The organism is Enterobacter asburiae, from assembly GCA_011754535.1.
In the GTDB taxonomy this organism is placed as follows: domain Bacteria; phylum Pseudomonadota; class Gammaproteobacteria; order Enterobacterales; family Enterobacteriaceae; genus Enterobacter; species Enterobacter cloacae_N.
The window spans coordinates 2,644,919-2,702,589 of sequence record JAAQVN010000001.1; the positions used below are offsets into that span (position 1 = coordinate 2,644,919).

55 protein-coding genes and 1 other annotated feature (2 of these 56 running past the window's edge) are annotated in these 57,671 nt (G+C 54.1%); of the genes, 23 read left to right on the forward strand and 32 right to left on the reverse strand.

Annotated elements, in window-relative coordinates:
• Window positions 1-906, reverse strand: partial view of a YcjX family protein gene (locus HBM95_12460; protein NIH43741.1) — the 5' portion only. It extends 492 nt beyond the left edge of the window; the window shows 906 of its 1,398 coding nt (coding positions 1-906); it begins with the start codon at window positions 904-906; its stop codon lies off the left edge, out of view.
• Between the two features lie 155 nt (window positions 907-1,061).
• Here HBM95_12460 and HBM95_12465 point away from each other — a divergent pair, with 155 nt between their 5' ends.
• The gene (locus HBM95_12465) at window positions 1,062-2,072 is read left to right on the forward strand and encodes a LacI family transcriptional regulator (protein NIH43742.1); all 1,011 of its coding nucleotides are present in this window, start codon (window positions 1,062-1,064) and stop codon (window positions 2,070-2,072) included.
• A 33-nt stretch (window positions 2,073-2,105) separates the two neighbouring features.
• Here HBM95_12465 and HBM95_12470 read toward each other — a convergent pair whose 3' ends face one another.
• From HBM95_12470 to pspA, 15 genes are all read right to left on the reverse strand, one after another.
• Window positions 2,106-3,020 (reverse strand): OmpG family monomeric porin, encoded by a 915-nt coding sequence (locus HBM95_12470; protein ID NIH43743.1) that lies wholly within the window; start codon window positions 3,018-3,020, stop codon window positions 2,106-2,108.
• Between the two features lie 66 nt (window positions 3,021-3,086).
• Entirely contained in the window at window positions 3,087-4,169 is a 1,083-nt protein-coding gene (locus HBM95_12475) for an ABC transporter ATP-binding protein (protein NIH43744.1), read from the reverse strand.
• 13 nt (window positions 4,170-4,182) lie between these two features.
• On the reverse strand, window positions 4,183-4,848 hold the full coding sequence (gene pgmB / locus HBM95_12480; GenBank protein NIH43745.1) for a beta-phosphoglucomutase: 666 nt from the start codon (window positions 4,846-4,848) through the stop codon (window positions 4,183-4,185).
• A complete protein-coding gene (locus HBM95_12485) occupies window positions 4,838-7,117 on the reverse strand; it encodes a glycoside hydrolase family 65 protein (protein NIH43746.1) in 2,280 nt (759 codons plus the stop codon). Before HBM95_12485 ends, pgmB begins: the two co-directional genes overlap by 11 nt.
• Window positions 7,111-8,169: a Gfo/Idh/MocA family oxidoreductase gene (locus HBM95_12490; protein ID NIH43747.1), complete on the reverse strand. Its 1,059-nt coding sequence runs from the start codon at window positions 8,167-8,169 to the stop codon at window positions 7,111-7,113. The genes HBM95_12485 and HBM95_12490 overlap by 7 nt, the downstream gene beginning before the upstream one ends.
• A gap of 11 nt (window positions 8,170-8,180) precedes the next feature.
• Complete coding sequence (locus tag HBM95_12495) at window positions 8,181-8,969, reverse strand: sugar phosphate isomerase/epimerase (GenBank protein ID NIH43748.1); 789 nt, start codon at window positions 8,967-8,969, stop codon at window positions 8,181-8,183.
• A gap of 17 nt (window positions 8,970-8,986) precedes the next feature.
• Window positions 8,987-10,039 carry a zinc-binding alcohol dehydrogenase gene (locus HBM95_12500; protein NIH43749.1) on the reverse strand — a complete coding sequence of 351 codons (1,053 nt, stop codon included), beginning with the start codon at window positions 10,037-10,039 and terminating at the stop codon, window positions 8,987-8,989.
• Window positions 10,040-10,070: 31 nt separating this feature from the next.
• On the reverse strand, window positions 10,071-10,913 hold the full coding sequence (locus tag HBM95_12505; GenBank protein NIH43750.1) for a carbohydrate ABC transporter permease: 843 nt from the start codon (window positions 10,911-10,913) through the stop codon (window positions 10,071-10,073).
• Window positions 10,900-11,781, reverse strand: coding sequence for a sugar ABC transporter permease (locus HBM95_12510; GenBank protein NIH43751.1), 882 nt, complete (start codon window positions 11,779-11,781; stop codon window positions 10,900-10,902). The genes HBM95_12505 and HBM95_12510 overlap by 14 nt, the downstream gene beginning before the upstream one ends.
• 22 nt (window positions 11,782-11,803) lie before the next feature.
• Window positions 11,804-13,096: a carbohydrate ABC transporter substrate-binding protein gene (locus HBM95_12515; GenBank protein ID NIH43752.1), complete on the reverse strand. Its 1,293-nt coding sequence runs from the start codon at window positions 13,094-13,096 to the stop codon at window positions 11,804-11,806.
• Window positions 13,097-13,109: 13 nt separating this feature from the next.
• Window positions 13,110-14,795 (reverse strand): sugar phosphorylase, encoded by a 1,686-nt coding sequence (locus HBM95_12520; protein NIH43753.1) that lies wholly within the window; start codon window positions 14,793-14,795, stop codon window positions 13,110-13,112.
• Between the two features lie 195 nt (window positions 14,796-14,990).
• Window positions 14,991-15,215 carry a phage shock protein PspD gene (gene pspD / locus HBM95_12525; protein ID NIH43754.1) on the reverse strand — a complete coding sequence of 75 codons (225 nt, stop codon included), beginning with the start codon at window positions 15,213-15,215 and terminating at the stop codon, window positions 14,991-14,993.
• A gap of 12 nt (window positions 15,216-15,227) precedes the next feature.
• Window positions 15,228-15,587 (reverse strand): envelope stress response membrane protein PspC, encoded by a 360-nt coding sequence (gene pspC / locus HBM95_12530; protein NIH43755.1) that lies wholly within the window; start codon window positions 15,585-15,587, stop codon window positions 15,228-15,230.
• On the reverse strand, window positions 15,587-15,811 hold the full coding sequence (pspB, locus tag HBM95_12535; GenBank protein ID NIH43756.1) for an envelope stress response membrane protein PspB: 225 nt from the start codon (window positions 15,809-15,811) through the stop codon (window positions 15,587-15,589). The genes pspC and pspB overlap by 1 nt, the downstream gene beginning before the upstream one ends.
• A 53-nt stretch (window positions 15,812-15,864) precedes the next feature.
• The gene (pspA, locus tag HBM95_12540; GenBank protein NIH43757.1) at window positions 15,865-16,533 is read right to left on the reverse strand and encodes a phage shock protein PspA; all 669 of its coding nucleotides are present in this window, start codon (window positions 16,531-16,533) and stop codon (window positions 15,865-15,867) included.
• Between the two features lie 151 nt (window positions 16,534-16,684).
• Between pspA and pspF the strand changes: the two genes are divergently transcribed.
• The 7 genes from pspF (at window position 16,685) to HBM95_12575 (ending at window position 24,121) form a co-directional block, all read left to right on the forward strand.
• Entirely contained in the window at window positions 16,685-17,677 is a 993-nt protein-coding gene (gene pspF, locus HBM95_12545) for a phage shock protein operon transcriptional activator (protein ID NIH43758.1), read from the forward strand.
• Between the two features lie 88 nt (window positions 17,678-17,765).
• Window positions 17,766-19,406: a peptide ABC transporter substrate-binding protein SapA gene (gene sapA / locus HBM95_12550; GenBank protein NIH43759.1), complete on the forward strand. Its 1,641-nt coding sequence runs from the start codon at window positions 17,766-17,768 to the stop codon at window positions 19,404-19,406.
• Window positions 19,403-20,368: a peptide ABC transporter permease SapB gene (sapB, locus tag HBM95_12555; GenBank protein ID NIH43760.1), complete on the forward strand. Its 966-nt coding sequence runs from the start codon at window positions 19,403-19,405 to the stop codon at window positions 20,366-20,368. Before sapA ends, sapB begins: the two co-directional genes overlap by 4 nt.
• The gene (gene sapC / locus HBM95_12560) at window positions 20,355-21,245 is read left to right on the forward strand and encodes a peptide ABC transporter permease SapC (protein NIH43761.1); all 891 of its coding nucleotides are present in this window, start codon (window positions 20,355-20,357) and stop codon (window positions 21,243-21,245) included. The genes sapB and sapC overlap by 14 nt, the downstream gene beginning before the upstream one ends.
• Entirely contained in the window at window positions 21,245-22,237 is a 993-nt protein-coding gene (gene sapD, locus HBM95_12565) for a peptide ABC transporter ATP-binding protein SapD (protein ID NIH43762.1), read from the forward strand. The genes sapC and sapD overlap by 1 nt, the downstream gene beginning before the upstream one ends.
• A 1-nt stretch (window position 22,238) precedes the next feature.
• Window positions 22,239-23,045, forward strand: a complete 807-nt coding sequence (gene sapF / locus HBM95_12570; protein NIH43763.1) for a peptide ABC transporter ATP-binding protein SapF — start codon at window positions 22,239-22,241, stop codon at window positions 23,043-23,045.
• A gap of 161 nt (window positions 23,046-23,206) precedes the next feature.
• Window positions 23,207-24,121, forward strand: coding sequence for a glycosyl transferase (locus HBM95_12575; GenBank protein NIH43764.1), 915 nt, complete (start codon window positions 23,207-23,209; stop codon window positions 24,119-24,121).
• 14 nt (window positions 24,122-24,135) lie between these two features.
• On the opposite strand, the gene HBM95_12580 is transcribed toward HBM95_12575, so the two are convergent.
• Both HBM95_12580 and HBM95_12585 read right to left on the reverse strand, forming a co-directional pair.
• Complete coding sequence (locus tag HBM95_12580; GenBank protein NIH43765.1) at window positions 24,136-25,200, reverse strand: HAMP domain-containing histidine kinase; 1,065 nt, start codon at window positions 25,198-25,200, stop codon at window positions 24,136-24,138.
• Complete coding sequence (locus tag HBM95_12585) at window positions 25,197-25,901, reverse strand: response regulator transcription factor (protein NIH43766.1); 705 nt, start codon at window positions 25,899-25,901, stop codon at window positions 25,197-25,199. The genes HBM95_12580 and HBM95_12585 overlap by 4 nt, the downstream gene beginning before the upstream one ends.
• A gap of 271 nt (window positions 25,902-26,172) precedes the next feature.
• On the opposite strand from HBM95_12585, the gene HBM95_12590 reads away from it, so the two are divergent.
• The 9 genes from HBM95_12590 to osmB all read left to right on the forward strand — a co-directional run bounded on the left by HBM95_12590 (window position 26,173) and on the right by osmB (window position 37,983).
• A complete protein-coding gene (locus tag HBM95_12590) occupies window positions 26,173-26,559 on the forward strand; it encodes a transporter (GenBank protein NIH43767.1) in 387 nt (128 codons plus the stop codon).
• Between the two features lie 228 nt (window positions 26,560-26,787).
• Window positions 26,788-29,883, forward strand: coding sequence for a multidrug efflux RND transporter permease subunit (locus HBM95_12595; GenBank protein NIH43768.1), 3,096 nt, complete (start codon window positions 26,788-26,790; stop codon window positions 29,881-29,883).
• A gap of 253 nt (window positions 29,884-30,136) precedes the next feature.
• Window positions 30,137-30,925, forward strand: coding sequence for an enoyl-ACP reductase FabI (gene fabI / locus HBM95_12600; protein NIH43769.1), 789 nt, complete (start codon window positions 30,137-30,139; stop codon window positions 30,923-30,925).
• 156 nt (window positions 30,926-31,081) lie between these two features.
• Window positions 31,082-32,068 carry a CMD domain-containing protein gene (locus HBM95_12605; protein NIH43770.1) on the forward strand — a complete coding sequence of 329 codons (987 nt, stop codon included), beginning with the start codon at window positions 31,082-31,084 and terminating at the stop codon, window positions 32,066-32,068.
• A gap of 88 nt (window positions 32,069-32,156) precedes the next feature.
• Complete coding sequence (locus HBM95_12610; GenBank protein NIH43771.1) at window positions 32,157-34,091, forward strand: exoribonuclease II; 1,935 nt, start codon at window positions 32,157-32,159, stop codon at window positions 34,089-34,091.
• 324 nt (window positions 34,092-34,415) lie between these two features.
• The gene (gene pdeR, locus HBM95_12615) at window positions 34,416-36,407 is read left to right on the forward strand and encodes a cyclic di-GMP phosphodiesterase (protein ID NIH43772.1); all 1,992 of its coding nucleotides are present in this window, start codon (window positions 34,416-34,418) and stop codon (window positions 36,405-36,407) included.
• 118 nt (window positions 36,408-36,525) lie between these two features.
• Window positions 36,526-36,708 carry a hypothetical protein gene (locus HBM95_12620; protein NIH43773.1) on the forward strand — a complete coding sequence of 61 codons (183 nt, stop codon included), beginning with the start codon at window positions 36,526-36,528 and terminating at the stop codon, window positions 36,706-36,708.
• A 43-nt stretch (window positions 36,709-36,751) separates the two neighbouring features.
• Window positions 36,752-37,504: a DeoR/GlpR transcriptional regulator gene (locus HBM95_12625; GenBank protein NIH43774.1), complete on the forward strand. Its 753-nt coding sequence runs from the start codon at window positions 36,752-36,754 to the stop codon at window positions 37,502-37,504.
• A 260-nt stretch (window positions 37,505-37,764) separates the two neighbouring features.
• Complete coding sequence (osmB, locus tag HBM95_12630; protein NIH43775.1) at window positions 37,765-37,983, forward strand: osmotically-inducible lipoprotein OsmB; 219 nt, start codon at window positions 37,765-37,767, stop codon at window positions 37,981-37,983.
• A 104-nt stretch (window positions 37,984-38,087) separates the two neighbouring features.
• On the opposite strand, the gene yciH is transcribed toward osmB, so the two are convergent.
• The 5 genes from yciH to pgpB all read right to left on the reverse strand — a co-directional run bounded on the left by yciH (window position 38,088) and on the right by pgpB (window position 41,735).
• Entirely contained in the window at window positions 38,088-38,414 is a 327-nt protein-coding gene (yciH, locus tag HBM95_12635) for a stress response translation initiation inhibitor YciH (GenBank protein ID NIH43776.1), read from the reverse strand.
• Window positions 38,411-39,151 carry an orotidine-5'-phosphate decarboxylase gene (pyrF, locus tag HBM95_12640; GenBank protein NIH43777.1) on the reverse strand — a complete coding sequence of 247 codons (741 nt, stop codon included), beginning with the start codon at window positions 39,149-39,151 and terminating at the stop codon, window positions 38,411-38,413. Before pyrF ends, yciH begins: the two co-directional genes overlap by 4 nt.
• 183 nt (window positions 39,152-39,334) lie before the next feature.
• A complete protein-coding gene (gene lapB / locus HBM95_12645) occupies window positions 39,335-40,504 on the reverse strand; it encodes a lipopolysaccharide assembly protein LapB (protein NIH43778.1) in 1,170 nt (389 codons plus the stop codon).
• A gap of 6 nt (window positions 40,505-40,510) precedes the next feature.
• Window positions 40,511-40,819, reverse strand: a complete 309-nt coding sequence (locus tag HBM95_12650) for a LapA family protein (GenBank protein NIH43779.1) — start codon at window positions 40,817-40,819, stop codon at window positions 40,511-40,513.
• A 148-nt stretch (window positions 40,820-40,967) separates the two neighbouring features.
• On the reverse strand, window positions 40,968-41,735 hold the full coding sequence (pgpB, locus tag HBM95_12655; protein NIH43780.1) for a phosphatidylglycerophosphatase B: 768 nt from the start codon (window positions 41,733-41,735) through the stop codon (window positions 40,968-40,970).
• Between the two features lie 197 nt (window positions 41,736-41,932).
• Here pgpB and ribA point away from each other — a divergent pair, with 197 nt between their 5' ends.
• Window positions 41,933-42,523: a GTP cyclohydrolase II gene (gene ribA / locus HBM95_12660; GenBank protein NIH43781.1), complete on the forward strand. Its 591-nt coding sequence runs from the start codon at window positions 41,933-41,935 to the stop codon at window positions 42,521-42,523.
• A 37-nt stretch (window positions 42,524-42,560) separates the two neighbouring features.
• Here ribA and acnA read toward each other — a convergent pair whose 3' ends face one another.
• The 5 genes from acnA to topA all read right to left on the reverse strand — a co-directional run bounded on the left by acnA (window position 42,561) and on the right by topA (window position 50,047).
• Window positions 42,561-45,236, reverse strand: a complete 2,676-nt coding sequence (gene acnA / locus HBM95_12665; protein NIH43782.1) for an aconitate hydratase AcnA — start codon at window positions 45,234-45,236, stop codon at window positions 42,561-42,563.
• A 399-nt stretch (window positions 45,237-45,635) separates the two neighbouring features.
• Window positions 45,636-45,806 carry a hypothetical protein gene (locus tag HBM95_12670; GenBank protein ID NIH43783.1) on the reverse strand — a complete coding sequence of 57 codons (171 nt, stop codon included), beginning with the start codon at window positions 45,804-45,806 and terminating at the stop codon, window positions 45,636-45,638.
• 2 nt (window positions 45,807-45,808) lie between these two features.
• Window positions 45,809-45,970, reverse strand: a complete 162-nt coding sequence (locus HBM95_12675; GenBank protein ID NIH43784.1) for a YmiA family putative membrane protein — start codon at window positions 45,968-45,970, stop codon at window positions 45,809-45,811.
• Between the two features lie 317 nt (window positions 45,971-46,287).
• Window positions 46,288-47,262 carry an HTH-type transcriptional regulator CysB gene (gene cysB, locus HBM95_12680; protein NIH43785.1) on the reverse strand — a complete coding sequence of 325 codons (975 nt, stop codon included), beginning with the start codon at window positions 47,260-47,262 and terminating at the stop codon, window positions 46,288-46,290.
• A 187-nt stretch (window positions 47,263-47,449) separates the two neighbouring features.
• Complete coding sequence (topA, locus tag HBM95_12685; GenBank protein ID NIH43786.1) at window positions 47,450-50,047, reverse strand: type I DNA topoisomerase; 2,598 nt, start codon at window positions 50,045-50,047, stop codon at window positions 47,450-47,452.
• Window positions 50,048-50,446: 399 nt separating this feature from the next.
• Between topA and HBM95_12690 the strand changes: the two genes are divergently transcribed.
• On the forward strand, window positions 50,447-50,698 hold the full coding sequence (locus tag HBM95_12690) for a YciN family protein (protein ID NIH43787.1): 252 nt from the start codon (window positions 50,447-50,449) through the stop codon (window positions 50,696-50,698).
• 34 nt (window positions 50,699-50,732) lie between these two features.
• On the opposite strand, the gene sohB is transcribed toward HBM95_12690, so the two are convergent.
• The gene (gene sohB / locus HBM95_12695; GenBank protein NIH43788.1) at window positions 50,733-51,779 is read right to left on the reverse strand and encodes a protease SohB; all 1,047 of its coding nucleotides are present in this window, start codon (window positions 51,777-51,779) and stop codon (window positions 50,733-50,735) included.
• Window positions 51,780-52,030: 251 nt separating this feature from the next.
• Here sohB and HBM95_12700 point away from each other — a divergent pair, with 251 nt between their 5' ends.
• Window positions 52,031-52,792, forward strand: a complete 762-nt coding sequence (locus HBM95_12700; protein ID NIH43789.1) for a YciK family oxidoreductase — start codon at window positions 52,031-52,033, stop codon at window positions 52,790-52,792.
• Window positions 52,789-53,379, forward strand: coding sequence for a cob(I)yrinic acid a,c-diamide adenosyltransferase (gene cobO, locus HBM95_12705; protein NIH43790.1), 591 nt, complete (start codon window positions 52,789-52,791; stop codon window positions 53,377-53,379). Before HBM95_12700 ends, cobO begins: the two co-directional genes overlap by 4 nt.
• Window positions 53,380-53,417: 38 nt before the next feature.
• Here the strand turns inward: cobO and rluB are convergent, their stop codons facing one another.
• The 3 genes from rluB to yciV form a co-directional block, all read right to left on the reverse strand.
• The gene (rluB, locus tag HBM95_12710) at window positions 53,418-54,293 is read right to left on the reverse strand and encodes a 23S rRNA pseudouridine(2605) synthase RluB (protein ID NIH43791.1); all 876 of its coding nucleotides are present in this window, start codon (window positions 54,291-54,293) and stop codon (window positions 53,418-53,420) included.
• A 96-nt stretch (window positions 54,294-54,389) separates the two neighbouring features.
• Window positions 54,390-55,010, reverse strand: coding sequence for a threonylcarbamoyl-AMP synthase (locus tag HBM95_12715; protein NIH43792.1), 621 nt, complete (start codon window positions 55,008-55,010; stop codon window positions 54,390-54,392).
• Window positions 55,007-55,888: a 5'-3' exoribonuclease gene (gene yciV, locus HBM95_12720; protein NIH43793.1), complete on the reverse strand. Its 882-nt coding sequence runs from the start codon at window positions 55,886-55,888 to the stop codon at window positions 55,007-55,009. The genes HBM95_12715 and yciV overlap by 4 nt, the downstream gene beginning before the upstream one ends.
• A 139-nt stretch (window positions 55,889-56,027) precedes the next feature.
• Here yciV and trpL point away from each other — a divergent pair, with 139 nt between their 5' ends.
• Window positions 56,028-56,072 carry a trp operon leader peptide gene (gene trpL, locus HBM95_12725; protein NIH43794.1) on the forward strand — a complete coding sequence of 15 codons (45 nt, stop codon included), beginning with the start codon at window positions 56,028-56,030 and terminating at the stop codon, window positions 56,070-56,072.
• Window positions 56,049-56,142, forward strand: a sequence feature (Trp leader region). Its footprint overlaps the gene before it by 24 nt.
• 25 nt (window positions 56,143-56,167) lie before the next feature.
• Window positions 56,168-57,671, forward strand: partial view of an anthranilate synthase component 1 gene (locus HBM95_12730; protein ID NIH43795.1) — the 5' portion only. It continues 59 nt past the right edge of the window; 1,504 of the gene's 1,563 nt are visible here — the first part of the coding sequence; the start codon lies at window positions 56,168-56,170; its stop codon lies off the right edge, out of view.

The following is a 57,671-nucleotide window of genomic DNA, read 5'->3' on the forward strand; positions in this document are numbered from 1 at the left end:
CATATCGTTAAATGCCTGCGGCCCGCTGTTGAGCGGCTGCAGGCAATCCACCAGCACAATCTGGCGGTCGAAACGTAAAAAGTGGTTTTTATAAAAACCTTTGACCACCTTTTCACAGTAGTAATTGTAACGCTCGCGTAGCATTCCGGCGTTCGTGTGTTTGTCTGCCTGCGCCAGCTTCGACTCGCCTGCGCCGTCCACGTCCGGCCACGGGAAGAACTGCAGCGCGGGCGCGCCTGCTAAATCACCCGGCAAGACAAAACGGCCCGGCTGGATAAAGTGCAGCCCTTCCTGTTTGCACTGATGCAGATAGGCCGTCCAGGCTTCAGCAATGGTCGCCAGACGGTTTTCATCCGCAGGCGCCAGCGGATCCAGGCCTTCGCACAGCTGTCGCCACTTCGTCGACCACTCTGCGCGTTGCCCCTGCAACAAGCCTGTCATCTGACGAGACCAGCTGAGGTAGTCCTGCCCCAGCATCGGCAGGTCGAGCAGCCATTCGCCAGGATAATCGACGATTTCCAGATACAGGGTGGAGGTATCCTTAAAGTGACGTATCAGCGATTCATTAGAGCGAAAGCGCAGCGCAAGGCGAATTTCACTGACGCCTCGCGTCGGCGTCGGCCACGCGGGCGGATCGCCGTAAAGCTGCGCCAGCCCTTCGTCATAGGTAAAACGCGGTATGCCAAAATCACGCTGAGGGACGCGCTTAACGCCCAGCAGACGCTCTTCCCGCACGGCGCTGAGCAACGGCAGGCGCGCGCCGGCGTGCAGGTTCAGCAACTGGTTTACCATTGCGGTGATGAACGCCGTCTTACCGCTGCGGCTCAGGCCGGTGACAGCCAGACGCAGATGTCGATCAACGCCGCGGTTCACCAGTGAGTTGAATTCGTTCTTAAATCGCTTCATCGCCATCCTTCATTGCCCGGAAGCCTGGAATGTATGGCTTCAGAATACAATAAATGGGGGCAGATCGTTGATTATCAATTCTTATTTATTGCTATTGCCGTTTTCTCTCCAGTAAGATGAACCACATTGCTGTCAGTCCGGAGTGAGTAAGGTGTATGTCACCCACCATCTATGATATCGCACGGGTTGCGGGCGTATCGAAATCAACCGTTTCCCGAGTTCTGAATAAACAAACGAATATTTCCCCTGAAGCGCGAGACAAAGTGCTGAAGGCGATAGACGAATTAAATTATCAGCCCAACAAACTGGCCCGCGCCCTGACCTCTTCTGGCTTCGATGCCATTATGGTTATTTCGACCCGCTCGACCAAAACCACAGCCGGTAACCCTTTTTTCTCCGACGTTCTTCATGCCATTACGGCAAAAGCGGAAGAAGAAGGATTCGACGTTATTTTACAAACCTCGAAAAGCAGTGAGGACGATCTGCAGAAGTGCGTAGGGAAAATAAAGCAGAAGATGATCAAAGGGATCATCATGCTGAGTTCACCGGCAAACGAATCTTTTTTCACCACGCTGGACGAATACGGTGTGCCCGTAGTGGTTATTGGGAAAGTAGAAGGTAAGTTCCAGAATATTTATTCTGTTGATACGGACAATTTCCACGACAGCGCTATTTTGGTCGATTCGTTTATTAAACATGGACGAACAAAAATTGCCTGTCTGCATGCCCCGCTCGATTATCACGTTTCTATCGATCGCCTTGCTGGCTATAAATCCAGCCTTGAGAAGCAGGGTATCGCCATTAACCCGGATTGGGTCATTGATGGCGGATATACCCATGAAAGCGCGCTTCAGGCAGCCTGCAAATTACTCTCGTCCGATAACCCGCCCAATGCCGTTTTTGCCACAGACAGCATGAAATTGCTGGGTCTTTATCGGGCAGCGGATGGGTTAAATCTGATGGTTCCCGAGCAGGTTGCCATGGCAGGATACAGCGATCCGATGCTGTCTCTCGTATTAACTCCTGCTCCCGGTGGGTTTGATATCCCGACGAGAAAGCTCGGCGAAGAGAGCTGCAACGTGTTATTTAAGCGTATTGCGGGTAAACCTGCGCCGCATAAGGTATTGGTTGAAACGCATTTTTCGAATGCAGCGTCCTTGCGCTAAAAACCAGGGGCAATCGCCCCTGGTAAAACGTTATCAGAACGCGTAGTTTACGCCGACACCCGCATAGTGGAAGCGATCGCTCTCACCTTCATCGTGGTTTTCCCATTCGTAGGCATATTCCAGCGTCATGGATAAACCGTTGTTAAAATCATAGGCGTACAGCATACCCAGACGGTTGAAATCATGCCCTTCACGCGCTGGATCGTCCTGCCAGTCCCAGTTTGACCAGCGATCGAGACCCAGTCGGGTATAAGGCGTTAACGTCGTCTGGCCTAACGAAATCGGCAGATAGGCACGAATTTCCTGGGTAGAAAACTCGCCGTTATTGCGCGAGCTGTCCATATTGAAGCCGCGCTCTAAATAGTAATTCACCTTGGCGGAGACGGTTTCATTAATAGTCCAGGTAAAGCCCGTTTCAGTCTCGACGCGGCTGTCAGAATAACCGGTTTTTTCCAGATCGTTGGCAAACTGGTACATGGCAAACCAGCCGCCAAAGCGCCAGTCGTCGGTTAATTTAATATCCCAGTCAGGCTGAACTTTGTAGCGCTGCATATTAGCGCTGCCGTCTTTGGCACCGTGCTCATCTTTAAAGTGATAACCATAATTGCGGAAGCCACCGGTCAGACCGAAAGTAAAATCATCGGTGCCGATAAAGCGATAGCGTAATTCAAATTCCGGGCGATCGAAATAGGTACCACGCGTCATGCTGCTATAATCAACCGGTCCTTCCTGATACATTGCCAAAGAGATCGTCCAGGCATCCCATGTTGCATTAAACCACACGGAAGGTTCATATAATCCATCTTTATCGTCGCCCTGACCTTCGACGTTTTCAATTTCATACATGGCACCGATATTAAACGCCCACTGCTTTGCGGATTCTGTTGCTTGCGCGCAGCTAACCCCTGCGCACAGAACGAGCGCAGCACTTCTTAGTAGAGTACTCATTAAATATTCCCTTTATAATTAACAAACAAAAAAACCGGAAATTTGCATTTCCGGCAAACACCTTTCTTATCTAATAGCCGCTTCGGTATCGGCGTCGAAGAAATGGCACTTATTCATATCGAACTGAATGCCGATAGTATCTCCGGCTACATAGTCATTGGCCGCACCAGCACGGACAACCAGTTCATGGCCGCCCACGGTGGCATAAAGCATAAATTCGGCTCCGGTAAGCTCGGCGACGCTGACTTTCGCCGTGATATCTTCTCCGCTGCTCTGCAGGGTGAGAATATCTTCCGGACGGATCCCGAAGACGACCGCTTTACGCTGGTAACCTTGCGCATTCAGCTCGGCCAGCTTGTCCTCAGGGATCTCCAGACGCAGCGTTTCCGTTACGAAATAGCGATCGTCGATAGCGCCACGAATGAAGTTCATCGCCGGAGAGCCAATGAACCCTGCGACAAACATATTTGCCGGCTCGTTGTATACCTGCTTCGGCGCACCCACCTGCTGAATGATGCCGTCTTTTAGGATCACGATGCGGGTCGCCATCGTCATGGCTTCCGTCTGGTCGTGCGTTACATAGATCATGGTGGTGTTAAGCTTCTGGTGCAGCTTGCTGATTTCGGCACGCATCTGCACACGAAGCTTGGCATCGAGGTTGGATAACGGCTCATCCATCAGGAAGACGCCCGCTTCACGCACGATCGCCCTGCCCAGCGCCACGCGCTGGCGCTGACCACCCGATAAAGCACCGGGTTTACGCTTCAGATATTCACGTAACCCCAAAATCTGCGCCGCCCAGTTAACGCGCTCTTCAATCACCGCGGGCGCTATTTTTTGCATTTTCAGGCCAAACGCCATGTTGTCGTAGACCGTCATATGCGGATAAAGCGCGTAGTTCTGGAATACCATCGCAATATCGCGAGACTTGGCGGGCACGTCATTCATGCAAACGCCGTCGATAATCAGTTCACCCGCGCTGATCTCCTCAAGACCGGCAATCATTCGCAGTGTGGTGGATTTACCGCATCCCGACGGACCGACGAAAACAATAAACTCTTTGTCTTCAATTTCGAGGTTGAAATCTTTAACCACGTGGACCTGGTTATCATAGATTTTCTGAATATGTTTCAGAGACAGTTGAGCCATAATTTATTCCTTATCAATACGCCCGGCACGCCCAGAAATCTGTCAGGCATTTCCAGGTCAATTCCCGCGTTGAATGAAGTTGTAATCCCGCATGGTTAAGGCCAGGCCCAATCCCGACCGACAGCATTCCTGCGGCGTTGATTGCTTCAACACCCGCAGCGGCATCTTCAATGCCGATGGCCTCTTCAGGGCGCACATTCAGCCCCGCACAGGCCGCAAGAAAGATCTCCGGGTCCGGCTTTGAGCGGCGAATGCGGGAAGCATCAGCGCAAAAATCGAAGGCCCGATCGATGCCCAGCGCGTGCAAAATCCCTGGGGCATTGAGCGATACGGATGCCAGCCCAATTTTGACCTTCGCGGCACGGATCTCCGCCAGCACGTCGCGGATCCCCGGCAGCAGAGAATCCTGCGTTAGTGATGCCAGCGACTGGAAGTAAAGCGCGTTTTTTTTCGTCGCAAGCGCCAGGCACTGCTCCTCGCTAAACATCCCCGTTTTATCGCCATGCTTGAGAATGCGCTGGAGGGAATCCATGCGGCTTATCCCCTTCAGCTGTTCGTTAAAAACTTCATCAAAGGTGATGCCAATGTCTTCCGCCACGGCGCGCCACGCCAGAAAGTGGAGATGTGCGGTATCGGTGATCACACCGTCCAGATCGAATACGACAGCCTTAAGCGTCATGGTGCCCCTCCGTGGTAGCGGTCCCAAATGCGAATGCAGAAAAGTCCTTACAGGCGCAAACTTTTCGCTCCGATACGTGCAGCGTTTTGCCCCACAGCGTCAGCGTGGCAGGTGCCGTGGTTTCAATGGTTAACACCTCGTTTTCATAGGTGAAGTGCATGGTTGCGTTCCGCCACCGCAGCGGGAAAGCGAGTTTCTGCCAGTGAGCAGGCAGTTTCGGCGCGAGATGCAGTTCCCCTTCAATGATTTGCAGGCCAGCAAACCCCTGAATTGCGCCAGACCAGATCGCACCGGTGGCCGCGGCATGAATGCCCTCATCGCTGCTGTGCGGATCGTCGCCCAAATCAATGGCGATTCCGTCGCGCCAGAAGGCATAGGCCCCCTGCGTGTCACCGCAGCGCGCGAGGACAATCCCGTGAATGGCCTTGCTCAGGGATGAGTCATGGATCGTGCGTGGCTCATAGAACGCCAGATTGGTGGCGCATTGCTGTGGCGTAAACCGTTCCGGCAACAGGTAGTTAAGCATCACCACATCGGCCTGCTTAAGGATCTGCATCTCGTTCACTTCCGCGCGGGAATAATCGAGCAGAATCGTCTGTTTACCCGCTTTGGCTTTGTAGCGGCTCAGATCGATGGCAGGTTTAGACATGAAGGTATCATCCTGCGGGATCACACCGTCTGCATCAGCCTCTGGCAGCCATAAGCGCGCCAGGAACTGCGTGGCATTCTCCGTGAAACGCACATCCTCACGCTCAAACATCGCCATAAACTGGCGCGCGCAGGCCACGTTATGCCAGGCCAGATAGTTGGTGTAGGCGTTGTTGTTCACGTGCTCGGTGTATTCGTCCGGTCCGATCACGTCATGGATTTCCAGACGACCATTGATTTCAGTGGCGCGTCCCATCCAGAACAAGGCCGTTTCCATCAGCAGCGTCAGGCCTTCGTTACGCATAAAGGCATCATCGTGCGTCGCTTGCCAGTAAGCAACGACGGCCCAGGCGATATCTGCCACAATGTGATGTTCAGCGAGTGCGGAAGCCACCTTCTGGCGTACCCCGGTGCGGATGTTAATCGCCGCGAACTCTGGCGTCTCTTCCTCTCCGCTTGCGGCGCTTTCCCATGGGAACAGCGCGCCAGGCCAGCCGTTACGACGGGCTTTTTCCCGGGCGCCTGAGAGATTAAGCCAGCGATAGCGCAGGAGGCTACGGGCAATCTGCGGGCGGGTAAACAGATGGAAAGGCAGCAGGAAAATTTCGGTATCCCAGAAAACGTGGCCTTTATAACCCTCTCCCGTCAGCCCTTTTGCAGCAATACTGCTTCGCTCATCATGGGCAGGCGTCATCGTGGTCAGATGCCAGACAGCATAATCCAGCGCCATCTGATCCTGATGTTCAGCGGAAGCCACCTCCACCCGAGCGTCACGCCAGACGTCTTTCCAGGCATACGCTGAGCTTTCAAGCAACGCGTCGTAACCTCTTGCCGCAGAGACTTTGAGATCGGCCAGTGCGTTGCGCGCGAAAGACTCCTGCGACAGCGCTTTATCACTGCGATGCGTCAGCCAGACGATTTTCTCAAGCGTGACAGTGTCACCCTGAGCAATCGTCAGCGAATGGTGAACGCTGAGACGACGATTTTTGGCGGTGAAGCAGCTGTCGCTCTTCGCTGAGAGCTGACAAAACGCCGAAACAACTACTTCTGACGCCCGATCCTGCGTTTCATACACGCCCTGCATGTAGTGCTGGTCAAAAACCCTGACCGAGACTTCATCCAGATGCTGTCTGCCGCTGTTCGTTTGCGTTGCGTCGATGCCGGTTTTCAGCACCGCGTGCGTGGCGTCATCAAGAGGCGTGATCGAGAGCTGCATAGCCACTAAAGGCAACTGGTCCAGCGACACAAAACGACGGCTCTCCAGCCTATAGTGCTTCCCGTTGGGTGAACGCCAGACCACGTTACGATGCAGCTCGCCGTTCGCAAAGGCCAGCTCGCGCTGCCACTCAAGGATTTCCCCTGAAAGGAGGGTGAAATTGATGCCATCCAGCTCAACATCAATCCCGGTGATATCCGGCAGATTGACCAGCTCAGTGGTCTCATTGCGCCCCGCGCGATGATACAGCCCCGCGAGATACATGCCTCTGGTCTGCTGGGTGTAATCTTCTTCGTGCACAGCGCGAATGCCCATGTAGCCATTGCCGGTGGCCATGACAGAGGCATATTTATTCAGGCTGTGAGGACAAAAGCCCGGATCGGTTAATACAGACACGTTCAGCATAATGTCACGCTTTCCCCTGTTTCTGCTGATTCATACAGCGCGGCGACAAGCTGCTGAATAACCAGTCCCTGTTCTGCATCGGCAATCATGACGGGCTCTCCCTGCACATGGCGTACAAAGGCATCCATGCTGCGCAGATGGCGCTGATCGTCCGCCTCTTCGCGCTGGGTAACGGTTTCTAAAACACCGGCTTCGTCGTTGTAGATGTGCGCCGGGAACAGCGTTGCACCCGCCTTTTCTCCGCAGAAAGAGGCGTTCATGATGGACTGCTCGCGAATGTTAAGCGCAAAGGAGGTGTCCAGACGCAGAATGCCGCCGTTGCAGAATTCAATCGTGCCAAACAGGGCATCTTCCACGGTAAATTGCGCAGGATCCCACTCGCCAAACTGACCGGCGCTTTTACGGTTTCCCAGCCTCTGGAAGCTGTGCGCGGTCACCCGTTTTACCGCCGGGAAACCCAGAACATACATTGCGGCGTCAAGCATATGAATGCCGATATCAATCAGCGGTCCGCCACCCTGTAACGATTTGTTGGTAAAAACGCCCCATCCCGGTACGCCGCAGCGGCGCAGCGCCTGCGCCGAGGTAAAGTAAACTTCACCGAGCGTCCCGTTCATTACCGCATCACGCAGCAGTTGGGTATCCAGGGCAAAGCGATGGTGAAAATCGTACGCCAGGACTTTTCCTGCCTTGCGCGCCGCGATGCGCATCTGGTCGGCCTGTTCCGGCGTCATCGCCGGGGGCTTTTCACACATAACGTGGCAACCTGCTGCAAGGGCCGCCATCACGTGTTCAAAATGGAACCGGTTGGGCGAACAGACGCTCACCACATCCGGTTTTACTGCCTGCAACATCTCGTGAGCGTCCTGCCATGCCGATGGAATAGCATAACGTTCCGCGAACGCCTGTGCCTGCTCAAGGCGGCTGTCCATGACAGCCACCATTTGAACATCACTGCGCGTGGCGTAATACGAGGCATGCACTTTGTCCGCGACCTGCCCGGCGCCAATAATGGCGACGCGCAGAGGCGAAGGTGTAGAAGCACTCATCACGCTCGTCATCCTTAGCATTCACGCAAATAAGTGAGAGAGTCCTGATAAGCCTTAGCCGGATCCTCGGCGCGAACACGGCATTCATATACCACGTATCCCTGATAGTTATCGGCACGCAGCTGGTCGAACAGGCTGGCAAAATCAAGGCTGCCGCTGCCCGGCTGATAGCGATGATTATCTGCAATGTGCACATGACCCAGCAGATCGCGGTTCTGATGCAGCGCGTCCGTCAGCGAGTCTTCTTCAATGTTCATATGATAGAAGTCGCCGATGATCTGCACGTGCTTCAGGCCGTTCTCTTCGATATAACGACGCGCGTCTGCCAGGGTGTTGATCATATGATCCTGATAGCGGTTCAGCGGTTCCAGGTAGACGGTAGTACCGGTGCGCGCCGCCACCTCATCCAGCCAGCGCAGCGAGGCGCTAACCGCTTTGCGGTCACCGTCGAGGCTGCGTGGGGAGGTCATTGGCGGCAGGCGGAAGGTAAACATCCCCCAGGCAGCAGGCACGATAATGCCCTTCCCGCCGACTTCCGCGAGCGCTTCCAGAATGCGTTCGATCTGCTGTAACCCGTTCAGACGGCGTTCTTCGATGAAATCACCGATCCAGCCATCGTATCCGCCACATGCTGTCGTCACCGGCAGGCCAGTGGCTTTGATAGCGGCTTTCACTTCGTCCAGGTTTTCAACCAGCAGGCGGCCGTCAATTTCGTAGCCATCAAAACCCATTGCTTTGATGTACTCGAATTTTTCCATGATGCTGGACGGGAAAAAGGCCTGGTTTTGTGTTGCGATCTTCATGATTTGCTGTCCTTAGCTTAAAAAGTGACGCCCATTTTGATACTGAGTTCCGGGTGCTGATCGACATACTTCATATAGCTCTCCGGGCTGGTGGCGAAGGTCACGACCGGGTCGATCAGATCTTCACAATTCAGATAACCGTTCATCAGCAATTCCCAGCAGGTCTCTTCGATACGCTTGCGGCTCCAGCGCGGATAGTCCGGGTTGGGTTCACTGCAGGCGCGGGAGAAGACAATCTTCGCATTGTTGAAATGCGCTTCGCGGCCGAGGTTGAAACCCGCGGCAAACGGCTTGGCGAACGCCACGTAGGAAATGGTTCCGCCATAGGCGAGTCCGCGCAGCGCAGACTGCAGTGCATCCGCAAACCCGCTGGTTTCGATGATCACGTCTGCGCCCTGCTTGCCGGTCAGCTTTTTAATTTCCAGACCCACATCGGTACCGATTGGATTCAGGCAGTGGTCCGCACCGTGACGACGAGCGATCTCACAGCGATGTTCAATAGGATCAACGCCGATAACCACTGACGCACCGGCTTTTTTCGCCAGCTGAATTGCAATCTGTCCAATGGCTCCCAGACCGACCACGACAACAAAGTCACCCACGCGGACGTTGGCATCACGCACGCCGCTCATGGCGAACTGCGCCGGATCGTAGCAAACGGCATTCTTCCAGGACGCGCCCTGCGGCATTTTACGCAGCTTATAGTTGTTCACCGCGTTAACGATGACCGTTTCCTGCAGCGGGCCGTAGCAGCAGACGCTGTCGCCGACCTGGTATTCCGTCACGTCTGCACCGCATTCAATAATGTCGCCAACGATCATGTTACCCAGCTGGAACTTACCGAATTCGATACCGCGCGCAGCGCCCTCTTCACGCGGCGTGAACATCTGCCACTCTGCGTTGAACTCTTCATCAATAAACGGGCTTGCCGCGCGGAAATCCACGACTTCCGTTCCGTGCTTCGGGGCGCCAAAGCGGGCGCGAATTTTCACTTCATGTGCTTCCACAGCACGGTCTTCATACTCCACCAGCGCCGCCACGCGTGGCGCTGTCGCAACTAACTTCTTCATAACTTGCTCCTGATAAAAAAAATTGGCCGCCTTAGCCCTTGACGCCACCGGCGGTCAAACCACTTTTAATAAAACGTTCAGAGAGTGCGTACATGATGACTACCGGAAGCGCCGTCACCAGCGATGCCGCCATCATGCGACCCCAGATATAATCTGGCGTACTAAAGAGCGTGTTCAGCCCGACCGGCAGAGTAAAGTTGCTGGCACTGGACAGGAAAATGGAGGCAAACAGGTAGTCGTTCCATGCCACCATGAAGCAGTAAACAAACACCGACACGAGACCGGAAATGGCCAGCGGCACGGTAATGCGGAAGATGATTTGCAGTCGGTTCAGACCATCCATCATCGCGGCCTCTTCTATTTCGTCCGGAATGGTGTCGAAATAGCTGCGCAGCATGAATACCGCCGTAGGCAATGTCTGGGTCACCATGGTGATAATCAGCGCCAGTTCAGTGTCATAAATGCCGAGCGCGGTAATGATTTTGAACAGCGGCACCACCAGCAATATCCCGGAGAACATATAGACGGTGTAGAAGCTCGCATTGATCGTCGTGCGTCCTTTAAAACGCAGCTTGGACAAGGCGTAAGCGCCCAGCGTGCCGAGAAACACCGCAATTACCGACGACGTCAGCGACACCACCATGCTGTTGCGGAAGTAATCCACAAACGGGAAGATCAGCGGGTTAAAGATGTCGACATAATGCTGAAGCGTCCACGCCTGCGGCAGAATAGTCGGATTCAGCGATATGGCCTCTTTCGCGCTCTTGAATGACGTCATCAGCATCACGAAGAACGGGAACAGCGTGATAATCAGAAATACCGCCAGCCCCAGATAGAAACCAATACGGCCCAGTATGCGTTTATTTGTTGCCATTGAGGTTTACCCTTTTTCTGGTCAGCAGAATGACGGCGAAGATGATCACAAACAGCACAACGGAAATGGCGGCTGCTTTACCCAGATCGTTGAATGCAAAGGCGGTTTTATAGAGATACACGCCCAGAATATCGACCTTCGTGGTCAGCAGATAAACATCCGCAAACATGTAGAACATCCAGATAGTTCGCAGCGTGACCACCGTTGCCAGCACAGGCATGATGGCGGGCAACGTGACGATACGGAAACGCTGCCAGGCGTTTGCCCCATCCATCTCTGCCGCTTCGTACAACGATTTATCAATGGTCTGCAAAATTGCCAGGAATGAGATAAAGGCATACGGGAAGTAACGCCAGATGGCGAACAGCACCACCAGCACAAAGCTGCTGCCAGGGTTGTCGAACCAGAGCGGCGCCTGGTCATACAGATGCAGCAGATCGACGCCCAAATAGTTCACGATTCCGTAGCCGTTGTTGAACATGTATTTCCAGGCAAACACCAGGGAAATAGACGGCGTCACGTAGGATAAAATCACCAGCGAACGCGCCGTCTTACGCAGACGAAACTCACGGTTAAAGAAGATGGCGACGGCAAGCCCCAGCCCGGTGCTGCCGAGCACGACCAGCGCCGTATACCAGAACGTCATCCACAGTGAATGCCAGAACGCAGCATCCCCCAGAATGCGGATGTAGTTATCCAGGCCGACGAACACCGCATCAATACGCGGGTTAAGCGGCAGACGTAAAAAACTGATTTCAATATTGGAAATCATTGGCCAGGCCACCAGGCCCCCCAGCAAAATCAGGCTGGGGGCCAACAGCAGCATGGCGAAAGGCATATCTGAACGACCAGAAAACAACGTCTTCATAATTTCCTTCCGCAGAGCGCTCCTATCGTTGTGAAATCAGGTCAGTCAGTCGCTTTTGGCTCTTGCTAAGCGTTGCGCTGAGATCTTGTTTACCCACAGTGACGTTATGCACCATGGAGCTGATAATGCCGGAGCCTGTCACATCGCCCATGCGCGTGAAGTTTTTGTCGCCGACAGCGCCAAATACCTGCACGTTCGGGAACTGGGCGATCAGCTCATAAGGCAGTTGCCCAAACGCTTTAATCACGTCGTTGTTTTTCCAGGTGTCCGTGCCTACCACCAGCGTGTTCACCGGCAGCGCCGCGCCCGGCGACATCATGACCCAGTCGGTTGCGTTTTGAGCCTGCTCCATCCACGTCACAAACTTTTCAGCCGCTTGCGTTTCTTCTTCGCTTTGGCCGGTGGTGATCGTCAGCGACGTGACCATGCCGTAAACGGCAGAGGACTTTTCTGTAGGCACGACGAAGCCAAGGTTGGCAGGGTTACCATCCTGGAATACTGCCGGCAGGATGTAGGTGGAATAGACGGCCATCGGTGCAGAACCGTTCATGAAGGCATCTTTGATCTCCATAACGTCATTCGAGCCCGGCATGGTGGTCGCGGCCAGCGCTTTATAGAACGCCAGTGCTTTCGCCATTTCAGGGGTATCAATTTCAACCTTTCCGTTGGCATCAAAAACGTTCGCGCCGCCGGACAGCGCAAACTGAGAGAACGCCTGCTCGGTCATGACGCTTTCCGCGGTGGGCAGTGCAATGCCGTAATGTTTCCTGGCCGGGTCGTTAAGTTTCTGGCTGGCGTTCAGCAGCTGTTCCCAGTTATGCGGCTCCTGGATACCCGCGGCAGCAAGCACATCTTTGTGATACCAGACGCCGGACAGCCAGGCGCTCATCGGCACGCCCGTCCAGGCTGTACCGTCTTCGGTACGTACAACGCGCAGGATCCCGTCATAGAAGGTCTTTTCGCCTACCGCTTTAATGACGTCGCCGACAGCCTTGCGATCCAGCAGCTGTTCCTTATCCATGACTTTCGCGTAATCATGGCTGACTTCAATCACTTCAGGCAGCGCGCCCGTTCTGGCGAGCGTAATCACCTTGGTGTTGTAGGCGTCTTCTTCCACCGGTACCTGCTTCACCGTAATGCCAGGGTTTTCTTTCTCGAATTTTTCGATCAGTTTCGTAATAACCGCCTGACGCTCCTGCTCTACTGACGAGTGCATGAACTCAATGGTCACAGCAGACGCTTTATCATCCTTACAGCCTGATAACAGGGCGCACGAAACCAGCGCTGATAACAGCACAATTTTGGGCATTTTCATTTTAGGGTCCTTTTTAGTTTTCTTTAATCCACATAACCTGCCATGGATTGAGGGTCAGTTCTTTACCGCTAACAGCTTGTCCTGATAGTAATTCCATACCAGTAAGCGTGTCCCCATAAACGGTATGAACGTTATTACTAAAATTAAACAGCGCTGTAATTCTCTCACCATTTTCAGCCACGCGAACAATTTTAAGAATTTGTTCATCCAGTGATTCAAAAATTGCCTGTGCATCAGGGTGAAACGCACTTTCCCCACGTCGGATCGCAATATATTCGCTTAAACGGGAATAAATCTTATGACGAATGCTATTTTTATTATTAAGTTCAAGATCAACCTGACCCGCAGTATATTTCTTGCGGTTTATCGCGCGGTTATAGCCGAGGCGCTCGACCCCTTCATAATCGTTACGGGAGCCAAGAATGCTTTGAATATAAACGGCAGGTACGCCTGGGAAACTTAACAGTACCGCATGCGCCAGAATAAAGCGCGCAATGCGTTCATCATCGGAACTGTTTTGCGCACTTAACGCGTCAAGATAGGTCACATTGATTTCGTAAGGACTGCGCGTTCCGTCAGGATTATTTTTCCAGTTGACCAGTGCCCCTTCCTGCTGAAGTTTCTCAACCAGTGCGAGGATTTCTGATTCCGGCAAAATGCCGCGCAGCGGGTTCAGACCGATACCGTCATGAGACGCCAGGAAGTTGAACCAGGTAGTTTTTGTTGAAGGCAGCGCCAGCGATCCCGCCCACTGACAGAGAGCTTTAACATCCTGACAGTGCACTGCATGCAGCACCAGCGGTGGCAAGGAGAACTGATAGACCATCTGGGCTTCATTTTCACCGTCACCGAAGTAAGAGATATTGTCCTTATGAGGAACGTTAGTCTCAGTAATGATCACCGTTCCTGGTGCCACGGCCTCGGTAATGGCACGGAAAAGCTGGATAAGACAGTGGGTCTGTTCCAGATGGATGCAGCTTGTTCCAGGGATTTTCCACATAAACCCGACGGCATCCAGACGGATATAACGCGCCCCTTCCGCCAGGTAATGGAGCAGCACGTCAACCATCGCAATCAGCAACTGAGGCGAGGCGAAGTTGAGATCGATCTGGTCATCACTGAAGGTGGTCCAAAGATGACGCACGCTGCCATCATGCAGCGTAAATGGCGTCAGCAACGGTAATGCGCGAGGACGCGTTACCGCAGATAAATCGGTTTCAGGATCGACAGCAATAAAGAAATCTTCGTAGCCAGGTTTCTGCGCAAGATAATTAGCAAACCATTCACTTTTTGCTGACATATGGTTGCACACGAAATCAAACATTAAACTGGCGGACTGTTTTAAATCAGCAACGTCTTGCCAGGTTCCGGTTTCAGGCGCAACGTTGTGGTAATCAATAACGGAAAACCCGTCATCAGAGGACCACGGATAAAAAGGTAAAAGGTGGACATGGGAAAACGTGCGGGCAAGCCACTCATTATAAAAGCGGGTAAATACCGGCAACGCTTTCTCCCCTTTCGCGGAGAACTGATCGGCGTAGGTAATCAGAACAACATCTTTTTCATCCCAGCCTGATTTACGCTTTCCTGTAATATCAACAGCAGCTTGTTCAAGCTTTGTTAATAACATTTTAAAATGTGCTTCAGAAAATGATTCACCGTAAATATGATTGATAAGATTTTTAATTTTTGCGTTCACATTATTTTCCATGGTAGCGGTCCCACGAAAGGCAATCTACTCCCCTGAAAAATATCTGTCAACGAACCGGGAGGCTGAAAAACGCAATTACAAAGCAGCTCTGTGCAGTAATGTGAGCTGCCGCAAAGAAAGTGAGGGGAAAGGATGAAATGTCGTTGCCCTTCCAGGGAGAGAAAGGGCTAACGCGAGCGTAAATTATCGGGATAGGTAGCGGCGTGACAGGCGCTTTGCCGCTTTTTGCAACAGGGGTTCAAGGGCTACGGCCAGCAACATTCTGACCGGCTTGCGGGCAACAGATTTGATCGCCCAGCCCGCCACACCTGCCGGGCCGTAACGCAACGCCGTCATCAGAACCAGTTTACCTGCGATTTTCAGGCCGGGTTTTACCTTCTGACCGGCCTGCTGCCAGTTTTTCTTCATGTATATTCTCTCTTAAAGCTGACGAAAACGACTTCTCAGCGTAAAGGTATCGGATGTGACATAACGCTCCATCTCACGCAACCGCTTCTCACCGGCTGCCAATTGATCGTCAACCGCATTGAGAAGATCGTTACTGGTAGGCGCGCCTTCGGCAGCCAGCTCTCCTTCCGGCATCGGGTCAAGTACAAACGACAGAACGATGTATGCCACGAAAGTGATAAACGCCAGGCCAAAAAATATCGACAGCACCGTGACCACGCGAACCAGTTTGACCGGAACGTCAAGATAATGGGCCAGCCCGGCGCAAACGCCGCGCACCATGCCCTGCTGTGGAATTCGCCACAATTTTTTATTCAGATTTAGTCCTGACATTAACGGTCCCTCCAGTTAGGATGTTCTGCATCCAGGATAGCTTCCAGCGCCTGAATGCGATCGCGCATCTTATTCGCCTGCTCGGTAAGCTGCGCCAGACGTTGTTGTTCACTCTGGGATAAATCATCCCGCGATGACCGGTTGCTGTAGTGCAGCCATAACCAAATCGGCAAAACAAACAGCACGAAAATCGTCAGGGGAATGGCCAGGAAAAGCGCGCTCATGTGTACTCCTTGTCGTAGGATGCTTAGCGGCACGCTCAGGTGCCGCAACATTATTATTGGTTATCTTGCTTCATTTTGGCTTTCAATGCCGCCAGCTGCTCGCTGATTTCATCGTCCGCTTTCAGGTCGGCAAACTGTTGATCCAGCGACTTTTGCTTACCCATGCTGTGGCTCTCAGCTTCCGCTTCCATCTGATCGATACGACGCTCAAATGACTCAAAACGCGCCATGGCCTCATCCAGCTTGCCGCTGTCCAGCTGACGACGCACGTCGCGAGAAGAGCTTGCCGCCTGATGACGCAGGGTCAGCGCCTGCTGACGCGCCCGGGTTTCGCTCAGTTTATTTTCCAGCTCACCAATCTCTTTCTTCATGCGGGTGAGCGTGTCGTCCACCAGCGTTACTTCATGCTCAAGCGTAGCGATCATCTCCGCCAGCTTCTGCTTTTCAATTAACGCCGCGCGTGCCAGATCTTCTTTATCTTTGCGCAGGGCGAGTTCCGCTTTTTCCTGCCATTCATTGAGCTGAGCGGTGGCCTGCTCAATACGGCGCGTTAACTGTTTTTTCTCAGCCAGCGCACGGGCGGAGGTAGAACGCACTTCAACCAGCGTGTCTTCCATCTCCTGAATCATCAGGCGCACCAGCTTCTGCGGATCTTCCGCTTTCTCCAGCAGCGAGTTGATGTTGGCGTTCACGATGTCGGCAAAACGAGAAAAAATACCCATAATCAAATCCTCATAGTTCTGTTATCGGGCTATGCCCTGCTGTACTGATGATACAATTCCCGTGCCAACTTTTTATCTTATTGATTTTCCAAGGAGTGATTGATTTTTATTCATTACAGAACTATGCTGACCTGGTGAATATCGCTAAGGAGTGGTTAATTTCATCATGGCTCAATATAAAGATAACTTACTCGGCGAAGCCAACAGTTTTCTTGAGGTGCTGGAACAGGTTTCTCGCCTTGCGCCGCTCAACAAACCGGTGCTGATTATCGGCGAGCGCGGCACGGGTAAGGAACTGATTGCCAACCGTCTGCACTACTTATCCGGACGCTGGGACGGCCCCTTCATTTCTCTTAACTGTGCGGCGCTGAATGAAAACCTGCTCGACACCGAGCTGTTCGGCCACGAGGCGGGGGCATTTACCGGCGCTCAGAAGCGTCATCCGGGGCGTTTTGAGCGCGCCGACGGCGGTACCCTGTTCCTTGATGAACTCGCCACCGCGCCGATGCTGGTGCAGGAAAAACTGCTGCGCGTCATTGAGTATGGCGAACTGGAACGCGTCGGCGGCAGCCAACCGCTGCAGGTTAACGTGCGCCTGGTCTGCGCCACCAACGCCAATCTGCCGGAGATGGTTGCGGAGGAGAAATTCCGTGCCGATCTGCTTGACCGTCTGGCCTTTGACGTCGTCCAGCTTCCGCCCCTGCGCGATCGGAGAAGCGACATCATGCTGCTGGCTGAACAATTTGCGATCCAGATGTGCCGCGAGCTCGGCCTCCCCCTGTTCCCCGGCTTCAGCGATTATGCGCGGGAGACGCTACTGGCCTACCGCTGGCCGGGAAATATCCGCGAGCTGAAGAACGTTGTGGAGCGTTCTGTATACCGCCACGGCAGCAGCGAGACGGAGCTGGACAATATCATTATCGATCCTTTTCAGCGCAATGCGCCATCGCTACCCATGCCATCGTCTTCAGGCGACGCCCCAACGCTCCCGCTGGATTTACGCCAGCTCCAGCACGACCAGGAGCAACAGCTGCTTGAGCAAAGTCTGAAGGCGGCGAAATATAACCAGAAACGGGCGGCTGAACTTCTGGGCCTGACCTACCATCAGTTACGGGCATTGCTCAAAAAGCATCAAATGCGCTGACAATATCGGCACTTGCCCGCAGACATTTTTACGAAGCAGGCGTAAGTGCGATACACTTTGCAGATCGAACCTAAAAACCTTAAAAATTATGCGTCTGGTTTTATCGTCCTTTTTTGCACTCGGTCTGTTCAGCGGCCTGGCGTTTGCTGCGCCCGGGCAAACTACGCAGCCTGACATCCGTGACAGCGGCTTCGTTTATTGCGTGAGCGGCCAGGTAGATACCTTTAACCCGCAAAAAGCGGGCAGCGGCCTTATTGTGGATACGCTCGCCGCGCAGCTGTATGACCGCCTGCTTGATGTCGACCCGTACACCTACCGCCTGGTGCCTGAACTTGCGGAAAGCTGGGAAGTCCTGGACAACGGTGCAACCTACCGTTTTCGCCTGCGCGACGATGTCGCGTTTCAGCGCACGCCGTGGTTTACCCCCACGCGCAAGCTGAACGCGGATGACGTTGTCTTCACCTTCCAGCGCATCTTTAATCGTAACCACCTGTGGCATAACGTTAACGGGGATAATTTCCCCTATTTCGACAGTCTGCAGTTTGCAGACACTGTTAAAAGCGTGCGCAAGCTGGACAGCCGGACGGTTGAATTTACGCTGGCGCGCCCGGATGCCTCCTTCCTCTGGCACCTGGCGACCCACTATGCATCCGTCATGTCCGCCGAATACGCGGCGAAGCTGACGAAAAAAGATCGCCAGGAGCTGCTCGACCGCCAGCCGGTCGGTACCGGGCCGTTCCAGCTGGCCGAATACCGCGCGGGGCAATATATTCGCCTGCAGCGTCACGAACATTTCTGGCGCGGCACGCCGCTGATGCCGCAGGTGGTGGTCGATCTCGGTTCTGGCGGAACGGGACGGCTCTCGAAACTACTCACCGGGGAGTGTGACGTTCTCGCCTGGCCTGCCGCCAGCCAGCTCACGATTTTACGCGACGATCCGCGTCTGCGTCTGACGTTACGCCCGGGTATGAACATCGCTTATCTGGCCTTTAACACCGATAAGCCGCCGTTGAACAACCCTGCCGTTCGCCACGCGCTGGCGCTGGCAATTAACAATCAGCGCCTGATGCAGTCGATCTACTACGGCACGGCAGAAACCGCAGCATCAATTTTACCGCGCGCCTCGTGGGCCTACGACGGTGAGGCTAAAATTACGGAATACAATCCGGCAAAAGCGCGTGAACAGCTGAAGGCGCTTGGCGCAGAAAACCTGACGCTCCAGCTTTGGGTGCCAACCAGTTCCCAGGCGTGGAACCCGAGCCCGCTGAAAACCGCCGAGCTGCTGCAGGCGGATATGGCGCAGGTGGGCGTCAAAGTGATCATTGTACCGGTTGAGGGCCGTTTTCAGGAGGCGCGCCTGATGGACATGAATCACGATCTCACCCTGACAGGCTGGGCCACCGACAGTAACGACCCGGACAGCTTCTTCCGGCCGCTGCTGAGCTGTGCGGCGATAAATTCGCAGACTAACTACGCTCACTGGTGTAACCGGGAGTTTGACGCCGTGCTGCAAAAAGCGCTCTCTTCCCAACAGCTGGCCTCGCGCATTGACGCCTATGATGAAGCGCAGAAGATCCTCGCTCAGGAACTGCCCGTGCTACCGCTGGCCTCTTCCCTGCGTCTTCAGGCCTATCGCTACGATATTAAAGGTCTGGTGCTGAGTCCGTTCGGCAACGCCTCGTTCGCCGGCGTGTCGCGCGAAAAAGAACAAGAGGTGAAAAAACCATGATTATTTTTACCTTACGTCGACTCCTGCTGCTGCTGGTGACGCTCTTTCTGCTGACCTTTGTCGGCTTCAGCCTGAGCTATTTTACGCCGCACGCCCCGCTTCAGGGCTCATCGCTGTGGGATGCCTGGCTGTTCTGGTTTAACGGTCTGCTGCACTGGGATTTCGGCGTGTCGAGCATAAATGGGCAGCTTATCTCCGAGCAGTTGAAAGAGGTGTTCCCGGCCACGATGGAGCTGTGCATTCTGGCCTTCGGCTTTGCCCTGATGGTGGGTATCCCCGTGGGCATGCTGGCCGGGATCTACCGCAACAAATGGCAGGATAAGTTTATCAGCGCCCTCGCCCTGCTCGGCTTCTCTATCCCGGTATTCTGGCTGGCGCTGCTGCTGACGCTATTCTTCTCGCTGACGATGGGCTGGCTGCCGGTCTCTGGCCGTTTTGACCTGCTCTATACGGTTAAAACGGTGACGGGTTTTGCCATCATTGACGCGTGGCTTTCCGATTCGGTGTGGCGCCATGAGATGATCGTCAGCGCCCTGCGCCATATGGTATTGCCGGTGCTGACGCTGGCGGTTGCGCCGACGACCGAGGTGATCCGCCTGATGCGCCTGAGCACCATCGAGGTGTTTGAGCAGAACTATGTCAAAGCTGCTGCCACGCGCGGATTATCGCGCCTGACCATACTGCGCCGCAACGTCCTGCACAACGCTCTGCCGCCGGTGATTCCGCGTCTTGGGCTGCAGTTCTCCACCATGCTTACGCTGGCCATGATCACCGAGATGGTCTTTAGCTGGCCAGGGCTGGGACGCTGGCTGATTAACGCCATCCGCCAGCAGGATTACGCCGCTATCTCAGCGGGTGTGATGGTGATTGGTTCGCTGGTCATTATTGTTAACGTGTTGTCCGATATTTTGGGTGCGATGGCTAACCCATTGAAGCATAAGGAATGGTATGCCTTACGATAACGTATACAGTGAAAAGCGCACGCCCGGTGCGCTGCGTACCGTGTGGCGTAAGTTCTATGGTGACACCACGGCAATGATTGGTCTTTATGGCTGTGCCGGTCTGGTATTGCTTTGCCTCTTTGGCTCGTGGTTTGCGCCTTATGGCATCGATCAGCAGTTCCTTGGCTATCAGCTGCTGCCGCCTTCCTGGTCTCGCTACGGCGAAGTCTCTTTCTTCCTCGGCACTGACGACCTCGGACGCGACGTGTTAAGCCGTCTGTTAAGCGGGGCCGCCCCGACGGTGGGCGGCGCGTTTGTCGTGACGCTCGCGGCGACGATCTGTGGACTCGCGCTCGGTATTTTCGCGGGCTCCACGCATGGCCTTCGCTCGGCGGTGCTGAACCACATTCTGGACACGCTGCTGTCGATTCCTTCTCTGCTGCTGGCAATCATCGTGGTTGCCTTTGCCGGCCCGCATCTGTCACATGCCATGTTCGCCGTCTGGCTGGCTATCCTGCCCCGCATCGTGCGCTCGGTTTACAGCATGGTGCATGACGAGCTGGAAAAAGAGTATGTCGTTGCGGCCCGTCTGGACGGTGCGACGACCTTCAACATTCTGTGGTTTGCCGTTCTGCCAAACATCGCTGCCGGGCTGGTCACCGAAATCACCCGGGCGCTGTCGATGGCGATCCTGGACATCGCTGCGCTCGGTTTCCTCGACCTCGGCGCGCAGCTGCCGTCCCCTGAATGGGGGGCGATGCTCGGTGACGCGCTGGAATTGATCTACGTGGCACCGTGGACGGTTATGCTGCCGGGGGCGGCGATTATGGTAAGCGTGTTGCTGATCAACCTGCTGGGCGACGGTATTCGCCGTGCAATTAACGCGGGGGTGCAATAATGCCGCTTCTTGATATTCGCAACCTCACCATTGAATTCAAAACCGGTGAAGGCTGGGTAAAAGCCGTCGATCGCATCAGCATCACCCTCGCCGAGGGCGAGATTCGCGGGCTGGTGGGGGAATCCGGCTCGGGCAAAAGCCTGATCGCCAAAGCTATCTGCGGCGTGGCGAAAGATAACTGGCGCGTAACCGCCGACCGTATGCGGTTTGACGATATCGACCTGCTGCGCCTCTCCCCGCGCGAGCGGCGTAAGCTGGTCGGCCATAACGTCTCGATGATTTTCCAGGAGCCACAGTCCTGCCTCGATCCGTCCGAGCGCGTAGGCAAACAGCTGATGCAGAACATTCCCGGCTGGACCTATAAAGGCCGCTGGTGGCAGCGTTTCGGCTGGCGCAAACGCCGCGCCATTGAGCTGTTGCACCGCGTCGGGATCAAAGATCATAAAGACGCGATGCGCAGCTTCCCGTACGAGCTTACCGACGGCGAGTGCCAGAAAGTGATGATTGCCATCGCGCTGGCTAATCAGCCACGTTTGCTGATTGCGGATGAGCCGACGAACGCAATGGAGCCAACCACGCAGGCGCAAATTTTCCGCCTGCTGTCGCGCCTGAACCAGAACAACAACACCACCATATTGCTGATCAGCCATGACCTGCAAATGCTCAGCAAGTGGGCGGATAAAATTGACGTGATGTACTGCGGACAAACGGTCGAAACTGCCCCCAGTGAAGACCTGATCACCGCGCCGCACCATCCGTACACGCAGGCGCTTATCCGCGCCATTCCGGATTTTGGCAGCGCCATGCCGCACAAGAGCCGTCTGAATACCCTGCCCGGGGCGATTCCGCTGCTGGAATCATTGCCAATAGGCTGTCGTCTGGGGCCGCGTTGTCCGTATGCTCAGCGTAAATGTATCGAAACACCGCGCCTGACCGGCGCCAAAAATCATCTTTACGCCTGTCATTTCCCGCTGAACATGGAGAGAGAGTGAAATGGTCGAAACCTTGCTGGAAGTCCGCAATCTGAGTAAGACCTTTCGCTACCGCACGGGGCTGTTTCATCGTCAGACTGTCGAAGCGGTGAAGCCGCTGAGTTTTACCCTGCGTGAAAAACAGACGCTGGCGATCATTGGCGAAAACGGCTCCGGCAAATCCACGCTGGCGAAGATGCTTGCCGGCATGGTCGAGCCCACCGCTGGCGAAGTATTGATTGACGATCATCCTCTGCAGTTTGGCGATTACTCTTTCCGCAGCCAGCGCATCCGCATGATCTTCCAGGATCCGTCAACCTCGCTTAATCCACGCCAGCGCATTTCGCAGATCCTTGATTTCCCTCTGCGTCTGAATACCGAACTGGAGCCAGAGGCGCGCCGCAAGCGTATCTTCGAAACCCTGCGTATGGTTGGGCTGTTACCGGATCATGAAAGCTACTACCCGCATATGCTGGCCCCGGGTCAGAAACAGCGTCTGGGCCTGGCGCGCGCGTTGATTCTGCGCCCGAAAGTGATCGTTGCTGACGAAGCGCTTGCCTCGCTGGATATGTCGATGCGTTCGCAGCTGATTAACCTGATGCTGGAATTGCAGGAAAAACAGGGGATCTCGTATATCTACGTCACCCAGCATCTGGGAATGATGAAGCACATCAGCGACCAGGTGATGGTTATGCACCAGGGGGAAGTCGTCGAGCGCGGCAGCACGGCGGATGTGATGGCCTCCCCGCTTCATGAGCTGACGAAAAGGCTGATTGCTGGTCATTTCGGTGAAGCATTGACCGCCGATGCGTGGAGAAAGGACCGTTAAGTGCCGCGGTAAACACAGATTGCTCCGCTTAAATAAGGATTAAATAGTCTGCACGCGCTATTTAATCCTTTAATTTTTTGTCTCCATCCCTGCTCCATAGTTTAAGCACTATCCATCAACAGTTCTTCTCCAGAATATCCGGATATTACGGAGGAGAAGAAATGAACACCGCCACTTATGTTCTGAAATACGCAGAGTATCTCATCAGAAAATGCCGTTCATATTTAATGACGGACCTTAATTTTCATACTGCAAGGCTCGAAAAGACATCAGGGAAAACCCCTGACATTAAATCACCCACTACGTTGAGTGAAAAAATCTGCCATCGACTGGTCTATGACCATAATAATCTCTACACAATGCTTGCCGATAAACTCGCAGTCCGTGAATACGTTGCGTCCAGAACAACGCGAGTAAAAGCGGTGCCCCTGATTGGAGTATACCGCAGGTTTTCGCATATTGATTTTTCAACACTGCCCGATCAATTCGTCCTTAAGTGCAATCATGATAGTGGTAGCACAATAATCTGTACAAACAAAGACCAGTTCAATTACCGGCAGGCCCGAAAAAAGCTCAATCTCGCATTAAAGAAGAATTTGTATTACACCACGCGCGAGTGGCAGTACAAAAATATTATACCCGTTATACTGTGTGAGCCTTATGTCGATCTTTTCAATAATGCGGACAGGAACAGCACGCCGGAAATGCTGCGAATTCACTGTTTTCACGGCATCGCACACTATGTTGAGGCCGATTTTACGGATGACCGCGGCAGAGAGTTTATCAACGTTTACGACCGATACTGGAATTTACAGCCTTTCCGGATGGAATACCCTAATACGCCGGTAGCGCCCGGCGAGCCGGGGTTGTTCCGTGAGGCTTTGCTGGCCGCTCAGGAACTGGCGAATGGCCTTGACTACTGCCGCGTTGACCTCATGCTAAAAAGCAATGAAATTTACTTCAGTGAAATAACCTTAAGCCCAAAACGAGGCAAACTGCGTATTACCCCGATGGAGTGGGATACAAAATTAGGCGCTATATGGCAGTTGCCGCTATCGGCGGACAGGCCAGGCTGACCTCCCGCCAGGGCTCAGGCATCGGGCCAGGTCAGCTTGAACAGGGAGTGGTTTTGCTTCGATAAGGTATACGTTACGTCGCCACCATGAGCCAGCATGATGGCTTTTACCACCGATAAGCCTAAACCACATCCTTCAGGATTCAACTCTCTGGCACCATTATCCCGCTGGAAGGGTTGAAATAAGAAATCATGAAATTCTCTGGGGATGCCCGGCCCGCCATCCTGAATAAGAATAAAATTGCCTTTATCAGAGACGCCATTTTTTACGATGAGTTTCCGCGAAGTTGAATAATGTAATGCGTTGTCAAACAGAACGGCCAGACACTGATTGATGCGCAAGGGGTCGAACACGCATCGCTGTTCTCTCAGCTCAGTCTTAAGCGTAAATTGGTTGCGTTTGAACTCGGGCATGAAAGTATCAAGCGCATCCTGGATTGTGCCTTTGAGGTCTGTTCTGGATTTATACAACGTATAACCCGCCCCGCCGTCCGAGCTGATCACCCGGAGATCTTCAATCAAACGGGTTAACCCCTCAGTCTGTCTGAGAAGGTTATGAAAGAGTTGCGGATCCGGCTCAAAGACGCCGTCAACCAGCCCCTGAAGCCGACCGCGTAAAATCGTGACCGGGGTTCTCAGCTCATGGGCAATGGCGGCATTCCAGGATTTCCTCTGAATATCCAGCGTCTGGAGTTTTTCCGCCATTTCATTGAAATCCGTGACCAGATGATTGACCTCTCCGAGCCGGGAGCTGGCACAATAAGCCCGGGCGTCCAGTTGACCCTGAGAAATTTTTCTCAGGCTGGACGCTACCGCGTTTAACGGGGTGAGTATTCGCGAAGAAAGTTTGATCGTTAAAAATATCGCGATTATCAGACTGATTGTTGTGGCGGTCCCGATCCACACCCAGTCCCACATCGTCATCTGCTCATCATCACCCGCAACGGCGCCGCCGGGGAGGTGATCGAGAATAAAAGAGTAAAAAAACCAGGAGCCCAGTACCGCAATGGCAATTATCGTAAACGTCAGCAGCAGCATATACGTTAAGATCTGCCGACTCAGGACAGAATCTCTGTTCATTTTTTCTCCCCAAGCCGATAGCCCATCCCCCGAATACTTTCAGGAATGCCATAAAGGCCCGCAAGCTCCAGCTTTTTACGCAGCTTGCTCATATGGCTGTCTACCGTTCTGTCGAGCGTATCGCCCTCCGGCAGACATGCGTTGAGTAACTCTTCCCTGGAACAGACCTTACGCGGGTATCTCACCAGATAAGTAAGAAGTTTAAATTCCGTCGTCGTTAATACCGGCGAGACCACCTCTTCGCCCGCGGTGACCTCAACGTAGAAATCGTCCGGATAGACCGTAATAAAAGGCGTCCTGAGAGGCACGGCCCCCGCCTGCTGGAGAGCCGGTTTGGTTCTGCGCAGCACCGCTTCAACCCGCGCGACCACTTCGGATGGGTTGAAAGGTTTGATGACGTAATCATCCGCGCCAAGCCGCAGCCCCATCAGCTTATCCACGTCCTGATCGAGAGCGGACACCATAATAACAGGCACGGTACTTTCCTGGCGGAGCGTCGTGAGTACGCTCCAGCCATCGCACAGGGGCAAATGGATGTCCAGCAAGATAAGATCCGGTTTATGGAGTCGATTGAGCGCTATCGCCTGTTCGCCCTGCCGGGCTCTCAGCGTTTTCATCCCTGAACGCTCCAAGTAACTCATCAATATATCGGCAATTTCGTCTTCATCTTCAACAACAAGGATTAGAGTATTTTTGTTCATTTTATCTCCGCGGGTGAAATCCCTTTGAGCACGCTATCAGATATCTTTAGCACAATAAGACACAGGCTCCGGGAAAAAGTGCCGTGGCCGCGAAAATTTCCTGGGTTAATTTAAGTGTCCGGCAATTTCTCCATACAGCCTACACATTCAGTCAATAAAGGCTCGACAATGACAGTCCAGAATAGTTATTCGGAGTTAAACCGTCTTCCGTTTAACGTAGTAAATACCCCTGTCGCTTAAAGGCTTTCTGAATTTGGTTGAGATAATGAACATGGAACTTTCGAAATACCTCTCTCCTAAAAAAATCGGCATATTCTCCCTGTTCCTGCTGCTAACGTGGGGATTACTTTATACGTGGCTGATACTGATGCATAAAATGGATGAAAAAGTCGCCGCAACGCTGCCCTCTTCCCCCATTATCTATGGCTGCATTGCCTTGTCGGTTGTCTCTCTGATAATACAAAACAAAGCAGGTGCATTCACAGAATTACTTCTCATCGCCTTCTGGCTGATGGTGATTTTTGTTTATCTCATTATTACGTTCACTGTTCTGCTGAACGCTACGCCAGATTTTAACGATCTGGTGTTTTACTACGAGTGTTATTTAATTCTGTTTTTTGGCGGTGCACCGCTTTACCTCATCATGAGAATGATTTAAACAACCGCGCTGTTTCGCTCCACACTCTCTCCATAAACCGCCCATGTCCGCTAAACAGGCGAGCTGTAGAGTCTCCATCACACCATTTGAACAAAAATAACTCACTGAAATAGTTATATACCTGTTACCCATAATGATGAACTTCACTAATAACCGTCGTTCTCCTCAGGGATACCGGCAAGCGCGTGTCAACCGACGACGAAATTCACGTATCTGGAAGTTAAATTAATGCCTCATTTTTTTATTGAACGTCCCATTTTCGCCTGGGTAGTGGCGCTTTTTATCGTCCTGGCGGGTGTATTGTCTATCCCCCGGCTGCCGGTTGCGCAGTATCCGGCGGTGGCACCGCCTGGGATCATTATTTCTGTCACCTACCCGGGTGCCAGCCCCGATATTATGAATACTTCAGTGGTGTCGTTAATTGAGCGCGAAATATCTGGCGTCGATAATTTGCTCTACTTCGAATCATCCAGTGACACAACCGGTTCTGCGTCTATTACCGTGACGTTTAAGCCCGGCACGGACATCAAGCTGGCGCAGATGGACCTTCAGAACCAGATCAAAATTGTGGAGCCGCGTTTGCCACAGGCGGTCAGGCAAAATGGTATCAACGTCGAGGCGGCAAATTCCGGATTTTTAATGATGGTGGGATTGAAATCTCCAACCGGTAAATTTGAGGAGGCCGATTTAAGCGATTATTTCGCCCGGCATGTCAGCGACGAACTTCGCCGCGTACCTGGAGTAGGGAAAATTCAGCTTTTTGGTGGCGAAAAAGCGCTACGCATCTGGCTGGACCCAATGAAGCTTCATAGCTACGGACTTTCTGTGAGCGATGTGCTTACCGCTGTTGGCCAGCAAAATGCCCTGGTTTCACCCGGCAAGACGGGAGATGAACCGGCATCTGAAGGGCAAGGCGTAACGTATCCGATCGCCGTCAAGGGGCAGCTCGCTTCCGTAGAGGCTTTCAGGAATATTACACTGAAATCAGAGGCGTCCGGCGCAAGGCTGAAGCTGTCCGACGTCGCACGCATTGAGTCCGGCCTGCAAAGCTACGCTTTCGGCATCCGCGAAAATGGGGTACCCGCAACGGCTGCGGCAGTCCAGTTATCGCCCGGCGCCAATGCGATGAGTACGGCTGCAGGCGTACGCGCGCGCGTCGACGAACTTTCTCAGGTGTTGCCGGAAGGAATGATGTTTACGGTTCCCTTCGATACCGCGCCTTTTGTGAAGCTTTCCATCATGAAGGTGGTGCAGACATTTGTAGAAGCGATGGTCCTGGTCTTCCTCGTGATGCTGCTGTTTCTGCACAAGATACGCTGTACGCTTATCCCGGCGATTGTTGCCCCCGTCGCACTTCTTGGCACCTTCACGGTGATGCTACTGAGTGGATACTCCATCAATATTCTGACCATGTTCGGCATTGTTCTGGCGATAGGGATTATCGTAGATGACGCTATTGTGGTCGTGGAGAACGTTGAGCGTCTGATGGAAGAAAAAAAACGCTCTCCGCGCGACGCAACCCGGGAGGCCATGAATGAAATCACGCCAGCAATTATCGGGATCACGCTGGTACTTACCGCCGTCTTTATTCCCATGGGGTTTGCTGAAGGATCCGTCGGGATTATTTATCGACAATTTTGTATCTCCATGGCGGTATCGATACTGTTGTCGGCATTTCTTGCCCTCACGCTGACCCCCGCGCTTTGCGCGACGCTACTTAAGCCTCACAGCGCAGAGAAGCACGGTGGCGGCAGGTTCGCGGCAGGGTTTAACGCCCGCTTTCGTACGCTCACGAGGTGGTACGAATCCGGGCTGGGCACGGTGCTAAGACGAACCGGGCGTATGCTGCTGCTGTACGTTGCGCTTTGCGCTGCGCTGTTTTTGGGGCTTTCTTCGCTGCCCTCGTCCTTTCTGCCGGATGAAGATCAGGGCTATTTTATGTCCTCAATTCAGCTGCCTTCCGATGCCACCATGCAGCGCACCCTGAACGTGGTTAAAAAATTTGAAGAGGAAATTGCGGCCCGGCCGGATATTGAAAGCAACATTATGATCCTGGGGTTTGGTTTTTCAGGATCGGGCCCGAATTCGGCCATGGGCTTCACCACGCTGAAAGACTGGAAAGATCGGCAGGGTTCGACTGCACAAAATGAAGCTGACCATATACAGGCCAGCATGGCGAGCGTCTCTGATGCCGTCACGATGAGCCTGCTCCCGCCGGCCATTTCGGATATGGGCACCTCCTCGGGCTTCACCTGGTACGTGCAGGACAGGGCGGGACTGGGCTACGAGGCGTTAAAGAGTGCGACCGATGCGCTGGTTGTGAAGGCTAATCAGCGTCCTGAACTGAGTGACGTGTATATAGACGGTCTGCCGGAAGGAACAAGTCTGGCCCTTCACATTGACCGGGAAAAAGCGGAAGCACTGGGCGTTTCATTCGATGAAATCAACCAGACGCTCTCGGTCACCATGGGGTCGAACTACGTTAATGACTACCCGAACAACGGCCGCGTTCAGCAGGTCATTATTCAGGCCGATGCCCCTTACCGCATGCAGCCTGAGCAGATCCTGAAATTATCGGTAAAAAACCGTATGGGGCAGATGGTGCCAGTATCTACGTTTGCGACGCTTTCCTGGAACGTTGCGCCGCAGCAGTTGACGCGTTATCAGGGATATTCTGCTATCCGCATTACCGGCAGTGCGGCCCCGGGCACATCCAGCGGTACCGCAATGAGGGCCATGGAGACGTTGTCACGAGATTTACCGCAGGGGATGGCCGGCGAGTGGGCCGGGAGTTCATTGCAGGAGAGAAAATCCGAATCTCAACTCCCGGGTCTGATCGTTCTGTCGATACTGGTCGTGTTCATGGTGCTCGCCGCCCTGTATGAGAGCTGGTCAATTCCCTTTGCGGTGATGCTGGTCGTTCCCCTGGGGCTTATCGGTGCGGTGGCTGCCGTTTCCGTTGCGGGCACGACGAATGATGTTTTCTTTAAGGTCGGTCTTATTACCCTGATAGGCCTCTCCGCCAAGAACGCCATTCTGATTGTCGAGTTTGCAAGGCAGCTCCACCGGGAAGGACAATCCCTGCTGGCGGCAACGATACAGGCCGCAAGCCAGCGCCTGCGCCCTATTCTGATGACATCGTTAGCCTTTACGTTAGGGGTGGTGCCACTGATGCTGGCGCGTGGCGCGAGTGACAGCACGCAGCACGCTATCGGCACCGGGGTGTTTGGCGGCATGATTAGCGGCACGCTTCTCGCGATCTTCTTCGTCCCGGTATTCTTTATTGTCGTTGCGCGTTTCGTTGAAGACGCCAGGGACGGATAGCGGATCCTCGCTGGTTGGATGAGGCGAAGCTGCTGCCGGGTGATATACTGGACGAATGCTGAAATTTTGAGCCCCCGCCAGCCCGCGCCTCACCTTTTAGGGCATTCGTCTTCAGAGATCGGCGAGAAATATCGTGACACAAGGGGCCGTGAGTGGGCTATAATTTCGAGCTAATTTCGAATGATTTTGAAATACTGCCTGTAACGCTATGAATTACAAGGCAAAATAAGCAATGAATATAAGGATTAAAGCTATGGGTTTTCTTTCCGGTAAGCGCATTCTGGTGACTGGCGTTGCCAGCAAACTGTCCATCGCATACGGCATCGCACAGGCAATGCATCGCGAAGGCGCTGAGCTGGCGTTCACCTACCAGAACGACAAGCTGAAAGGCCGTGTTGAAGAGTTTGCCGCGCAGCTGGGTTCCAGCATTGTTCTGGAATGTGACGTTGCACAAGACGAAAGCATCGACGGCATGTTTGCTGAACTGGCAAAAGCATGGCCGAAATTCGACGGTTTCGTTCACTCCATTGGCTTCGCTCCTGGCGACCAACTGGACGGCGACTACGTGAACGCGGTTACCCGTGATGGCTTCAAAATCGCTCACGACATCAGCTCCTACAGCTTCGTAGCGATGGCAAAATCCTGCCGCGCGATGCTGAACCCGGGTGCAGCCCTGCTGACCCTGTCCTACCTGGGCGCTGAACGTGCTATCCCTAACTACAACGTTATGGGTCTGGCGAAAGCGTCTCTGGAAGCCAACGTACGCTACATGGCAAACGCAATGGGTCCAGAAGGCGTGCGTGTTAACGCCATCTCTGCGGGTCCTATCCGTACCCTGGCGGCGTCCGGCATCAAAGATTTCCGTAAAATGCTGGCACACTGCGAAGCGGTTACCCCGATTCGTCGTACCGTTACCATTGAAGATGTGGGTAACTCTGCTGCATTCCTGTGCTCTGATCTTTCCGCAGGTATCTCCGGCGAAGTGGTTCACGTTGACGGCGGCTTCAACATCGCTGCAATGAACGAGCTGGAAATTAAATAAGCTGTGGCTCTCTTCCCGCACGGGAAGAGAGCTTACCCCCTCCGCACTCCCCCCTTCGTTATTCCGTTCTGCTATTTGTTATCACCTAACAATATTTTTCCCTTTATCTGCCTTACGCCAGGATATTGATCGCCATTTTGAGATCAAGGAACGCACATGGAACAACGCCGTTTTTCCGGCAAAGGCCACTGGTATCACGAAACCCAGTCAAACCACGCGCAGCCGGATGTGCTGCCTCTGGTGCCCGAAGCCGCTAACGTCGACGATCGTTTTTTGCTCGATTTAGCCCTGCCAGATGAGATTGTCGCCGCCTGTACCGGCTGGCTTGCTCCAGCCAGATCCTTATGCCACCAGCTGTTCCCACTCTCACTTCCCGTAAACCGCCTGCGAACGCTCAGCGCCTACGATCGGTTAAGTACCGCGTTGACGGTGGCGCAGGCCTGCGGCGTTCAACGGCTTTGCAACCACTACGCCGCCCTCCTCGCCCCGCTGCCGGGTCCCGACTCCTCCCGCGAAAGTAACCGACGGCTGGCGCAAATCACCCAGTACGCCCGCCAGCTCGCCAGCTCGCCTGACGTCATTGATGATAAGGCGCGAAACGAGCTTGATGAGGTAGGTCTGTCTACCTATGACATAGTGGTGATTAACCAGATAATCGGCTTTATCGGTTTTCAGGCGCGCGTGGTCGCCGTCTTTCAGGCGCTGCTTGGCCATCCCGTTCGCTGGTTGCCGGGCCATCATATTCAGCCACACAGCCTGCCGGCGTGCTCCGACGCGTGGATAGTGCTTCTGCCCGTTGTCGAGCTTCGCTATGCCAGTGCGCATCAACTTGAGTCCCTCTCCCGCTGGCAGGCAGAGCCCGCGCTTGAGGCGCTGACGCCGGTACTGTGTCATGAACCGACCTTGCTCGACCTGACGGGTGAGATCCTGATAAACAGCCGGGAAACGATTTCGCATCCTCCTCCAGCGCTTACGGCAGCAGCCGAATTGCTGACACGCTCGCCGGACCGCTTCAGTGCCGCACAATTTACCCCGCTAACGGAAGAAGGACTTACTGCCGTTCAGGCGATCAACCTGCTGAGCCAATGCGCGCTGGAGGGCTGGCTCAATCGGCTAAAAGTCGCTTCCGGCAAAGCGGAATAACCACACTCTTTCCCCAAAGAGCGCTTGCTGTAGCAGTGAGAATCGCGTAAAACTGTCAGCCGCTCAATGGCTACGAAAATAGAACATTATGTTTCAGGACAACCCGCTGCTAGCGCAGCTTAAACAGCAACTGCATTCCCAGACGCCGCGTGCAGAAGGGGTCGTGAAAGCCACGGAAAAGGGCTTTGGCTTCCTTGAAGTTGACGCGCAGAAAAGCTACTTCATTCCGCCACCGCAGATGAAGAAAGTGATGCATGGCGATCGCGTCATGGCCGTCATCCATACCGAGAAAGAACGTGAATCCGCCGAGCCGGAAGAACTGATCGAGCCGTTCCTGACCCGCTTTGTGGGCAAAGTGCAGAGAAAGGACGATCGTCTTTCTGTCGTGCCGGATCACCCCCTGCTGAAAGATGCCATTCCGTGCCGCGCCGCCCGCGGCGTTGAGCATGATTTTAAAGAAGGTGACTGGGCCGTAGCAGAAATGCGCCGTCATCCTTTGAAAGGCGACCGCGGTTTCTATGCTGAACTGACCCAGTTCATCACCTTTGGCGACGACCATTTCGTCCCGTGGTGGGTCACGCTGGCGCGCCATAATCTTGAAAAAGAAGCGCCGAACGGCGTGGCAACCGAGATGCAGGATGAAGGTCTGACGCGCCGCGATCTCACCGCGCTGGAGTTTGTCACCATCGACAGCGCCAGCACCGAAGATATGGACGATGCGCTCTACGCTGAAGAGAGCGCCGATAGCAAACTGCATTTGACCGTCGCCATTGCCGATCCCACCGCCTGGATCGTAGAAGGCAGCAAGCTGGACGAAACGGCGAAAATCCGCGCGTTCACGAACTACCTGCCGGGCTTTAACATCCCGATGCTGCCGCGCGAACTGTCTGACGACCTCTGCTCGCTGCGCCCAAATGAGGTGCGTCCGGTTCTTGCCTGCCGCATGACCATTGCCGCCGATGGCGCGATTGAAGACGATATCGAGTTCTTTGCCGCCACCATCGAATCCAAAGCCAAGCTGGCCTACGATAACGTCTCCGACTGGCTGGAAAATACCGGCAGCTGGAAACCTGAATCAGACGTCATAGCCGCGCAGCTCCGTCTGCTGCACCGCATCTGTCTGAACCGCGGCGAGTGGCGTAAAACCCACGCGCTGGTGTTCAAAGACCGACCGGATTATCGCTTTGTTCTGGGCGAGAAAGGTGAAGTGCTGGACATCGTGGCCGAACCGCGACGCATTGCGAACCGCATCGTTGAAGAGGCAATGATTTCCGCCAACATCTGTGCCGCACGCGTGCTGCGCGACAGGCTGGGCTTTGGTATTTACAACGTTCACACCGGATTCGACCCGGCCAATACCGAAGCGCTGGCGGCTCTGCTGAAGAATCACGATGTGCATGTTGATCCGGAAGAAGTGCTGACGCTGCCAGGCTTCTGCAAGCTTCGCCGCGAGCTGGACGCTCAGCCGTCCGGTTTCCTGGATAGCCGTATTCGCCGCTTCCAGTCCTTCGCGGAAATCAGCACCGAGCCAGGCCCGCACTTCGGCCTCGGTCTGGAGGCCTACGCCACCTGGACATCCCCAATCCGCAAGTATGGCGATATGGTTAACCACCGCCTGCTGAAAGCGATTATCAAGGGCGAAACCATTGCCCGGCCTCAGGACGACACGACCCTGCAGATGGCCGAGCGTCGCCGTCTGAACCGCATGGCGGAACGTGACGTAGGAGACTGGCTTTATGCGCGCTTCCTGCAGGATAAAGCCGGTACCGATACCCGTTTCGCGGCGGAGATCGTTGATATCAGCCGCGGCGGAATGCGCGTACGCCTGGTGGATAACGGTGCGGTAGCCTTTATCCCTGCTCCGTTCCTGCACGCCGTTCGTGACGAACTGATCTGCAGTCAGGAAAGCGGCACCGTGCAAATTAAAGGCGAGACGGTTTACAAAGTCACTGACGTGATTGACGTGACTATCGCTGAAGTTCGCATGGAAACCCGCAGTATTATTGCGCGCCCTGTCGCCTGATAACCTCTGCTAAATTGTCGGTCATTTCCGTTCGGAAAGGCCGACAATTTTTTCTCCCGTCTTTCCCCCCGCAAAAGCATCATTTTTCTTACTTTTTTCAGTCCCGGCTCGCCCAAAATGGCCATAATTATCTACAGTAAAAGAGTGCTGTCCTGTTCGGGCACGTGGATTTTATACGCTCAGCATTTTTATATGCCTGATGCGTTTTATTATAAAAAAGCTCAGAAAAACAATACTTTCACTGCGGCTTTGCCGCAATTTTTAACGGAAAAGTCGACGGCAAATGAATAATTTGTGCGCTAATACGTCGCGGCGGGAGAAATCATGATCGACGAACTTGTGCAGAATTTGCTGTTTCGTTACACGGGTACTCACAGCCCGTGGTGGCGATTGTCGGCTGATAGCAACGCTCTGCACCTTGCTGCCAGCGAAAATGCAGACGTCACTCAGGTGGTCACGCTGACCGACGATCAGGCCGCACTGATCCGCCAGCTAACGGTGATTACCTCCAGCCTTTCTATGAACCTTTCTCTTTATGGCGAAGAAGTTCCCGTCCATCTTGTCGGACGAAAAATAACCCGCAACGAGTGGGCCGGCACGGCCTCCGCCTGGAACGATACGCCCTCCGTGGCACGCGATCTGGCTCAGGGGCTCTCCTTTGCAGAACAGGTTGTTTCTGAAGCGAATTCCGTCATTGTTATTCTCGATCAAAACGGCAATATCCAGCGTTTTAACCGCCTGAGTGAAGAGTACACCGGTCTTAAAGAACACGAAGTCATTGGCCAGAACGTGTTTGAACTGTTCATGAGCCGCAGCGAAGCGGCAGCCTCGAAGCGCAACATTGCGGGTATCTTTCGCAACAGCAGCTCCTACGAAGTCGAACGCTGGATCAAAACGCGGAAAGGGCAACGCTTGTTTCTGTTCAGAAATAAATTCGTTCACAGCGGCAGCGGTAAAAATGAAATTTTTCTTATCTGTTCAGGGACCGACATTACCGAAGAACGGCGGGCGCAAGAGCGCCTGCGCGTGTTGGCCAATACTGATACCATCACCGGCTTGCCAAACCGCAACGCGATCCACGAGCTGATTTCAGGCGCCATAGCCAACCGCGGCGATACGCAGGTTGGCGTGGTGTACCTCGACCTGGATAACTTCAAAAAGGTCAACGATGCCTACGGACATATGTTCGGCGATCAGCTGCTGCAGGCGGTTGCACTTGCCCTTCTGAGTTGCCTGGATGAGGGGCAAGTTTTAGCGCGGCTCGGTGGCGATGAGTTTATCGTTATGGCCACCCATACCTCTCAGGGCTCTCTGGAAGCGATGGCGTCGCGCATTTTGACCCGCCTGCGTCAGCCGTTCAGAATCGGTCTGATTGAGGTTTACACCGGTTGCTCCCTGGGAATCGCCCTCGCGCCGCAACACGGGAACGATCGGGAAAGCGTGATTCGCAATGCCGATACCGCTATGTACACCGCCAAGGAAAACGGCCGTGGCAAGTTCTGCGTCTTCTCCCCCGAGATGAACCAGCGCGTGTTTGAGTATCTGTGGCTGGACACCAACCTGCGTAAAGCGCTGGATAACGATCAGCTCCTGATCCACTACCAGCCAAAAATCACCTGGCGCGGCGAGGTCAGAAGCCTTGAAGCGCTGGTCCGCTGGCAGTCGCCCGAGCGCGGGCTGATCCCTCCTCTGGAATTTATCTCTTATGCCGAGGAGTCCGGTTTGATTGTCCCGCTGGGTCGCTGGGTGATGCTTGATGTGGTTCGGCAGGTGGCAAAATGGCGAGACAAGGGAATTAACCTGCGCGTGGCGGTGAACGTCTCAGCACGTCAGCTCGCCGACCAGACAATTTTCAGTGAGTTAAAGCAGGCGCTTAAGGATCTGCATTTTGAGTACTGCCCTATCGATGTCGAGTTGACCGAAAGCTGTCTTATCGAAAACGAAGAGCTGGCGCTCTCTGTGATCCAGCAATTCAGCCGGCTCGGGGCACAAATTCATCTGGACGATTTCGGTACCGGCTACTCTTCTCTCTCCCAGCTGGCGCGTTTTCCTATCGATGCTATTAAGCTCGATCAGGCTTTTGTCAGAGATATTCATAAGCACTCTGTCTCCCAGTCTCTGGTGCGCGCCATTGTCGCAGTGGCGCAGGCGCTAAATCTGCAGGTGATTGCCGAAGGGGTGGAGAACGCAAAAGAGGACGCCTTTCTGACCAAGAACGGCGTCAACGAACGACAGGGTTTTCTTTTCGCTAAGCCGATGCCCGCTGCCGCATTCGAGCGCTGGCTAAAACGATATCAAGCGCGACAACAGCGTTAAGGCCATAAAGAGGTTCACTTTCGTTTATGTAATTTCGTTATGGCGTTTTTTCCCTTCTCTTTTGACCCTATTTTCTGCATCATTGAAATTATTAACTTTTCGTTCCTGGGGAGAGATTATGTCTACTATTGATCCACAAGCTGTAGCACAACGTATTGATACCGTGCTGGATATCCTGGTGGCGGGTGATTATCACTCTGCGATCCGTAATCTCGAGATCCTGAAGTCTGAACTCCTCGCTCAGGATGGCGCTGACAATGCCCCCGAAAACCGACAGCCTAAAGCGCCGTGGGAAGTTTAATCCCACTGTCCCAGACCTCGTTTCGCTTTATTAATTGGATGCTATGAATTCCCGACAACAACTCATTTTGCAGATGGTCATCGATCAGGGGCGCGTAAGCGTAGTCGAACTCGCGAAAACCACCGGCGTTTCCGAAGTCACCATCCGTCAGGATCTTAATCTGCTGGAAAAACAGAGCTACCTGCGCCGTGCGCATGGCTATGCCGTGCCGCTGGACAGCGACGACGTTGAGACGCGCATGATGAATAACTACGCGCTTAAACGAGAACTGGCAGAATTTGCCGCATCGCTGGTAAACCCAGGCGAGACGGTCTTTATTGAAAACGGCAGCAGCAACGCCCTGCTGGCACGTACGCTTGCCGAACAAAAAGACGTTACCATCATCACCGTCAGCAGCTATATCGCCCATTTGCTCAAAGAGACGCGCTGTGAGGTGATTTTACTGGGTGGCATTTACCAGAAAAAGAGTGAGAGCATGGTAGGCCCGCTGACCCGGCAGTATGTCCAGCAGGTTCATTTCAGTAAGGCGTTTATCGGGATTGACGGCTGGCAGCCGGAGACAGGCTTCACCGGCCGGGATATGATGCGATCTGACGTGGTTAATGCCGTCCTAGAAAAAGAGTGTGAAGCCATTGTGTTGACCGACAGTTCCAAATTTGGTGCCGTTCATCCTTACACCATGGGTCCAGCCGCGCGCTTCAGCCGCGTAATTACCGACGAAAGGTTAAGCGACGAACATCGTATTAAACTGGAAGAAGACGGTCTCATTGTCGATATTATTAAAACCTCCGCCTGACTCCATTTTGCGCCCGTATGCCGGGCGCATATGCCCCTACGTCTGAGAGGATTCCTAACCTTCCTTTAAGAGTTTTTACCTGTTTAACCTGCCGTAAAGTCGTAAAATTAATGTTAGCGATATAACAGGAAGTGACTATCACTTGCGTGATTACGTAACGCCTGCGCGACCAGCTTTCACGGGAAAAGAATTAAGTATTCATTTTGACTATACTTAACGTGTACATCTTTCCGTGAATCGATAATTCAGGAGAAAGTATTATGACCTTAACCAGCAAAAAATTAGCCGCCGCTGTTCTGGCAATCACTGTAGCAATGTCCCTGAGCGCGTGCTCTAACTGGTCTAAACGTGACCGTAACACCGCTATTGGCGCCGGTGCTGGTGCGCTCGGTGGTGCAGTATTAACGGATGGTAGTACGCTGGGTACATTAGGCGGTGCCGCTGTCGGTGGTATTATCGGTCACCAGGTCGGCAAATAATTATTCTATAAGCCTTCCCGTTATGGCGATTTAGCATCGCATTTCAGGTCTGACTAACGCACGTATATAACACGAGCCACGGCATTTGCCGTGGCTTATTTATTTTAACCGCCTGCCAGTTTAACTTTCATGCCTTTGGCTTCAAGCAGCGATTTAATTAAATCGCGTTTATCGCCCTGTATTTCGATAATGCCGTCCTTAACGGCACCGCCGCAGCCACATTTCTTTTTCAGTTCGGCTGCCAGCTTGTTCAGTTCCGCATCATCCAGATCAATCCCGGAGATCAGGCAGACCCCCTTTCCTTTTCGTCCGCTGGTCTGACGCTGGATGCGGACAATACCGTCACCTTTCGGACGCTCCGCTTTCATTTTCGGTTCGTCTATGCGCCCGCTCTCCGTTGAGTAAACCAGACGACTGTTGGAATCGGTCATTGCGCCCCCTTTTTCAGTGATGCGTTGATAGCCTTAAGCGTCTCTGCCGGGTGCGCAGACTGCGTCACCGGACGCCCGATAACCATGTAATCAACGCCTGCGGCCAACGCCTGCTCAGGCGTCATAATACGGCGCTGATCGCCCACGTCGCTGCCTGCCGGACGAATGCCCGGCGTAACCAGCTTAAACGCGTTGCCCAGCTCTGACTTGAAGCGCACCGCTTCCTGAGCAGAGCAGACGACGCCATCAAGGCCGCAGTTCTGCGTCAGACGCGCCAGGCGTTCAGCGTGCTCGGCTGGTGACAACGTCACGCCAAGGTCGCGCAAATCGCTTTCGTCCATGCTGGTCAGCACGGTGACCGCAATCAGTAATGGCGCATCGTTGCCGAACGGCAGGAGCGCTTCGCGAGCGGCTGTCATCATTCTCGCCCCGCCCGACGCGTGCACGTTGACCATCCACACACCCAGTTCCGCAGCGGCGGCAACGGCGTGCGCCGTGGTGTTCGGGATATCATGGAATTTAAGATCGAGGAAGACATCGAAACCGCGCTGCTGCAGATCGCGGACGATTTGCGGTCCAAACAGCGTGAACATCTCTTTACCAACTTTCAGACGACAATCGCGGGGATCGATACCGTCGACAAAGGCCAGTGCAGCATCGCGCTTATTGTAATCAAGCGCGACAACAACAGGAGAATCCGTAATAACGCGGGAAGTGGAAGAAGTAACAGACGTCATGACCAGCCCTTTTCGTCTATGGGCGCGCAGCGGCGCGGAACAGATAAACGGCCAGCATTCTACCTGCCGCCGCCCTAAATTGACAGAATCCATTTACGTGCCTGCCAGACCGACAAACCGCACGGTGCTGAGAGAGAGGTAAAACTTTAGTATGTTGTAACTAAAATGAGGGATTTTAAAAAATTACTGCCCGTCAAGGCCACGAATAGGCTTGATGGTAGACCAGGCACGGCAGGAAGGACAGTGCCAGTAGAGCGTATACGCGGTAAAACCACACTTCTGACAACGGTAACGCGGTTTGCTGCGCACCTGCTCGCCAACCATGTCGCGCAGCACCATCAGGCTCTCTTTGGCGCGCCCTTCTTCCGCATCGTTAAGATGGTAATCCATCAGCTTATGGAATACGCGCATCGTGGGATGACGCTGCAGCTGACGGGTAATATAAACCTGTGCGGTGTCGCTCCCCTCATATTGCTCAACCACGTCTGAGAGCATCAGCTCAGCGGTCGCGCCGGTATTCTCTTCCACGCAACGGCGCAGGAATGCCACCCACTCTTCCTGCTTGTCCAACTGCTGATAGCAGGTTTGCAGCATTTCAAGCGTTTCGCTGACCAGCTCTTTGTCCTGGTCAATAACCCGCAGCAGGCTTTCAACGGCTTTAGCGTAGTCGCCGCTGGCCATAAAAACACGCCCCATCATGATAGAGATGCGCGCGCTATTGCGGTCCGCGGCGGCGCCTTTCTTCAGTAACGCCATGGCTTTATCCATGTCGTCGTTGCCCATCTGCTGTAGGGCAAGCTCGCAGTAGAAATGCGCAATTTCAACGCGCTGCTTGTCTTTACCCAGCTTCACCAGACGCTCGGCCGTATCAATGGCTTTCTGCCAGTCGCTGGTGGCCTGGTAAATCTGCAGCAACTGCTGCAGCGCGCCAATGCGGAAATCCGTTTCATCTACCAGCTGAGTGAACATATCCTCAGCGCGATCGTACAGCCCCGCGGCCATATAGTCTCGGCCCAGCTGTTGTACCGCCAGGAGACGCTGTTCGTAAGTCAGGGACGCGCTTTCCATCAGGGTCTGGTGGATACGGATGGCGCGGTCAACCTCGCCGCGAGAGCGGAACAGGTTACCGAGAGTGAGATGGGCTTCTACGGTCCCCGTATCCTCTTTCAGCATATCGAGGAACAGATCTACCGCTTTGTCCTGCTGATTGCTCAGGAGGAAGTTCACCCCCGCAACGTAGTCGCGGGAGAGTCGGTTAGCCTCATCCTGTTTTGTTTGTTGCGCACTTCTGCGGCCCATATACCAGCCATAGGCTGCGGCTACAGGCAAAAGCAGAAACAACAACTCCAGCATAGTCGATTATTCCTTCACGACCGGCACACCTGAGCTTTCCGGAATGTCGGACGCAGGCGCAATATTATGCTCAAGTCGTTTAATTTTACGTTCAGCGCGCGCAAGAGAAACACGAACCTTCAACCAAAACAGGCCGCAAACCAGCCAGCCTATGGCAAAGCCTGCAGCAAACAGGACCGCCAGCAGACTTGATACGCGATACTCGCCCTGCGCAAGCAGATAGTTAAACGTCACCTGCTGATCGTTTTGTGCACCCAATGTGACTGAAATGACAAAAATCGCCAATACCAGTAAGAAAATGAGTAAATATTTCACATTACTTCCCGTTATGTGGTTCAAGCGAATAAAGTGTGTTCAACCCACCGCAATCAGCCTTATAAACTACCATTTTAGCGACGGGCGCGAAACGGAAAAAGTAACGCGCACGTCATGGATTTATGGGCGAAATGCACAATATCAACCGTCAGGCGTCGCTTTGCTCCCTTTCGGCGATCTCTTCTTTCTCTTCAGGCGGTGGCGTGAGCGGGCCGCAGAACCGTTCTGCAAGCCAGGTTGCCAGCGTTACCAGCATCCAGGAGATCAGCGTAGCAACCACCAGGTCCCGCGGCCAGTGCATCCCCAGCAGCAAGCGGCTGCCCATAACCCCTGTCGCCCAAACCAGTAAAATCGCGATGGTCATCGTGCGACGTCGAGGCCAAAGCAGCCCAACGCCCAGCAACGCCCAGCTGGCCGCAAACATCGTATGACCGGAAGGAAACGCGAAACCCGTCTCTTTTTGCCAGTGCTTACGCAGGAATTTAGGAATATCTTCCTGTTCCGCAAGCTGTTCTTTCACCAGCGCACCGCGATCTTTACGCTTTAAATTGTAGAACTCATCCACCGGAACATGGTGCGCTTTTTCCAGCCAGACGACAAAAGGTCTTGGCTCCTGAACATGATCCTTTACCCAGGACTTCACACCCTGTCCAATAACGATCGCGCCACCGAGGATAGCAAAGAGCATTAGCGCCGCGCGCAATCGAAAGCGCAAGCACCACAAGAACCAGCCGCAAAGGATGACGTGGGTAATAATTCCCCACGGTTGCGTGACCGTTTCCGTTACCCAGTATAACGTTTTCAGCCACGTGGCATTCTGCCCCGGCTGCCACATCCAGCCGGAGACCCACACGGCCAAAGGCATAATCAGTAAAATGGCCGCGCCTGCTGCCGTACGTCTGGCGATTGAAAGCATGTCTTCTCCTTTTTCGCTAAGCCTCACAATCATAACTGAAATTCATTCGATGGGTGGATATGTCGGATCGTGCGTTTAACGTTCATATAGCATGGTGCCCATTAGGCGAACGTGCTGAGCTTGTGGCAAAATGAACAAATACAGAAAGCAAAACAGGCGTAAGGCACGAAACGTGTCAGCCTACTCTGGAGAATCACATGCAGCTTAAACGTGTGGCAGAAGCCAAACTGCCAACCCCATGGGGCGATTTCCTGATGGTGGGGTTTGAAGAACTGGCAACCGGACAGGATCATGTCGCGCTGGTCTACGGCGACATTTCAGGGCAGACGCCGGTACTGTCCCGCGTCCATTCGGAGTGTCTGACCGGCGACGCGTTGTTCAGCCTGCGCTGTGATTGCGGTTTCCAGCTCGAAGCAGCCCTTACCCATATCGCCGAAGAAGGCCGCGGCGTGCTGCTCTATCACCGTCAGGAAGGTCGTAACATTGGTCTGCTGAATAAAATCCGCGCTTATGCACTGCAGGACCAGGGTTACGATACGGTGGAAGCCAACCACCAGCTCGGTTTTGCCGCCGATGAACGCGACTTCACGCTGTGCGCCGATATGTTCAAGCTGCTGGGCGTGGACGAGGTTCGCCTGCTAACCAATAACCCGAAAAAAGTTGAGATCCTCACCGAAGCGGGGATCAACATCGTCGAGCGCGTGCCGCTGATTGTCGGCCGCAACCCGAAAAACGCCCACTATCTCGATACCAAAGCGGCCAAAATGGGCCATCTGCTGAAAGAGTGAGAGTAAAAAGCCCGGCACAAATGCCGGGCTTTTTTTATCAATCCAGCATCTTACGGATCACATAATGTAAAATGCCGTCGTTCTGGTAGTAGGTCAGTTCGGTTGCGGTATCAATACGACAGCGGCATTCCAGTACCTCGGTTTTCCCGTCTGCCCGCGTTAATTTCACCGGCACCGTTTTGCCCGGCTGCAGGTTTTGCAGGCCGCTAATATCAATCTGCTCTTCCCCGGTCAGGCACAGCGTTTTGCGCGTGACGCCCTGCGGGAACTCAAGCGGCAGGATCCCCATGCCAATTAGATTCGAGCGGTGAATACGTTCAAATGACTCGGCAATGACCACGCGAACGCCAAGCAGACGTGGACCTTTCGCCGCCCAGTCACGGCTGGAGCCGGAACCATACTCTTTCCCGGCGATAACCGCCAGCGGCGTACCTTCCTGCTGATATTTGACGGCTGCGTCATAAATCGACACGACTTCAGTCCCCGGCAGATGGCGCGTCATCCCCCCTTCCACGCCCGGAACCATTTCGTTACGAATGCGGATGTTGGCAAACGTTCCGCGCATCATCACTTCATGGTTACCGCGGCGCGAGCCGTAAGAGTTAAAATCGCGGCGCTCCACTCCCCGGCTTTGCAGATAACGGCCTGCCGGGCTGTCGGCTTTGATACTCCCCGCCGGAGAAATGTGGTCAGTGGTGACGGAGTCCCCCAGCATCGCCAGTATGCGCGCGCCATGGATATCCTTAAGCGGTGCAGGCTCGGCCAGCATCTCATCAAAGAACGGCGACAGACGAATATAGGTTGAGTCGTCCTGCCAGTCATAGGTGTCCGAGCCCACAACGTTGATGGCTTTCCATTCCGGCGTACCTTCAAACACTTCCGCATACTCTTTGCGGAACATCTCGGTAGAAACCTTTTCAACGGCCATCGCGATTTCACGCGAGGACGGCCAGATATCTTTCAGGTAGACAGGCTCATTCTTACGGTCGTGACCAATGGGATCGGTCGCCAGGTTAATATTCATGTTCCCGGCCAGCGCGTAGGCCACCACCAGCGGCGGCGAAGCGAGCCAGTTGGTTTTCACCAGCGGGTGAATACGCCCTTCAAAGTTACGGTTGCCGGAAAGGACTGCGCCAACCGTCAGATCGCCCTGCCTGATTGCCGTTTCAATAGGTTCAGGCAGCGGGCCGGAGTTACCTATACAGGTGGTACAGCCGTAGCCCACGAGGTTAAAGCCCAGCTCGTCAAGATACGGCGTTAGCCTGGCCTGTGCCAGGTAATCCGAAACCACTTTCGAGCCCGGTGCCAGCGAGGCCTTGACCCACGGCTGGGGTTTCAACCCCAGCTCAACCGCTTTTTTAGCCAGCAGACCGGCCGCCATCAACACGCTGGGGTTCGAGGTATTGGTGCAGGAGGTAATGGCGGCAATGACAACCGCGCCGTCCGGGAGCTGATACTGATGTCCGTTCAGAACATAGTCGATTGGGCGATGGTCCTTCTTCGCCACGTTGACTTCCAGCTCATTGCTGGCGGCAAACGCTTTTGGCACGTCGCTTAACGCCACGCGATCCTGCGGACGCTTCGGACCAGCGAGGCTCGCCTCAACGCTTCCCATGTCGAGCGCGAGCGTGCTGGTAAATACCGGCTCATCGCCCGGATTACGCCACATGCCCTGCGCTTTGGTATACGCCTCCACCAGCGCCACCTGCTCTTCGCTGCGACCGCTCAGGCGCATGTACTCCAGCGTGACGTCATCAATGGGGAAAAAGCCGCAGGTTGCGCCATATTCTGGCGCCATGTTGGCGATGGTCGCACGGTCAGCCAGCGGCAGCGAATCCAGCCCGTCACCGTAAAATTCAACAAATTTGCCCACTACACCATGCTTACGCAGCATCTGGGTAACGGTGAGCACCAGATCGGTGGCGGTAATGCCTTCAGAGAGCTTCCCGGTGAGCTTAAAGCCCACAACATCAGGGATGAGCATGGAGACCGGCTGACCGAGCATGGCGGCTTCCGCTTCGATACCGCCGACACCCCAGCCCAGCACGCCGAGGCCGTTAATCATAGTGGTATGGGAATCTGTGCCCACCAGCGTGTCCGGATAAGCCACCCACTCTTTGTCCTGCAATTCACTCCAGACGGCTTTACCGAGATATTCAAGGTTAACCTGGTGACAGATACCGGTGCCGGGTGGAACTACGCTAAAGCGGCTGAACGCCTGCTGGCCCCACTTCAGGAAGACGTAACGCTCGTGGTTACGCTCCATCTCAAGACGCACATTCTCGCCAAAGGCATCGTCATCACCGAAGTGGTCAACGGTTACGGAGTGGTCAATCACGAGGTCGACGGGGGAAAGCGGGTTCACTTTAGCCGTATCGCCACCGAGGCGTTTAACCGCCTCACGCATGGCGGCGAGATCCACCACGGCAGGCACGCCGGTGAAGTCCTGCATCAGGACCCTTGCCGGGCGGTAGGCAATTTCTCTGTCGGCATGGGCATTCTTAAGCCACCCCGCCAGCGCCTGAATATCGTCGAGAGTGACGGAATCACCGTCCTGCCATCGCAATAGGTTTTCCAGCAAAACTTTCAATGACTTGGGTAAACGCGAAATGTCCCCAAGCGTTCTGGCAGCCAGCGGCAGGCTATAGTAGTGCCAGGTTTTATTTTCTGCCTGTAATGTGTCCTTACTGGCTTCGCGTAGGGTTAACGACATAAGCTCCTCCTTAATTACAGAGATGTCCTGACAATCATCAGGGCCGTAATTAAAGATAACACAAAGATGTCGTAACGTTTTGATAACAACCCGAATTGATAAATTTAGGAATGGTCCAGAGGAGAGCAAAACAAAAAACCCCGCCGCAGCGAGGTTTTATCATTTAGTGGATGGCCAGCCAGATGAGCTGACTCCAGAACAGAATCGACAGGGTAAAAACGCCGATCCATGACCAGTATTTTTGAGACATCATGTTATTCATCATAGGGACACCAGGCATTATTTATTAAACATTCCGAGGCAGGTCCTCGTGCTATATTGCTGATGTGTATTTATTAAAGAGTACAAAGGTGCACAATCATTATTCAGACTAACTGCATCATTACGCAATAAACTAAATTATTGTTTTTTGGGTTCGTCTTCCGCGAACACATCAATAAAAGCCTGCTGCTGCGGCGTCAGTTTCCAGGACGCTGGCACAGCTGTCGCAGGGGCTTTGCGTCCTTTGTGAACAGTATCATGATGCTGACACATCCGTTTTGCCGTTTCTGTACGTACCGTCACTGCCATATTCAACCCCAATATTTCCAGGCCAGGAGAGCAACCATCACCCAGAACAGGGCGGAAACGAGAAAGACCGCCAGCCAGGCTTTACGCTTGAGCGCAGGATCCCTTTGCGGTTCTTCACTTCCTGAAGGCATTGCTAACCTCATACAATCGATATCGCTTATCATTTAGGACCAAACAATTGGTACAATTAATCATCTGTTGAGATAAATCCTAAAGAAACTTTAGCCGAAAAGCCAGTGAATTTACGCATCAGGAGGCATGAAATATTCAATCTTTTGACCAGAAATAAATATTTGAAAAGAAAAATTTGCGTAGCCGTTAATTAGTTTCTATTTTTGTCGCCAATTCACGACATTAAAACCACACAAATTAAAAGGATAATGGCAATATATGGCAGGGAAAGTGCAGATGATGATAATTCTAATTTAGCTTTAAGCCGATATTTCGGTATCTTTCCCTCAGGGAAAGATACCGGGTGTGATTATTTTTCGGGGAGTTTGATATCTTTAAACATCTCTTCAATATCTTCATTTGAGCGTAATGCCACGGCGGTATCCACCACGTCACGCGTTAAATGCGGGGCAAAGCGCTGAATAAAATCATACATATAGCTTCGCAGGAAGGTACTACGACGGAAGCCAATTTTTGTCGTGCTATGGCTGAAAATATCATGCGCATCAAGACGCACCAGGTCGGGGTCTGATACCGGGTCGACCGCCATGCTGGCGATCACCCCGACCCCCAGGCCAAGCCGTACATAGGTCTTAATCACGTCAGCATCGGTTGCGGTAAAGACAATCCGCGGCGTTAACCCGGCCCGGTTGAAGGCGGTATCAAGCTCAGAACGTCCGGTGAAGCCAAACGTGTAGGTGACTAAAGGATATTGCGCCAGCTCTTCGATTGTCACCGACCCTTTGCCCGCCAGCGGGTGATCGGGAGTCACCACAATGGAGCGGTTCCAGTGATAGCACGGAAGCATGACCAGATCGTCATACAAATGGAGTGCTTCCGTCGCGATGGCAAAATCTGCATTGCCCTTCGACACCGCCTCAGCAATTTGCGTCGGCGAACCCTGGTGCATATGCAGAGAGACGCGCGGATAGCGCTCGATAAAGCCCTTAATAACACCCGGTAACGCATAGCGCGCCTGGGTGTGCGTCGTGGCAATATACAGCGAGCCTTTATCCGGCCAGGTATGTTCCCCCGCCACAGACTTAATCGCATCGACTTTGGAGAGGACTTCCCGCGCAATACGGATGATTTCCTGCCCTGCTGGCGTCACCTGGGTAAGGTGCTTACCGCTGCGGGCGAAAATCTGAATACCTAATTCGTCCTCCAGCATGCGAACCTGCTTGCTGATGCCCGGTTGCGAGGTATAGAGCCCCTCGGCGGTAGAAGAGACATTAAGGTTGTGATTCACCACCTCAACGATATAACGAAGCTGCTGTAATTTCATGCCAGACCATCCGATTTAGCGCACGCGGTCAATCGCTTAAGACGATTTGATAATAAGAAAAGGGTTAACTATAACCACTATATCATTTATAGCCCGACTGTATAGTACGGAACAAAAAATAATAATAAGGTAATAAAAAAGGGCCGGATGTCCGGCCCTTTTACAGGTAAGTTACGGTTAAGGAAGATTATTTCTTGCCTTCAACCCATTTACCATCGACATAGAAGGCGGACCATCCGGTCGCTTTACCCTCTTTCTCTGCCGCCACGTACTGCTGCTTCGTTTTACGGCTAAAACGGACCACCGTCTTATTGCCTTCGGGATCCTGCTGTGGCGCATCGGCCAGATAACGCAGTTTTTCAGGCAGGCGATCGCGGAAGCGATACAGCTCTTCCACCAGCGGCGCACGCGTTTCACGCGATTTTGGGAAGGTGTTCGCGGCCAGGAAGACTCCTGCTGCGCCATCACGCAGCACGAAGTACGCGTCGGATTTCTCACACGGCAGTTCTGGCAGCGGAACCGGATCTTCCTTCGGCGGAGCCACTTCACCGTTACGCAGTATCTTACGCGTGTTCTTACACTCGTCGTTGGTGCACGCCATGTACTTACCGAAACGCCCCATTTTCAGGTGCATTTCAGAGCCACACTTCTCGCACTCCACGATCGGGCCGTCATAGCCTTTAATGCGGAACTCGCCCTCTTCGATCTCATACCCGTCACAGGTTGGGTTATTACCGCAAACGTGCAGTTTGCGTTTAGGATCGATCAGGTAGCTGTCCATCGCCGTGCCGCATTTTTTGCAGCGGCGCTTGGCGCGCAGGGCGTTAGTCTCCGCATCATCACCCTCCAGCACGTTGAGAACTTCGTTCTCCGGCACCAGGTTGATGGTGGTTTTGCAGCGCTCTTTTGGCGGCAGCGCGTAGCCTGAACAGCCCAGGAAGACGCCTGTTGTCGCGGTACGGATACCCATCTTACGGCCACAGGTCGGGCAGTCGATGCTGGTAAGAACCATCTGGTTAGGCAGCATGCCGCCCTCTTCAGGATCTTTCTCCGCTTTCTCAAGCTGGTTGGTAAAGTCGCTGAAAAAACTGTCGAGAACCTTCTTCCACTCAGCCTTGTGGCTGGCCACCTCGTCGAGGCTGTCTTCCATCTGCGCGGTGAAGTCATAGTTCATCAATTCGCGGAAGTTAGCTTCCAGACGGTCGGTGACAATCTCACCCATTTTTTCGGCATAGAAACGGCGGTTTTCTACGCGAACGTAACCGCGGTCCTGAATGGTCGAGATGATTGACGCGTAGGTTGACGGACGACCAATTCCGCGTTTTTCCAGCTCTTTAACCAGCGACGCTTCACTAAAGCGCGCAGGCGGCTTGGTGAAGTGCTGGGCCGGAACCAGATCGACAAGCGACAACTCGTCGCCTTTGTTTACCGCAGGCAGCGTACGGTCTTCATCACCTTTACGCAGCGCAGGCATCACTTTCGTCCAGCCGTCGAAGCGCAGGATACGGCCGCGCGCTTTCAGACGGAAATCGCCCGCGCCAACGGTCAGCGTAGTGGAGTCGTACTTCGCCGGCGTCATCTGACACGCGACGAACTGACGCCAGATCAACTGATACAGCTTCTGGGCGTCGGCTTCCATATCTTTCAGCGACTCGGCAAGCACAGAGACATCAGAAGGGCGAATCGCTTCGTGCGCTTCCTGAGAATTCTCTTTGCTGGCGAACTGGTTGGCGCTCTCCGGCAGGTATTTTTTACCAAAGTTGTCGCTGATATAGCCGCGCACCATGTTCACCGCGTCCTGGCTCAGGTTCGTTGAGTCAGTACGCATGTAGGTGATGTAACCTGCTTCATACAAACGCTGAGCCATCATCATGGTTTTCTTCACGCCGTAGCCCAGACGGGTGCTCGCCGCCTGTTGCAGTGTGGACGTGATAAACGGCGCGCCAGGCTTGCTGCTGGTCGGCTTATCTTCGCGTTCCAGCACCTGATATCGCGCTTTTTCCAGCAGCGCCACGGCGGCCATGGTCTGGTCGCGGTTTTCAGGGCGGAAAGGCTTATCGTTGTGATGGCTGACCTGCAGCGGCAGCGCGTCACCGCCCGGGGTGGTGACGTTGGCGTCAACTTCCCAGAACTCTTCCGGCACGAAGGCTTTAATTTCGCGTTCACGCTCAACGACAAGACGCACGGCTACCGACTGCACGCGTCCCGCAGACAGGCCGCGGGCAATCTTTTTCCACAACAGTGGAGAAACCATGTAACCCACAACGCGGTCCATAAAGCGACGCGCCTGCTGGGCGTTTACACGGTCGATATTCAGCTCGCCCGGCTTCTCAAACGCCTGACGAATCGCATTCTTTGTAATTTCGTTAAACACTACACGGCTGTAGCGTTTGTCATCTCCCCCGATCACTTCCCGCAGGTGCCACGCAATGGCTTCCCCTTCGCGGTCAAGGTCGGTTGCGAGATAGATGTGGTCTGCTTTTTCAGCAAGCTGCTTCAGCTCGTTAACGACTTTTTCTTTCCCGGGCAGCACTTCATATTGTGCATCCCAGTTGTGCCATGGGTTAACACCCATGCGGTTGACAAGCGCGCTACGTTCATCCTTTTTAGGCTTTTTAGCCCCTTTGGTGGAGGTAGAGTCTGCGCTCTTTTTGCTGGCTGAGCCACTGGTCGGCAAATCGCGGATGTGACCAACGCTGGACTTAACCACGTAGTCATTACCCAGATACTTATTGATCGTTTTGGCTTTTGCCGGGGACTCAACGATGACGAGAGCTTTACCCATATTCACCTTTACCTAATTTAATTCTTCCAGGAATACGCCGCACGTTGATTTCCCTTCCGCTGACGACGAGCCAATGATATTGCGACTGCGTCAGGGGATATCAACCCCTATGTCTTACCGAACGTCAGAATGACGACATCCAGGTCATTGAGTTATCGGGTATTTTTCTCACATCTCGTATAATTCGTGACGAATTCCCGGTCGAATGTCAAGCAATTCTGTTGCCAGAATGACGAAAGCGCACACTCTACCTGATAAAATTCGTTACGCAACTTTATTAGCATGCAAAAGCAAATCCCGCCAACCTGCCCTCTGCACCTTATCCCCTCACATTACAGGGAAAATTTGCCCCCAAAGCGCCCCCGGCGTAGACTATTGTCACTGTTTAAGGAGTGGATTATGCAGAATACGACCCAACCTATTGACCGAGCCTCTCTGCTTATCGAAGCAAACAAGCTTATTCGTGACCATGAAGATACGCTCGCCGGCATTGAAGCCACCGGCGTTGAGCAGCGTAATGGCGTGCTGGTTTTCAGCGGTGAATACTTCCTTGACGAGCAGGGGTTACCGACCCCGAAAAGCACCGCCGTGTTTAATATGTTCAAATACCTGGCGCATACGCTTTCAGAAAAATATCACCTGGTCGATTAATGCAAAACGCGAGGCAGATGCCTCGCGTTTTTGTTTACAGCAGCGGTTTTTGTCCGCGCTGTAGCCAGCGAAGCAGCAGGCGGTCCGCGCTTTCCGCCGCACTGTTGGTAAAGCGGTCCATCAGTCGTTTGCGCTGGGTAAAGCGCACGCCTACCAGTTCACGGCCTTCCATCAGGTTGAGCAGCAGGTCATCGCTGGTACCCACTTCATCCACCAGCCCTTTTTCCTGCGCCTGAATGCCGTACCAGTGCTCACCGGTCGCCACCTGTTCAATATCCAGCGTTGGGCGCATGCGGTGTACGAAGTCTTTAAACAGATGGTGGGTTTCATTCAGATCTTCACGGAATTTTTGACGCCCCTCTTCCGTGTTTTCACCCAGCAGCGTCAGGGTGCGTTTGTACTGACCTGCCGTGTGGAGTTCGATATCAATCTCTTTATTTTTCAGGAAGCGGTTAAAGTTAGGGATCTGTGCGACCACGCCAATTGAACCAATGATGGAAAACGGCGCCGCAACAATTTTGTCCGCCACACAGGCCATCATATAGCCACCGCTCGCCGCGACTTTATCCACCGCCACGGTAAGCGGGATCTGCTTCTCTCGCAGGCGCTGCAGTTGTGAGGCGGCCAGCCCGTAACCGTGAACCACCCCGCCCGGGCTCTCAAGACGCACCACGACCTGATCCTGAGGCGTTGCCACAGCCAGCACGGCAGTCACCTCTTCGCGCAGCGAGGCGACTTCATGCGCATCCATGCTGCCTTTGAAATCGAGCACATAGACGCGAGGTTTTGCGTCAGACTGTGGCGTCGCGAGCTTCGCTTTCGCCTTCGCGGCTTTGGCTTCCTGCTTATGCTTTTTCTTCTGGGCTTTCAGCCACAGCTTTTGTTGATGACTATCAAGCAGCGAGAGGGACATCTCTTCCTGCATCTCTTTATACTGTTCGCTCAGGCGGGTAATGCGTAACTCCCCACGCTGACGCTTGCGCTGCGTCAGGTTAACAATCAGAACGGCAACCACCGCAATGGCAATTACCACCGTCGCGATTTTGGCCAAAAACAACCCATATTGAGAAAGTAATTCCACGCGTTCCACCTTGATTTAACCACGAATCTTTCACGGCAGTGTACAACAGCCCTGCCTCTGCGTCTCGCCCGTGACATTACCTCTGCGAACCGTCTTCAGGAATCCCCGCGCTGCGGTTTAAATATTTGCAAATTGTTAATTTTACAGTAATACGTCCTGTAGACTGATTGAATTCTCACGCTAATTCGGGCATAAAGCCGAAAAGTCATTATGAAGGCGTGATTGAGATACCGTGCGCCTGAGGAGTCACCGTGCATTATCAACCGCAAAAAAACCTGCTGCAGAACCGGATCATTCTTGTCACCGGCGCCAGCGATGGTATTGGTCGCGAAGCGGCCCTGACGTATGCTGAGTATGGCGCGAGCGTCATTCTGATTGGGCGCAACGAAGAAAAGCTCAAAGGGGTCGCAAAGGAAATTGAAGCCGCAGGCGGCACGCCGGCCCCCTGGTACACGCTCGATTTGCTGACATGCACGCCAGCGGAGTGCCAGGAACTTGCCCGCCGTATCAGTACCCACTACCCACGTCTGGACGGCGTGCTGCATAATGCCGGTTTGTTAGGCGAAGTGCGTCCGATGGATGAACAGGATCCGGATATCTGGCAGCAGGTCATGCAGGTTAACGTCAACGGCACCTTTTTCCTCACGCAGGCCTTGCTTCCTTTATTACTCAAATCCGAGTCCGGGTCTCTGGTCTTCACCTCTTCCAGCGTAGGCAGAGAGGGACGCGCAAACTGGGGGGCTTATGCTGTCTCAAAATTCGCGACCGAGGGCATGATGCAGGTGCTGGCGGAGGAGTATCAGAACCGCCATCTGCGCGTAAACTGCATTAACCCGGGCGGTACGCGCACCAGCATGCGTGCCAGCGCGTTCCCGACAGAAGATCCGCTGAAGCTGAAAACCCCGGCAGACATAATGCCGCTCTATCTCTGGCTGATGGGTGACGACAGCCGCCGCAAAACCGGAATGACCTTTGATGCACAGCCGGGCCGCAAACCGGGGATTTCGCAATGAGCGAAGAGCGTCATCAGCAGCGCCAGCAGCGCCTGAAGGAAAAGGTTGACGCCCGCGTCGCGGCAGCACAGGACGAGCGTGGGATCGTCATCGTTTTTACCGGGAACGGCAAAGGCAAAACCACTGCCGCGTTTGGCACCGCTACCCGCGCCGTCGGCCACGGGCAAAAAGTGGGGGTCATCCAGTTTATCAAAGGGGAATGGCCCAACGGTGAGCGTAATTTGCTTGAACCTCACGGCGTTGAGTTTCAGGTGATGGCGACCGGGTTTACGTGGGATACGCAGAACCGGGAAACCGATACCGCAGCCTGCCTTGCCGTCTGGGAGCACGCCAAAAGAATGCTGGCTGACCCGGCGTTAAATATGGTGCTGCTGGATGAGATCACCTATATGGTCGCCTACGACTACCTGCCGCTGGAGGACGTACTGGATGCACTGAAGAACCGACCTGCGCATCAGACGGTTATCGTGACAGGTCGCGGGTGTCATCGGGAGATTCTGGAACTGGCAGATACCGTGAGCGAACTGCGTCCGGTCAAGCATGCGTTTGATGCAGGCATCAAAGCACAAATTGGCATTGATTACTAAAGAAAAAAGCCCGGTACGTTCACCGGGCTTTTTTTAAATCAACCGTTGTTATTCCGGCTGCCAGAGCGACGATTGCTGTTCACCTGGCTGTGTCGTTTCACCGCACGACGGATCTGATTCGCCTTCATTCGACGACGATCTTTCTCCACCGCCACTTTAGAGGTGGTTTCCGGAGTCAGGCCAACCAGCTCGCGCAGATAGTTAGTCTGGGTAAGATCCAGCTCGGTATAACCCCCGCGCGGCAGGCCTTTCGGCAGCAGAATGTCGCCGTAGCGAACGCGGATCAGGCGGCTCACCTGCACGCCAACCGCTTCCCACAGACGACGCACCTCGCGGTTACGTCCTTCGGTCAGGGTGACGTTGTACCACTGGTTAATCCCTTCACCACCGGTAAATTTGATGGTTTTGAACGCCGCAGGGCCATCTTCCAGCTGCACGCCGCGCGACAGATCGCGCAGTTTATTCTCATCAACCTGGCCAAACACGCGCACCGCGTATTCACGTTCCACTTCGCGGCTTGGGTGCATCAAACGGTTTGCCAGTTCACCATCGGTGGTAAACAGCAGCAGACCGCAAGTGTTCACGTCCAGACGACCTACGGCAATCCAGCGAGCGCCGCGCAGTTTTGGCAGACGGTCAAACACCGTCGGACGACCTTCCGGATCGTTGCGGGTACACAGCTCGCCTTCCGGCTTGTAGTACGCCAGCACGCGGCAGATTTGTTCTGCGGACTCTTTTACGGAGATAAGATGGCCGTCGATGCGGATCTTCAGCCCCGGTACGATTTCAACGCGGTCACCCAGCGTGGCGATTTTACCGTCCACACTCACGCGGCCCGCTTCAATAATGGCTTCGATTTCACGGCGTGAACCGTGGCCGGCGCGCGCCAGCACTTTCTGTAACTTCTCGCTCATTGAGCTTCCTCAGGTGTCGCCTTCACAGGCGTCGAATCAGGTCAAAACAGGGCCGAGCCCTGCTTTGATGGCCGCGTAGTATATCTGCTTACACCTCTACAAGAAAGGCTTAACATCACCCACGCCTTCACGAATCACTTCCGGCGCATCTTCAGTGAGATCCACAACGGTGGTCGGCTGCTGGCCGAGATAACCGCCGTGAATAATCAGCTCCACCACTTTCTCCAGGCGATCTTTGATCTCTTCCGGATCGGACTCGGTAAACTCGCTTCCCGGCAGCATCAGCGAGGTTGAGAGCATCGGTTCGCCGAGGGTCTCCAGCAGCGCCTGGGCAATCGGGTTCGACGGCACACGCATCCCGATGGTTTTACGCTTCTCCTGCAACAGACGGCGCGGCACCTCTTTCGTCCCTTTCAGGATGAAGGTGTAGTTCCCCGGCGTGTTGTTCTTAATCAGGCGAAACGCCACGTTATCCACATAAGCATAGGTCGACAGCTCAGAGAGATCGCGGCACATCAGAGTAAAGTTATGGCCGTCCGGCAGCTGACGGATGCGACAGATACGCTCCATCGCCCCTTTATCTTCAATTTTGCAGCCCAGCGCGTAGCCAGAATCGGTTGGGTAGACTATCACGCCCCCTTTGCGGACGATCTCCACGGCCTGGTTAATCAGACGTGGCTGCGGGTTATCCGGATGGATATAGAAAAACTGACTCATACTTCCCTCTCTTCAATTTGCTGCGGCTGCTCCCAGAGCTGCCAGACCGGCTCAACGCCAGCGGGTAGCCAGAGCTTGCGCCCGAGTTCGATCCACGCGCAGGGCTGATGGAAATCAGAGCCCTGTGACCCAAGCAGGCCAAACTGGCGGGCGTAAGTCGCGAGCTGCGCGCGCTCGTTGGGCGCCTGCTGACACTGGGCGACTTCCATCGCCTCGCCACCGCATTCGGCAAAGTGCGCCAGCAGTCTTTTCAGCCATTTAGCAGAAAGATTATACCGTCCCGGATGGGCCAGCACGGCCTTACCGCCAGAATGATGAATCACATCAATAGCTTGTTTTATTGTACACCACTGTGGCGGAACGTATCCGGTTTTCCCGCGCGCCAGATACTTTTTAAAGACGTCCGCCATGGTCGTCGCTTTACCCACTTGAACCAGAAAACGGGCGAAATGTCCGCGGGTGACCGCCCCGCCGTTCGCCAGCTTTCGCGCTCCTTCCAGCGCCCCCGGAATATGCGCCTTTTCCAGGCGCTCGCCGATCATCTCCGCGCGCTGGTTGCGACGCGTTTTTTGTTCTTGCAAAAAGGCAAGAAGTGCCGGATGTTCTATATCAATGTTCAGGCCAACGATATGAATCTCATGGTTTTCCCAGACGGTCGATATCTCGACGCCGGGGACCAGATTCAGCGCCAGCCCGCTGCGGGCAATCTCGGCGCGCGCTGCCGGAATGGCGTCGGTGGTGTCGTGATCGGTTATCGCCAGCGTGCCGACACGCATTTCAACCGCGCGATGAACCAGGGCTTCGGGTGTCAGCAGGCCATCAGAAGCCTGAGTATGGCTGTGTAAATCATAAATAATCGCGTAGGTGGTATCGCTCAAAGCACTTCCCATATCAGGTTGGAGACATCCGAAACCGCCATGATACCGACTTAACGTGAAATTCTGAAATCAAGGGTTGACAACACGCCACCGAACTAGTTAACTAGTACGAAAGTTCACACGATAAAGGTATCTGAAAATGACGGCACATTTCACTCTGCACGGTTGGTGGCGCACTTCCTGATCTTCGGGCAGTGTCACGCGTCTGCGAAATGCAAACAGATACCCGCCCGCTAACCAGCGGGCTTTTTTTTGAACAGAATAAATGAGAACAACAACATGCAAACAGCCAAACCCCATCTTGAACTGTTGACCTGCGAGGCGGCCTATCGCCACAACCCGACCGCGCTGTTTCATCAGGTGTGCGGCGCGCGTCCGGCGACGCTGCTGCTGGAGTCTGCGGATATCGACAGCAAGGACGATCTGAAAAGCCTGCTGCTGGTCGACAGCGCGCTGCGCATTACCGCATTAGGTGACACTGTCACCATTAAGGCTCTCTCTGACAATGGCGCATCGCTGCTGCCGCTGTTAGATGAGGCTCTGCCTGCGGGCATCGACAATGAACGTCACCCTGACCTGCGAATTTTGCATTTCCCGCCGGTAAGCCAGCTGCTGGACGAAGACGCGCGCCTCTGCTCGCTGTCCGTATTCGATGCCTTCCGACTGCTGCAAAATCTGGTGACCGTGCCGGAAGATGAGCGTGAAGCCATGTTCTTCGGGGGGCTGTTTGCTTACGACCTGGTTGCCGGTTTTGAAGATTTGCCGGAAACCGAGCAGGGCAACCGCTGCCCGGACTACTGTTTCTATCTGGCCGAAACCCTGCTGGTGATTGACCATCAGAAACAATACACCCGCATTCAGGCCAGCCTGTTCACGCCTTCTGGCGCTGAGAAAAATCGTCTGGAGCACCGCATTGCCCAACTGCAGCAGCAAATGACGGAAGCGCCGCCTGCGCTACCGGTGCAACGCGTCGAGAAGATGACCTGTGAGGTTAACCAGACCGACGATCAATACGGTGCCGTGGTTCGCCAGATGCAAAAGGCGATTCGCGCCGGGGAGATTTTCCAGGTGGTGCCTTCCCGCCGTTTCTCTCTGCCCTGCCCGTCGCCGCTTGCAGCTTACGACGTGCTGAAGAAGAGCAACCCGAGCCCGTACATGTTCTTTATGCAGGACAACGATTTCACGCTGTTCGGCGCCTCGCCGGAAAGCTCGCTGAAATATGACGCCACCAGCCGCCAGATTGAGATCTACCCGATTGCAGGTACCCGTCCGCGAGGCCGTCGTGCCGATGGCTCGCTGGACCGCGATCTGGACAGTCGCATCGAACTGGAAATGCGTACCGACCATAAGGAGCTCTCCGAGCACCTGATGCTGGTTGACCTGGCGCGTAACGACCTGGCGCGTATTTGCACGCCGGGCAGCCGCTACGTGGCGGACCTGACCAAAGTCGACCGCTACTCCTTCGTGATGCACCTGGTCTCCCGCGTGGTGGGTGAGCTGCGCAGCGACCTCGACGTACTGCACGCCTACCGCGCCTGTATGAACATGGGCACCCTGAGCGGCGCGCCGAAGGTGCGTGCCATGCAGCTTATCGCCGAAGCGGAAGGACGTCGGCGCGGGAGCTATGGCGGCGCGGTGGGTTACTTCACCGCCCACGGCGACCTCGATACCTGCATCGTGATCCGTTCCGCCTACGTAGAGGACGGTATTGCTACCGTTCAGGCCGGCGCCGGGATTGTTCTCGACTCTGTTCCGCAGTCTGAAGCTGACGAAACCCGCAGTA

Bases quoted from the DNA above. Each gene is read 5' to 3' on its own strand.
- HBM95_12580 (NIH43765.1), bottom strand. From the start codon at position 25,200: ATGAACAGAGATTCTGTCCTGAGTCGGCAGATCTTAACGTATATGCTG.
- HBM95_12590 (NIH43767.1), top strand. From the start codon at position 26,173: ATGGAACTTTCGAAATACCTCTCTCCTAAAAAAATCGGCATATTCTCC.
- pgpB (NIH43780.1), bottom strand. From the start codon at position 41,735: ATGCTTTCAATCGCCAGACGTACGGCAGCAGGCGCGGCCATTTTACTG.
- osmB (NIH43775.1), top strand. From the start codon at position 37,765: ATGACCTTAACCAGCAAAAAATTAGCCGCCGCTGTTCTGGCAATCACT.
- pspC (NIH43755.1), bottom strand. From the start codon at position 15,587: ATGTCAGGACTAAATCTGAATAAAAAATTGTGGCGAATTCCACAGCAG.
- fabI (NIH43769.1), top strand. From the start codon at position 30,137: ATGGGTTTTCTTTCCGGTAAGCGCATTCTGGTGACTGGCGTTGCCAGC.
- topA (NIH43786.1), bottom strand. From the start codon at position 50,047: ATGGGTAAAGCTCTCGTCATCGTTGAGTCCCCGGCAAAAGCCAAAACG.
- HBM95_12515 (NIH43752.1), bottom strand. From the start codon at position 13,096: ATGAAAATGCCCAAAATTGTGCTGTTATCAGCGCTGGTTTCGTGCGCC.
- HBM95_12585 (NIH43766.1), bottom strand. From the start codon at position 25,901: ATGAACAAAAATACTCTAATCCTTGTTGTTGAAGATGAAGACGAAATT.
- cobO (NIH43790.1), top strand. From the start codon at position 52,789: ATGAGCGAAGAGCGTCATCAGCAGCGCCAGCAGCGCCTGAAGGAAAAG.
- sapC (NIH43761.1), top strand. From the start codon at position 20,355: ATGCCTTACGATAACGTATACAGTGAAAAGCGCACGCCCGGTGCGCTG.
- sapA (NIH43759.1), top strand. From the start codon at position 17,766: ATGCGTCTGGTTTTATCGTCCTTTTTTGCACTCGGTCTGTTCAGCGGC.
- sapB (NIH43760.1), top strand. From the start codon at position 19,403: ATGATTATTTTTACCTTACGTCGACTCCTGCTGCTGCTGGTGACGCTC.
- sapF (NIH43763.1), top strand. From the start codon at position 22,239: ATGGTCGAAACCTTGCTGGAAGTCCGCAATCTGAGTAAGACCTTTCGC.
- pspD (NIH43754.1), bottom strand. From the start codon at position 15,215: ATGAAGAAAAACTGGCAGCAGGCCGGTCAGAAGGTAAAACCCGGCCTG.
- HBM95_12505 (NIH43750.1), bottom strand. From the start codon at position 10,913: ATGGCAACAAATAAACGCATACTGGGCCGTATTGGTTTCTATCTGGGG.
- HBM95_12670 (NIH43783.1), bottom strand. From the start codon at position 45,806: ATGGCAGTGACGGTACGTACAGAAACGGCAAAACGGATGTGTCAGCAT.
- lapB (NIH43778.1), bottom strand. From the start codon at position 40,504: ATGCTGGAGTTGTTGTTTCTGCTTTTGCCTGTAGCCGCAGCCTATGGC.
- HBM95_12620 (NIH43773.1), top strand. From the start codon at position 36,526: ATGTCTACTATTGATCCACAAGCTGTAGCACAACGTATTGATACCGTG.
- HBM95_12610 (NIH43771.1), top strand. From the start codon at position 32,157: ATGTTTCAGGACAACCCGCTGCTAGCGCAGCTTAAACAGCAACTGCAT.
- pdeR (NIH43772.1), top strand. From the start codon at position 34,416: ATGATCGACGAACTTGTGCAGAATTTGCTGTTTCGTTACACGGGTACT.
- pspB (NIH43756.1), bottom strand. From the start codon at position 15,811: ATGAGCGCGCTTTTCCTGGCCATTCCCCTGACGATTTTCGTGCTGTTT.
- HBM95_12500 (NIH43749.1), bottom strand. From the start codon at position 10,039: ATGAAGAAGTTAGTTGCGACAGCGCCACGCGTGGCGGCGCTGGTGGAG.
- acnA (NIH43782.1), bottom strand. From the start codon at position 45,236: ATGTCGTTAACCCTACGCGAAGCCAGTAAGGACACATTACAGGCAGAA.
- pspA (NIH43757.1), bottom strand. From the start codon at position 16,533: ATGGGTATTTTTTCTCGTTTTGCCGACATCGTGAACGCCAACATCAAC.
- pyrF (NIH43777.1), bottom strand. From the start codon at position 39,151: ATGACGTCTGTTACTTCTTCCACTTCCCGCGTTATTACGGATTCTCCT.
- HBM95_12495 (NIH43748.1), bottom strand. From the start codon at position 8,969: ATGAAGATCGCAACACAAAACCAGGCCTTTTTCCCGTCCAGCATCATG.
- HBM95_12595 (NIH43768.1), top strand. From the start codon at position 26,788: ATGCCTCATTTTTTTATTGAACGTCCCATTTTCGCCTGGGTAGTGGCG.
- HBM95_12470 (NIH43743.1), bottom strand. From the start codon at position 3,020: ATGAGTACTCTACTAAGAAGTGCTGCGCTCGTTCTGTGCGCAGGGGTT.
- HBM95_12485 (NIH43746.1), bottom strand. From the start codon at position 7,117: ATGCTGAACGTGTCTGTATTAACCGATCCGGGCTTTTGTCCTCACAGC.
- HBM95_12675 (NIH43784.1), bottom strand. From the start codon at position 45,970: ATGATAAGCGATATCGATTGTATGAGGTTAGCAATGCCTTCAGGAAGT.
- HBM95_12715 (NIH43792.1), bottom strand. From the start codon at position 55,010: ATGAGTCAGTTTTTCTATATCCATCCGGATAACCCGCAGCCACGTCTG.
- HBM95_12575 (NIH43764.1), top strand. From the start codon at position 23,207: ATGAACACCGCCACTTATGTTCTGAAATACGCAGAGTATCTCATCAGA.
- HBM95_12625 (NIH43774.1), top strand. From the start codon at position 36,752: ATGAATTCCCGACAACAACTCATTTTGCAGATGGTCATCGATCAGGGG.
- HBM95_12605 (NIH43770.1), top strand. From the start codon at position 31,082: ATGGAACAACGCCGTTTTTCCGGCAAAGGCCACTGGTATCACGAAACC.
- cysB (NIH43785.1), bottom strand. From the start codon at position 47,262: ATGAAATTACAGCAGCTTCGTTATATCGTTGAGGTGGTGAATCACAAC.
- HBM95_12465 (NIH43742.1), top strand. From the start codon at position 1,062: ATGTCACCCACCATCTATGATATCGCACGGGTTGCGGGCGTATCGAAA.
- HBM95_12510 (NIH43751.1), bottom strand. From the start codon at position 11,781: ATGAAGACGTTGTTTTCTGGTCGTTCAGATATGCCTTTCGCCATGCTG.
- sapD (NIH43762.1), top strand. From the start codon at position 21,245: ATGCCGCTTCTTGATATTCGCAACCTCACCATTGAATTCAAAACCGGT.
- HBM95_12475 (NIH43744.1), bottom strand. From the start codon at position 4,169: ATGGCTCAACTGTCTCTGAAACATATTCAGAAAATCTATGATAACCAG.
- ribA (NIH43781.1), top strand. From the start codon at position 41,933: ATGCAGCTTAAACGTGTGGCAGAAGCCAAACTGCCAACCCCATGGGGC.
- rluB (NIH43791.1), bottom strand. From the start codon at position 54,293: ATGAGCGAGAAGTTACAGAAAGTGCTGGCGCGCGCCGGCCACGGTTCA.
- pgmB (NIH43745.1), bottom strand. From the start codon at position 4,848: ATGACGCTTAAGGCTGTCGTATTCGATCTGGACGGTGTGATCACCGAT.
- HBM95_12690 (NIH43787.1), top strand. From the start codon at position 50,447: ATGCAGAATACGACCCAACCTATTGACCGAGCCTCTCTGCTTATCGAA.
- yciH (NIH43776.1), bottom strand. From the start codon at position 38,414: ATGACCGATTCCAACAGTCGTCTGGTTTACTCAACGGAGAGCGGGCGC.